At 67.8% G+C, this 56598-nt stretch carries 60 protein-coding genes and 1 pseudogene (2 of these 61 cut by a window edge); 27 read left to right on the top strand and 34 right to left on the bottom strand.

Going from position 1 to position 56598, the window contains the following annotated elements:
* The 8 genes in view from VNF71_06385 to VNF71_06350 are tightly spaced (at most 1 nt apart) and all read left to right on the top strand, a layout consistent with a single transcriptional unit that may run on beyond the window.
* Nucleotides 1-55, top strand: the end of a protein-coding gene (locus tag VNF71_06385) for a heme exporter protein CcmB (protein HVA74175.1). 614 nt of this gene lie to the left of the window's left edge; only the last 55 of its 669 coding nucleotides appear in the window; its start codon lies off the left edge, out of view; its stop codon occupies nucleotides 53-55.
* Nucleotides 52-819, top strand: coding sequence for a cytochrome c biogenesis protein CcsA (gene ccsA / locus VNF71_06380; GenBank protein ID HVA74174.1), 768 nt, complete (start codon nucleotides 52-54; stop codon nucleotides 817-819). The genes VNF71_06385 and ccsA overlap by 4 nt, the downstream gene beginning before the upstream one ends.
* Entirely contained in the window at nucleotides 816-947 is a 132-nt protein-coding gene (locus VNF71_06375; protein ID HVA74173.1) for a hypothetical protein, read from the top strand. The genes ccsA and VNF71_06375 overlap by 4 nt, the downstream gene beginning before the upstream one ends.
* The gene (locus VNF71_06370) at nucleotides 938-1456 is read left to right on the top strand and encodes a cytochrome c maturation protein CcmE (protein ID HVA74172.1); all 519 of its coding nucleotides are present in this window, start codon (nucleotides 938-940) and stop codon (nucleotides 1454-1456) included. The genes VNF71_06375 and VNF71_06370 overlap by 10 nt, the downstream gene beginning before the upstream one ends.
* Entirely contained in the window at nucleotides 1453-3426 is a 1974-nt protein-coding gene (locus VNF71_06365) for a heme lyase CcmF/NrfE family subunit (protein HVA74171.1), read from the top strand. Before VNF71_06370 ends, VNF71_06365 begins: the two co-directional genes overlap by 4 nt.
* The gene (locus VNF71_06360) at nucleotides 3423-4001 is read left to right on the top strand and encodes a TlpA disulfide reductase family protein (protein ID HVA74170.1); all 579 of its coding nucleotides are present in this window, start codon (nucleotides 3423-3425) and stop codon (nucleotides 3999-4001) included. Before VNF71_06365 ends, VNF71_06360 begins: the two co-directional genes overlap by 4 nt.
* Entirely contained in the window at nucleotides 3998-4459 is a 462-nt protein-coding gene (locus VNF71_06355) for a cytochrome c-type biogenesis protein CcmH (protein HVA74169.1), read from the top strand. Before VNF71_06360 ends, VNF71_06355 begins: the two co-directional genes overlap by 4 nt.
* A 1-nt stretch (nucleotide 4460) precedes the next feature.
* Nucleotides 4461-5225: a hypothetical protein gene (locus VNF71_06350; GenBank protein HVA74168.1), complete on the top strand. Its 765-nt coding sequence runs from the start codon at nucleotides 4461-4463 to the stop codon at nucleotides 5223-5225.
* 14 nt (nucleotides 5226-5239) lie between these two features.
* Here VNF71_06350 and VNF71_06345 read toward each other — a convergent pair whose 3' ends face one another.
* Both VNF71_06345 and VNF71_06340 read right to left on the bottom strand, forming a co-directional pair.
* On the bottom strand, nucleotides 5240-6379 hold the full coding sequence (locus VNF71_06345; protein ID HVA74167.1) for an aminotransferase class V-fold PLP-dependent enzyme: 1140 nt from the start codon (nucleotides 6377-6379) through the stop codon (nucleotides 5240-5242).
* An 11-nt stretch (nucleotides 6380-6390) separates the two neighbouring features.
* Entirely contained in the window at nucleotides 6391-7179 is a 789-nt protein-coding gene (locus VNF71_06340) for a helix-turn-helix domain-containing protein (protein HVA74166.1), read from the bottom strand.
* A 45-nt stretch (nucleotides 7180-7224) separates the two neighbouring features.
* Here VNF71_06340 and VNF71_06335 point away from each other — a divergent pair, with 45 nt between their 5' ends.
* The 8 genes from VNF71_06335 (at nucleotide 7225) to VNF71_06300 (ending at nucleotide 15308) form a co-directional block, all read left to right on the top strand.
* Entirely contained in the window at nucleotides 7225-8448 is a 1224-nt protein-coding gene (locus tag VNF71_06335; protein HVA74165.1) for an Mrp/NBP35 family ATP-binding protein, read from the top strand.
* Between the two features lie 2 nt (nucleotides 8449-8450).
* Nucleotides 8451-9506, top strand: a complete 1056-nt coding sequence (locus tag VNF71_06330; protein ID HVA74164.1) for a molybdopterin-dependent oxidoreductase — start codon at nucleotides 8451-8453, stop codon at nucleotides 9504-9506.
* Entirely contained in the window at nucleotides 9481-10218 is a 738-nt protein-coding gene (locus VNF71_06325; GenBank protein ID HVA74163.1) for a cytochrome b/b6 domain-containing protein, read from the top strand. Before VNF71_06330 ends, VNF71_06325 begins: the two co-directional genes overlap by 26 nt.
* A gap of 9 nt (nucleotides 10219-10227) precedes the next feature.
* Entirely contained in the window at nucleotides 10228-11334 is a 1107-nt protein-coding gene (locus tag VNF71_06320) for an HD domain-containing protein (GenBank protein HVA74162.1), read from the top strand.
* A gap of 81 nt (nucleotides 11335-11415) precedes the next feature.
* Nucleotides 11416-11658, top strand: a complete 243-nt coding sequence (locus tag VNF71_06315; GenBank protein ID HVA74161.1) for a DUF3107 domain-containing protein — start codon at nucleotides 11416-11418, stop codon at nucleotides 11656-11658.
* Between the two features lie 30 nt (nucleotides 11659-11688).
* Nucleotides 11689-12636, top strand: coding sequence for an ArsA family ATPase (locus tag VNF71_06310; protein ID HVA74160.1), 948 nt, complete (start codon nucleotides 11689-11691; stop codon nucleotides 12634-12636).
* Entirely contained in the window at nucleotides 12636-13814 is a 1179-nt protein-coding gene (locus tag VNF71_06305; GenBank protein HVA74159.1) for an ArsA-related P-loop ATPase, read from the top strand. Before VNF71_06310 ends, VNF71_06305 begins: the two co-directional genes overlap by 1 nt.
* 6 nt (nucleotides 13815-13820) lie before the next feature.
* Nucleotides 13821-15308, top strand: coding sequence for a sensor histidine kinase (locus tag VNF71_06300; GenBank protein HVA74158.1), 1488 nt, complete (start codon nucleotides 13821-13823; stop codon nucleotides 15306-15308).
* 9 nt (nucleotides 15309-15317) lie between these two features.
* On the opposite strand, the gene VNF71_06295 is transcribed toward VNF71_06300, so the two are convergent.
* From VNF71_06295 to VNF71_06280, 4 genes are all read right to left on the bottom strand, one after another.
* Nucleotides 15318-15608 carry a WhiB family transcriptional regulator gene (locus tag VNF71_06295; protein HVA74157.1) on the bottom strand — a complete coding sequence of 97 codons (291 nt, stop codon included), beginning with the start codon at nucleotides 15606-15608 and terminating at the stop codon, nucleotides 15318-15320.
* Nucleotides 15609-15787: 179 nt separating this feature from the next.
* Nucleotides 15788-16822 (bottom strand): diacylglycerol kinase family protein, encoded by a 1035-nt coding sequence (locus VNF71_06290; protein HVA74156.1) that lies wholly within the window; start codon nucleotides 16820-16822, stop codon nucleotides 15788-15790.
* 10 nt (nucleotides 16823-16832) lie between these two features.
* Nucleotides 16833-17591, bottom strand: a complete 759-nt coding sequence (locus tag VNF71_06285; GenBank protein HVA74155.1) for a SigB/SigF/SigG family RNA polymerase sigma factor — start codon at nucleotides 17589-17591, stop codon at nucleotides 16833-16835.
* Nucleotides 17584-17982: a hypothetical protein gene (locus VNF71_06280; protein HVA74154.1), complete on the bottom strand. Its 399-nt coding sequence runs from the start codon at nucleotides 17980-17982 to the stop codon at nucleotides 17584-17586. The genes VNF71_06285 and VNF71_06280 overlap by 8 nt, the downstream gene beginning before the upstream one ends.
* A 105-nt stretch (nucleotides 17983-18087) precedes the next feature.
* Between VNF71_06280 and VNF71_06275 the strand changes: the two genes are divergently transcribed.
* Together VNF71_06275 and VNF71_06270 are read left to right on the top strand one after the other, a co-directional pair.
* Entirely contained in the window at nucleotides 18088-18867 is a 780-nt protein-coding gene (locus tag VNF71_06275; protein HVA74153.1) for an electron transfer flavoprotein subunit beta/FixA family protein, read from the top strand.
* Nucleotides 18868-18888: 21 nt separating this feature from the next.
* Entirely contained in the window at nucleotides 18889-19854 is a 966-nt protein-coding gene (locus VNF71_06270; GenBank protein HVA74152.1) for an electron transfer flavoprotein subunit alpha/FixB family protein, read from the top strand.
* Between the two features lie 4 nt (nucleotides 19855-19858).
* Here the strand turns inward: VNF71_06270 and VNF71_06265 are convergent, their stop codons facing one another.
* From VNF71_06265 to VNF71_06255, 3 genes are read right to left on the bottom strand one after another with little or no spacing between them, the layout of a single operon-like run.
* Entirely contained in the window at nucleotides 19859-20614 is a 756-nt protein-coding gene (locus tag VNF71_06265; GenBank protein ID HVA74151.1) for an SCO1664 family protein, read from the bottom strand.
* Nucleotides 20575-21168, bottom strand: coding sequence for a DUF3090 family protein (locus VNF71_06260; protein HVA74150.1), 594 nt, complete (start codon nucleotides 21166-21168; stop codon nucleotides 20575-20577). Before VNF71_06260 ends, VNF71_06265 begins: the two co-directional genes overlap by 40 nt.
* A 10-nt stretch (nucleotides 21169-21178) precedes the next feature.
* A complete protein-coding gene (locus VNF71_06255; GenBank protein ID HVA74149.1) occupies nucleotides 21179-21826 on the bottom strand; it encodes an MSMEG_4193 family putative phosphomutase in 648 nt (215 codons plus the stop codon).
* A gap of 28 nt (nucleotides 21827-21854) precedes the next feature.
* On the opposite strand from VNF71_06255, the gene VNF71_06250 reads away from it, so the two are divergent.
* Nucleotides 21855-22589, top strand: coding sequence for a uracil-DNA glycosylase (locus tag VNF71_06250; protein HVA74148.1), 735 nt, complete (start codon nucleotides 21855-21857; stop codon nucleotides 22587-22589).
* Here the strand turns inward: VNF71_06250 and VNF71_06245 are convergent.
* From VNF71_06245 to VNF71_06165, 17 genes are all read right to left on the bottom strand, one after another.
* Nucleotides 22544-24463 carry an MFS transporter gene (locus VNF71_06245; protein HVA74147.1) on the bottom strand — a complete coding sequence of 640 codons (1920 nt, stop codon included), beginning with the start codon at nucleotides 24461-24463 and terminating at the stop codon, nucleotides 22544-22546. The two genes, VNF71_06250 and VNF71_06245, sit on opposite strands and share 46 nt — an antisense overlap.
* Nucleotides 24464-24470: 7 nt before the next feature.
* Nucleotides 24471-25220 carry an LppX_LprAFG lipoprotein gene (locus VNF71_06240; protein HVA74146.1) on the bottom strand — a complete coding sequence of 250 codons (750 nt, stop codon included), beginning with the start codon at nucleotides 25218-25220 and terminating at the stop codon, nucleotides 24471-24473.
* A gap of 7 nt (nucleotides 25221-25227) precedes the next feature.
* On the bottom strand, nucleotides 25228-26430 hold the full coding sequence (locus VNF71_06235) for a prolyl oligopeptidase family serine peptidase (protein HVA74145.1): 1203 nt from the start codon (nucleotides 26428-26430) through the stop codon (nucleotides 25228-25230).
* A gap of 55 nt (nucleotides 26431-26485) precedes the next feature.
* Entirely contained in the window at nucleotides 26486-27952 is a 1467-nt protein-coding gene (locus VNF71_06230) for an AarF/UbiB family protein (GenBank protein ID HVA74144.1), read from the bottom strand.
* Between the two features lie 22 nt (nucleotides 27953-27974).
* The gene (locus VNF71_06225; protein ID HVA74143.1) at nucleotides 27975-29624 is read right to left on the bottom strand and encodes an AMP-binding protein; all 1650 of its coding nucleotides are present in this window, start codon (nucleotides 29622-29624) and stop codon (nucleotides 27975-27977) included.
* A 15-nt stretch (nucleotides 29625-29639) separates the two neighbouring features.
* Nucleotides 29640-30020 (bottom strand): hypothetical protein, encoded by a 381-nt coding sequence (locus VNF71_06220; protein HVA74142.1) that lies wholly within the window; start codon nucleotides 30018-30020, stop codon nucleotides 29640-29642.
* Nucleotides 30021-30141: 121 nt separating this feature from the next.
* Complete coding sequence (locus tag VNF71_06215; protein HVA74141.1) at nucleotides 30142-31227, bottom strand: hypothetical protein; 1086 nt, start codon at nucleotides 31225-31227, stop codon at nucleotides 30142-30144.
* 59 nt (nucleotides 31228-31286) lie between these two features.
* Nucleotides 31287-32180 (bottom strand): hypothetical protein, encoded by an 894-nt coding sequence (locus tag VNF71_06210; protein HVA74140.1) that lies wholly within the window; start codon nucleotides 32178-32180, stop codon nucleotides 31287-31289.
* Complete coding sequence (locus VNF71_06205; protein ID HVA74139.1) at nucleotides 32177-32893, bottom strand: hypothetical protein; 717 nt, start codon at nucleotides 32891-32893, stop codon at nucleotides 32177-32179. The genes VNF71_06210 and VNF71_06205 overlap by 4 nt, the downstream gene beginning before the upstream one ends.
* Before the next feature lie 4 nt (nucleotides 32894-32897).
* Nucleotides 32898-34007: an MCE family protein gene (locus VNF71_06200; protein HVA74138.1), complete on the bottom strand. Its 1110-nt coding sequence runs from the start codon at nucleotides 34005-34007 to the stop codon at nucleotides 32898-32900.
* A complete protein-coding gene (locus VNF71_06195) occupies nucleotides 34004-35095 on the bottom strand; it encodes an MCE family protein (GenBank protein ID HVA74137.1) in 1092 nt (363 codons plus the stop codon). The genes VNF71_06200 and VNF71_06195 overlap by 4 nt, the downstream gene beginning before the upstream one ends.
* Nucleotides 35092-36264 (bottom strand): MCE family protein, encoded by a 1173-nt coding sequence (locus VNF71_06190; GenBank protein ID HVA74136.1) that lies wholly within the window; start codon nucleotides 36262-36264, stop codon nucleotides 35092-35094. Before VNF71_06190 ends, VNF71_06195 begins: the two co-directional genes overlap by 4 nt.
* On the bottom strand, nucleotides 36261-37271 hold the full coding sequence (locus VNF71_06185; protein HVA74135.1) for an MlaD family protein: 1011 nt from the start codon (nucleotides 37269-37271) through the stop codon (nucleotides 36261-36263). The genes VNF71_06190 and VNF71_06185 overlap by 4 nt, the downstream gene beginning before the upstream one ends.
* Complete coding sequence (locus VNF71_06180) at nucleotides 37268-38335, bottom strand: MlaD family protein (protein HVA74134.1); 1068 nt, start codon at nucleotides 38333-38335, stop codon at nucleotides 37268-37270. The genes VNF71_06185 and VNF71_06180 overlap by 4 nt, the downstream gene beginning before the upstream one ends.
* Entirely contained in the window at nucleotides 38332-39771 is a 1440-nt protein-coding gene (locus tag VNF71_06175) for an MCE family protein (GenBank protein HVA74133.1), read from the bottom strand. The genes VNF71_06180 and VNF71_06175 overlap by 4 nt, the downstream gene beginning before the upstream one ends.
* 7 nt (nucleotides 39772-39778) lie before the next feature.
* Nucleotides 39779-40639 (bottom strand): ABC transporter permease, encoded by an 861-nt coding sequence (locus tag VNF71_06170; protein HVA74132.1) that lies wholly within the window; start codon nucleotides 40637-40639, stop codon nucleotides 39779-39781.
* Entirely contained in the window at nucleotides 40639-41544 is a 906-nt protein-coding gene (locus VNF71_06165) for an ABC transporter permease (protein ID HVA74131.1), read from the bottom strand. Before VNF71_06165 ends, VNF71_06170 begins: the two co-directional genes overlap by 1 nt.
* Nucleotides 41545-41772: 228 nt before the next feature.
* Between VNF71_06165 and VNF71_06160 the strand changes: the two genes are divergently transcribed.
* The gene (locus VNF71_06160) at nucleotides 41773-42666 is read left to right on the top strand and encodes an ABC transporter ATP-binding protein (protein HVA74130.1); all 894 of its coding nucleotides are present in this window, start codon (nucleotides 41773-41775) and stop codon (nucleotides 42664-42666) included.
* Here VNF71_06160 and VNF71_06155 read toward each other — a convergent pair.
* Entirely contained in the window at nucleotides 42663-43106 is a 444-nt protein-coding gene (locus VNF71_06155; protein HVA74129.1) for a cyclic nucleotide-binding domain-containing protein, read from the bottom strand. The two genes, VNF71_06160 and VNF71_06155, sit on opposite strands and share 4 nt — an antisense overlap.
* A gap of 52 nt (nucleotides 43107-43158) precedes the next feature.
* Between VNF71_06155 and VNF71_06150 the strand changes: the two genes are divergently transcribed.
* Complete coding sequence (locus VNF71_06150; GenBank protein HVA74128.1) at nucleotides 43159-43509, top strand: carboxymuconolactone decarboxylase family protein; 351 nt, start codon at nucleotides 43159-43161, stop codon at nucleotides 43507-43509.
* 2 nt (nucleotides 43510-43511) lie between these two features.
* Here the strand turns inward: VNF71_06150 and VNF71_06145 are convergent, their stop codons facing one another.
* From VNF71_06145 to VNF71_06135, 3 genes are read right to left on the bottom strand one after another with little or no spacing between them, the layout of a single operon-like run.
* Complete coding sequence (locus VNF71_06145; GenBank protein ID HVA74127.1) at nucleotides 43512-44339, bottom strand: serine hydrolase domain-containing protein; 828 nt, start codon at nucleotides 44337-44339, stop codon at nucleotides 43512-43514.
* Nucleotides 44336-45238, bottom strand: coding sequence for a metal ABC transporter substrate-binding protein (locus tag VNF71_06140; protein ID HVA74126.1), 903 nt, complete (start codon nucleotides 45236-45238; stop codon nucleotides 44336-44338). The genes VNF71_06145 and VNF71_06140 overlap by 4 nt, the downstream gene beginning before the upstream one ends.
* Entirely contained in the window at nucleotides 45235-46020 is a 786-nt protein-coding gene (locus VNF71_06135) for a polysaccharide deacetylase family protein (GenBank protein HVA74125.1), read from the bottom strand. Before VNF71_06135 ends, VNF71_06140 begins: the two co-directional genes overlap by 4 nt.
* 103 nt (nucleotides 46021-46123) lie before the next feature.
* Between VNF71_06135 and VNF71_06130 the strand changes: the two genes are divergently transcribed.
* Nucleotides 46124-47671 (top strand): AMP-binding protein, encoded by a 1548-nt coding sequence (locus VNF71_06130; GenBank protein ID HVA74124.1) that lies wholly within the window; start codon nucleotides 46124-46126, stop codon nucleotides 47669-47671.
* 30 nt (nucleotides 47672-47701) lie between these two features.
* Here VNF71_06130 and ligD read toward each other — a convergent pair whose 3' ends face one another.
* The 3 genes from ligD to VNF71_06115 are packed head-to-tail and all read right to left on the bottom strand — an operon-like array spanning nucleotide 47702 to nucleotide 51746.
* Entirely contained in the window at nucleotides 47702-48652 is a 951-nt protein-coding gene (ligD, locus tag VNF71_06125; GenBank protein ID HVA74123.1) for a non-homologous end-joining DNA ligase, read from the bottom strand.
* 16 nt (nucleotides 48653-48668) lie between these two features.
* Nucleotides 48669-49067: a nuclear transport factor 2 family protein gene (locus tag VNF71_06120; protein HVA74122.1), complete on the bottom strand. Its 399-nt coding sequence runs from the start codon at nucleotides 49065-49067 to the stop codon at nucleotides 48669-48671.
* 30 nt (nucleotides 49068-49097) lie between these two features.
* The gene (locus tag VNF71_06115) at nucleotides 49098-51746 is read right to left on the bottom strand and encodes a hypothetical protein (GenBank protein HVA74121.1); all 2649 of its coding nucleotides are present in this window, start codon (nucleotides 51744-51746) and stop codon (nucleotides 49098-49100) included.
* 106 nt (nucleotides 51747-51852) lie between these two features.
* On the opposite strand from VNF71_06115, the gene lon reads away from it, so the two are divergent.
* From lon to VNF71_06100, 3 genes and pseudogenes are all read left to right on the top strand, one after another.
* Nucleotides 51853-54240: an endopeptidase La gene (gene lon, locus VNF71_06110; protein ID HVA74120.1), complete on the top strand. Its 2388-nt coding sequence runs from the start codon at nucleotides 51853-51855 to the stop codon at nucleotides 54238-54240.
* A 94-nt stretch (nucleotides 54241-54334) separates the two neighbouring features.
* Nucleotides 54335-54775, top strand: a pseudogene (locus VNF71_06105) (HU family DNA-binding protein).
* A 14-nt stretch (nucleotides 54776-54789) separates the two neighbouring features.
* On the top strand, nucleotides 54790-55113 hold the full coding sequence (locus VNF71_06100) for a histone H1-like repetitive region-containing protein (GenBank protein HVA74119.1): 324 nt from the start codon (nucleotides 54790-54792) through the stop codon (nucleotides 55111-55113).
* Between the two features lie 64 nt (nucleotides 55114-55177).
* Here VNF71_06100 and cofC read toward each other — a convergent pair whose 3' ends face one another.
* On the bottom strand, nucleotides 55178-55807 hold the full coding sequence (cofC, locus tag VNF71_06095; GenBank protein HVA74118.1) for a 2-phospho-L-lactate guanylyltransferase: 630 nt from the start codon (nucleotides 55805-55807) through the stop codon (nucleotides 55178-55180).
* Nucleotides 55808-55876: 69 nt separating this feature from the next.
* On the opposite strand from cofC, the gene VNF71_06090 reads away from it, so the two are divergent.
* Together VNF71_06090 and VNF71_06085 are read left to right on the top strand one after the other, a co-directional pair.
* Nucleotides 55877-56284, top strand: coding sequence for an RpiB/LacA/LacB family sugar-phosphate isomerase (locus VNF71_06090; protein ID HVA74117.1), 408 nt, complete (start codon nucleotides 55877-55879; stop codon nucleotides 56282-56284).
* A protein-coding gene (locus VNF71_06085) for a pyrimidine reductase family protein (protein ID HVA74116.1) crosses the window boundary here: on the top strand, nucleotides 56281-56598 show its 5' end (the start). 420 nt of this gene lie beyond the right edge of the window; the window shows 318 of its 738 coding nt (coding positions 1-318); the start codon lies at nucleotides 56281-56283; its stop codon lies beyond the right edge, outside the window. Before VNF71_06090 ends, VNF71_06085 begins: the two co-directional genes overlap by 4 nt.

Here is a 56598-nt window from a genome sequence, read left to right as displayed (position 1 = left end):
GATCTACCTCACCCTAGGCGTCGTAGGGTTCGCGACGCTGCTGGAGGAAGCGTGAACGGCACCGCGGACCGCGTGACCCGCGTGCTAGGCGCGGCGTCTCTCGTCGCCGTCGCGGTGACGGCATGGCTGGGCCTGGTGGTGTCGCCGCCGGACGTGACACAGGGCCAGCTGGTTCGGCTCATCTACGTGCACCCCGGCGCGGCTACCGCCTGCTACGCCGGCTTCGGCCTGTGCGCGCTCGCGAGCCTCGCTTACCTGTGGCCACGGACCCGCAGCCGGAGGTGGGATCGCCTCGCCGCCGCGTCGGCGGAGGTGGGTGTGCTCTTCTGCGCCATAACGCTGGTGTCGGGTTCGATCTGGGGCCGGGGCTCCTGGGGGGTGTGGTGGACGTGGGACGCGCGCCTGACGTTGACGGCGCTGCTGTTCGCTGTGTTCGTTGGCTACCTCGCGTTGCGCCGGACCGGCGGGGACCCGGACTCGAGGGCCCGGCGTTGCGCGATAGCGGCCGTCATGGCGGCGGTGCTCGTCCCGGTCGACCATGAAGCGACCACGTGGTGGCAGACGCTCCACCAGGGCAACACCCTGCTGCGCTCCAACCCGAGCATCCATGGGTGGCAGCTGGTCAGCATGCTGGCGTCGTTCGTGGCGTACGCGCTGCTCTTCTCGTGGCTGCTGGTCCACCGATACCGGGTTGAGGTGCTCGAGGACCGCTTCGAGGAAGATGGCTTCGCGGCGGCCCTGATGGAGCGCCGCGCCGAGGGCGGTGTGATCGCGCCGGCGGGAGTGGCCCCGCGCGTGGGCGCGGAGGTCGAGCTGTGAACGGGTACGTCGCCGGTGGTTGGGGGGCCACGGCTGCGCTTGTCATCGTGTACGCCTGGCGGACCATCCGCCGCGGCAAGGTGCTCGCGCGTCGCTCGGCTCCGAACGGCGAGAAGACGTGGCGCTGAACACGGCGACCGACTCATCGTTGCCTCTGGCCGGCGGGGGTGTGCCTCCCGCTCCGCGCCTGCGCCGTCGCGCCTACCTGACCTCGTGGCGCCGGCGCGCCGTCGCGGGGATCGTCGTTGCCGGGGCGCTCGGTTTTCTGCTCTTCGAGGGGCTAGACAACGCCACGGTGTACTTCAAGACAGCCGACCAGGCGGTCGCCGACCGCTCGTCGCTCGGCACGCGGCAGTTCCGCATCGAAGGGACGGTGGAACCCGGCGTCGAGCAGGCCGGCGGGATGACGAAGTTCTCGATCATCGCCAACGGGGTCAGCGTTCCCGTGGTGGACGGCCAGCAGCCGCCGCAACTGTTCAAGCCCGGGATTCCGGTCGTCCTCGAAGGTCACTGGCAGGGCGACGTGTACCAGGCCGATCAGATCATGGTGAAGCACTCGGCGAGCTACACCGAGGCGCACCCCGACCGGCTGAAATCGCAGCTACCGCAAACCCCCACGACCACGGGGACGCCGTGAACGCGGCGATCGGTGAAGCCGCCGTCCTACTCGCCCTTGCCGGCGCCGTCATCGGTTGTGGCGTGCTCGTGACCGGTCTCGTCAGCGGCCGGGAGAACCTCCTGCGGGTGGGACGGACGTACACCTGGGTGATCCTGCTCGGAGCGGTCGTCGCGACGGCGGCGTTGGAGCACGCGCTGTGGACGCGCGATTTCTCCCTGCAGTACGTCGCCAACAACGACAGCCTCGCGACACCACCTGTGTTCCGCATCACCGCGATGTGGTCCAACCTCGCCGGCTCGATCCTGCTTTGGGGCCTGATACTGGCGCTGTACCTCGCAGCCGTAGCCTTCCATTTCCGCCGCCGGACGGCCGACGCGCTTGTCGGCTGGGCGACGGCGATCGGTTTCGCGGTAGCAGCCTTCTTCTTCGGCCTCATGGCGACGGTGTCCAACCCGTTCGCGACAATTCACGGTGCCACGCCGACCGACGGGCCCGGTCCGGACCCGTTGTTGCAGAACCACATCCTCGTCGCGTTCCACCCGCCGATGCTCTACCTCGGCCTGGTCGGCTTCACCGTCCCGTTCGCGTTCGCGTGCGCCAGCCTCATAACCGGCAGGGTGGGCGAGGGCTGGTTGATCGAGACGCGCCGGTGGACGCTCTTCGCGTGGGCCTTCCTCACCGCCGGCGTGATCCTCGGAGCGTGGTGGAGCTACGAGGTGCTCGGCTGGGGCGGGTACTGGGCGTGGGACCCGGTCGAGAACGCCGCCTTCATCCCTTGGCTGACCGGCACAGCGTTCCTGCACTCGGTGATGGTCCAGGAACGACGCGGCATGCTACGAGTCTGGAACCTGTCACTCGTGATCGCAACGTTCGCGCTGACGATCCTCGCGACGTTCCTAACCCGGTCCGGTGTGCTCCAGTCGGTGCACTCGTTCGACAACACGGGGATCGGCGCGGCCCTGCTTGCATTCTTCGGCGTGATAGCCGCCGGAGGGATCGCGCTCATCGCGTGGCGCGGCGACCGGCTGCGTTCGCCCGGCGCGATCGATTCGCCTCTCTCACGAGAAGGGGCGTTCCTCGCCAACAACCTCCTGTTCGGTGCGTTCGCTCTCATAGTGCTCCTCGGCACGATCTTCCCGCTTATAGCGCAGGCGCTCGCCGGGCAGAAGATCACGGTCGGGGCCCCGTACTTCGACCGGATGACGATGCCGGTCGTGGTGTGCCTGCTGTTCTTGATGGCGATCGCGCCGGTGCTGCCGTGGCGCAAGGCGTCGGGAGAGCTGCTCCGCCACCGCTTGTTCTGGCCCGCGTGCGCGGCGGCGGGTGTTCTCGTCGCGTGCGTCGCCGGTGGCGTGCGCGGGCTCAACCCGCTGCTCGCGTTCGGGCTCGGTGCTTTCGCCGGCGCCTCGGCGTTGCGGCAGGTTGTCCTCGCCACCCGCCGGCAGGGTTGGCGCGGTTTCGTCGGAAGGGCGAACGGGGGGATGATCGTCCACCTCGGAGTCGTGATGATCGCGGTCGCGTTTGCTGCGAGTCATTCGTTCGCCCATCAGACCCAACTGTCCCTGAAGCCCGGCCAGACCGCGCATTTCGACGGGCACACGTTCAAGTTCCTGGGGATGCGCAGCGAGAGCTTCGCCACCCACAGCGCCGTCGCAGCGGACGTTCGCGTCGACGGGGGAAAGGTGTACGCCCCGGCGATCAGCGACTACCCCTTCGCCAGCGAGGAGGTCCCCACTCCTTCGGTGCGCACCGGGCCGGCAAGCGACATCTACCTGACGCTGGACTCAACGCCGCCGGCAGCGGGCGGGCCGGTCGTGGTCGGGGTGATCGTGGAGCCGCTTGTCATGTGGATCTGGGTCGGCGGCGGCGTGATCATCGCCGGCGCGGCGCTCTCAGCGTGGCCCGGCAGGCGCCGGCGTAGGCCGACCGACCCGGTCGGCGCCACGGTCGGTGCAGAGGAGATCCCGGTCATGGTGGGAACCCCGTGACGTCCACCGCAGACGCGACGGTCGCGACCCGCGGCCCGCGGGGCACGAGGCGCACGGTGCTGTGGGTGTCCGCCGGTGTGGGCGCGGTGATCGCGGTGCTGGTGGCGGTTCTTGCATCTTCGAGCCCCGCCAGCCAGGTGACCGCGCAGAGCCCGCTCGTCGGGAGGCCGGCGCCGGCGATCAGCGGCAGGGTCGTCGGCGGGACCGGAAGCGTCACCCTCTCGAGCTTCTCGGGGAAGTGGGTGCTGGTGAACTTCGCGGCCAGCTGGTGCGTGCCGTGCAGGCAGGAGATGCCCCAGCTTCTTGCCTTCCAGCGCGACCACTCCTCCGGCGACGCCACGATCTTGACCGTCGCCTACGACGACCAGGACATCCCGAACCTCGCCAGCTTTCTGAAAGCTCAAGGTGCGACCTGGCCCGCCGTCGACGACGGGTCGGCGGTGGTCGACTACGGCGTCGGAGGGCTGCCTGAGAGCTACCTGGTGGACCCGGCAGGCACTGTGATCGCGAAATACGTGGGCGGGGTGAACGCAGCGCAACTCGACGCGGTGATCCGGAGTTCGACCAAGCTGTGAAGACGGTCCGTCGCTGGATTCCTTGGGCGGTGCTGCTGATCGTCGTGGCCGTGGCGCTCGCCATCGGGGCCAACCGGTCCGGTACGGATACGAGCCTCGACGCGAGGACGATGCACATCGCGTCTGAAGTGCGCTGCCCCGTCTGCGAAGGCCAGTCGGCTGCCCAGTCGCCGGCGCCGGCGTCGGTGCTGATCCGCAAGCAGATCCGTGAGGACCTGCAAGCGGGCGAGTCGGAGAACCAGATCTTGGCGAGCCTGGTGAACGCATACGGCGTTGGGATCCTGGAGAAGCCCGAGGCAAAGGGCGTCGGCGTCGTGGTGTGGGTCGTGCCGGTGATAGCGGTGATAGCGGCGGCAGGCGGGTTGGTGATCGCGTTCCGTCGTTGGGGCAGGAGGTTGTCGCCTGAAGCTCCGGACGAGTCGGACCGAGCGCTCGTCGAGCAGGCCCTGCACGGCTGAGATGTCCTACCGCGAGGCTTTGGAGGAAGAGCGCGATTTCTGCCTGCGCTCGCTGAAGGATCTCGACGTGGAGTTCGCCGCCGGCGACATCGACGACGCCGACTACCACACCCTCCGTGACTCGTACACGGTTCGGGCGGCCGCGGCCCTGAAAGCTCTCGGCGACGTTCCCCCCGCGAGCGAGCCATCTGCGCCTGTCGAACTTTCTCTCAACGGCGCGGCCGCTACCCCTGATCCGCCCAGGTACAGGACGTCCTGGCGCCGGCGTGCGGGCGCAGCCGTCGGTGTCGTGGTGGTCGTGGCGGGAGCATGCTGGGCTGTCGTCGAGTCGTCGGCGACTCGTCTGCCGGGCCAGCAGATCACCGGCCAGGCTCTCGGCTCCGAGCAGGTGGCGGCTCAGCTGCTGGCCGCGCAGAAGGCGATGTCGAAGGGTGACGACGTCACGGCTTTGAAGGCGTACCAGAAGATCCTCGCCTCGCAGCCCCGCCAGCCGGAGGCGTTGACAGGGGAGGGCTGGTTGCTCGCCCAGACGCAGCAGCCCGCCTTGCTCAAGGAGGGCCTCGGAATGCTCTCGGCCGCCGAGCGCGCCGCGCCGGACTACGCGCCCGCTCATCTCTACAGGGGGATCGCGCTGCTGAGCGAGGACGACTACGCGGACGCGATCCCCGAGCTGCAGTGGTACCTGGGTCACTCGCCCGACCCTCAGCTGGCACCCAAGGTGCGCCAGGCGTTGCAGCAGGCGCAGGTGCGGGCGTCGCAGCAGTAGCGCCAGAGAACCTCTTAACCGGGCGCCATAGCGCGCAAGCGGGCGACGACCGCCGGAAGTGCCTCGCAAGCCATCCGCACGTCCTCTTCGGTCGTCGACCATCCCGCGGTGAAGCGGAGGCTGTGGTCGGCATCGGCGCCGATCGCCTCCAGGACCGGCGAAGGTTCCAAGGATTCGGAGGAGCACGAGCTGCCCGAGTGCGCAGCCACGCCGGCGCGGTCGAGCCCGACGAGCACCGGTTCTGCCTCCACGCGATCGAGGCCGACGCAGAGGAGCCCGGGCAGGCGGTCGCGTTCGTCGCGAGGACCGAACGCCTCCACGCCATCGATGCACAGCGCGACATCGCGGAGCTGCTGCATGAGCCGGCGCGCCGATTCGGCTTCGCGTTCGAGAGTCGAGGCGAGCTCAGCGGCGGCGGCGCCGAAGCCCGCGGCAGCCGCGACGTTCTCGAGGCCGCCTCGCCGCGCGCGCTCCTGCATTCCTCCGGCGATGAACGGGGGCACCCGGAGACCGCGACGGATCAGCAGGACCCCGCAACCGCGCGGACCGCCGAGCTTTGCGGCGGAGACGGACAGGAAGTCGGCTCCCAGTTGATCGAAGCCGATCCGGACGGACCCCGCTCCTGCGGCCGCGTCGACGTGAAGTAGCACCGCGGACTCGCGGCACACCTCGGCCACCTCTTTTACCTTCTGTATGGTCCCGATCTCGTGGTTCGCGAGCTGGCAGTGCACGAGCGTCGTCGGGCGCTCGGCGATCGCTTCGGTCACCCCGTGAGGATCGATCATCCCGGCACGGTCAACGGGAAGCAGGCGGATCTCCGCTTGGCGCTCCGACGCCTCTCGTACAGCGCTGTGTTCGACGCCGGCGAGCGCGATGCGGGGCCGCTCCTTGCCTGACTCGGACCATCGCGCGACAGCTCCGAACACCGCGGCGTTGATCGCCTCCGTCGCCCCCGACGTGAACACCACCTGGCGTCCTCGCGTCCCGAGAAACGCCGCAACCTGCTCGCGTGCCTCCTCGAGGGCAGCCCTCGCCATGTGACCCTCGGTATGCACCCGCCCGGGATCGGCGCTGTCCAACCACCGGATCATCGCCTCCTTCGCCGCTGGCCGCAGCGCCGAGGCCGAGCCGTGATCGAGGTAGGCCCGGGCCAATGCCGACCTTGCTAGACGAGGCTGACGCAGGCGTCGTCGCCGAGGGCCCGGGACGACTCGGTCGAGATGACGGCCTCGCCGTAGAGCGCGCTGAGCATTCCCCGCACCATGCCGCGATCGACCGCGCAGATGACGGGATGCTGGCGGGCGGTGTCGAAGAAGGGGCAGGAGTCCTTGATCAACGCCAGTGAGCCCCCACGGGCCTCGGCATGCGCTTCGAAGCCGTGCGCGGTCAGCGCGTCCGCGATGGCGTGCAGCGCGGTGCGGAAGGAGCGGTGCTTCTCGCCCGGCGACATCTGGTCCGCGAGGCGCCGGCCGTAGGTCTCACCCACCGACTCCGCCATCTGCTCGGCCTCGCCGGGCGGCACGAGCGCGAGTGCTTCGCCGAGGAGCATGATCAGCAGGTCGTCGCCGCGGCGCTGCGGGGTCAGGCCCGCTTCCACCGCCGACTTGCGGTAGCGCTTCGACGGCCGGCCCGCCCCCCCGCCGGCTGGGCGCAGCACGTGTACGTCGAGGTAGCCGCCGGCGGAGAGCTTGTCGAGGTGGTGGCGCGCAACATTGGAGTGAAGAGCGAACTGCTCGGCCACCTCCGACGCGGTGACGCCATCGTCGTGTTCGCGTACGTAGAGGTAGATCTGGCGACGGGTCGGGTCTCCGAACGCCGAGGTCACGGCGGCCACGGCAGCTGAGAACTGGGCTCCGGTCAGGCCTCCGTCGCCGGAGCCTGAACCGGCAGGCGCGCAGGGGCCGGCTGAGGCGGCAGTGACCGGGGAGGCAGGAGCGGCGGGGGGCTTCGCCACACGGGTATTCTACCTATCGTCATAGTGAAAATCCTGGAGTAGTAGATGGCGCTGACCGGAGTCAATGAGAAACGGGTCCTCGAGGCCCTGCGCCCGGTCACGGACCCCGAGCTCAACGTGAGCATCGTCGACCTGGACATGGTGCGCGGCGTCGACATCCGTCGCGGCCAGGTCACGGTGACGATCGCGCTCACGGTGCCGGGTTGCCCGATGAAGGACGAGGTGACCCGCCGCGTCCGCTCCGCGGTCGAGGGGGTCAAGGGCGTGCGAGAGGTCGCCGTCGAGCTCACCTCGATGACGCCGGCGGAGCTGGAGGCTGTCAGGGTGAAGCTGGCCGGACGCGGGGAGTCCGACCCCGCGGCCTGGGCATCCACCGGGGGGGTTCAGGCTGGTGGCGGTCCAGCAGCCGCCACAGGCGCCGGCCACCAGCACGGCCCGGCGCGCCGGCCCTTGGGTCACGAGGAGGGCCGCGCCAACCAGTTCGGTCCCCGGAGCGCAACGCGTGTCATCGGCATCAGCTCCGGCAAGGGCGGCGTCGGCAAGTCGTCGATCACGGTGAACCTCGCGGTTTCGCTTGCACGCCAGGGCCACGACGTGGCGGTGCTCGACGCGGACGTCTACGGGTTCTCCGTCCCGGGCATGCTCGGCGTGCACGAGACACCGACGGTCAAGGGCCAGAAGATGACCCCGCCTGTCGCGTTCGGCGTCAAGTGCATGTCGATGGGATTCTTCATCGACGACGAGCAGCCGGTCATCTGGCGAGGCCCGATGCTGCACAAGGCACTCGAGCAGTTCCTGGTCGACGTCGACTGGGGTGACCCGGAATTCCTGCTCGTCGACATGCCTCCCGGTACCGGCGACGTCGCTCTGTCGATGGCTCAGTACCTGCCGACGTCGGAGGTCTACGTCGTCACGACCCCGCAGCCCGCCGCACGCCGCGTGGCGCAGCGGAGCGCTTTCATGGCCAAGAAGCTGAACCTTCCGCTGCGGGGGGTCATCGAGAACATGAGCTGGATGGCCGGACCCGGGGGGGAGCGGCAGTACCCGTTCGGCCAGGGAGGGGGAGAGGAGCTCGCGGCAGCGCTGAAAGTGCCATTGCTGGGGCAGGTGCCGCTGGACCCGTCGTTGCGGCAGGGCGGCGACGAGGGGAGCCCGGTCGCCGCCACGGATCCCGAATCGGAGGCCGGCAAGGCCTTCACCGAGATCGCGCGGGCGCTGGTCGCCCGGGGGCGCCCGCGGGTGTTCCACCCTGAGCTCACCCTTGGCTGAGCGTGAGCCAGAAGCGGACCGTCGGGGCCCGAGCGGCCCGGCGCTTGCGCCAGGAGTGGACCGTAGGGGCCCGAGCGGCCCGGCGCTTGCGCCAGGAGCGGACCGTCGGGGCCCGAGCGGCCCGGCGCTTGCGCCAGGAGTGGACCGTAGGGGCCCGAGCGGCCCGGCGCTTGCGCCAGGAGTGGACCGTCGGGGCCCGAGCGGCCCGGCGCTTGCGCCAGGAGCGGACCGTCGGGCAATCCCTGGGGACGGCGGTCCCCGTACAACAAGGTGCCGTGGACTCCGCGCCCGTTCATCCCGACCCTGCAGGCGTTCAAGACTCTGCAGGGGTTCTTCCTGACCCCCGGGCGGGAGCGACTCGCGGGACGCCAGTAGGCCGGCGTGTCGTACTGGGCATGCTCGGCCTCGGGGCGGTAGGGATCGTCGCCGGGAAGCGAATCCAGGGCGGGCTCGACTCTCTGCTGGCACCGATCCAGCGATCCGACCCCACGGGCCTCACAGGCTTGCTGCCGGGCGACTCGTTCCGGATCTATACCGTCACCGACGGCTTCCCAACCGTCTCCGACGCCGCCTACCGGCTCCGGGTGGACGGACTGGTGCGCAACCCGTTCGAGCTCGGTCTCGCCGACCTCCGCTCGCTGCCGGCGACGCGGCTGGTGAGAGACTTCCAGTGCGTCACCGGCTGGAGGGTGCCAAAGGTCCACTGGGAGGGTGTGGCGCTCTCCGCTCTGCTCGACCAGGCCGGAGTCGAGTCTCAGGGCAAGGCGCTGCGGATCGAGTCGTTTGACAGGCAGTACACGGAGAGCCTGACCTTGGCTGAGGCGAACCGTCCCGACGTGATCGTCGCCTACTCGATGCTCGGAGGGCCGATTTCCGTGGAACACGGGGGACCCGTGCGCCTGTACGTCGCGCCGATGTACGGGTACAAGTCGCTCAAGTGGCTCTCGCGTATAGAGGTCGTCGACCAAGTCGAGCCCGGCTACTGGGAGACCGTGGGCAACTACGACGTCGAAGCGTGGGTCGGCAGGAGCAATGGCCGTAACGACCCGTCCACCTGAGCCCCGGCCGGGTGCCCGTGGGGGCACCTCGCTGCTGCGATTCGACGCGGTCGAGCGCGCCGTCCACTGGGTGAACGCGGCGCTGTTCGGCGTGCTGATCGCGACCGGTGCAGCGCTGTACATCGCACCGCTCGAATCGATCGTGGGGCGGCGCGCCCTGGTGGAGAACATCCACGTGTACTGCGGGTTGGCGTTGCCCGTGCCGCTCGTGGTCGCCCTCGCCGGCTCGTGGGGAAGAGCTCTGCGGGCCGATCTGGTGAGGCTGAACAGGTGGTCGGATGCCGACCGTGACTGGATGAGGACCCTGCTGCGCGGCGGGCGCGACCGGTGGCGGTTGCTGGACGGCGCGCGGATCGGGAAGTTCAACCCCGGCCAGAAGCTGAATGCAGCGTTCGTCGCCGGCGCCGGCCTGGTGATGCTGGCGACGGGAATCGTCATGCGCTGGTACCACCCGTACCCGCTCGGATGGAGGACCGGCGCCACTTTCGTGCACGACTGGCTCTCGCTCGCTGTTGGCTTGGTCGTCGTAGGCCACGTCGGGATGGCGTTGCGCGACCCCGACGCGTTGCGGTCGATATGGACGGGGCGGGTGCCTGGAAGCTGGGCGCGTCGCCACGCGCCGGCATGGCTAGAGGACGAGGACGTCCCGCCGGACGGACCAGCGCCGGGACGGCCCGGGCCTGGCGCAGCGGAGGTCACACCCCGCCGGTAGCTTTGCCTCGTGACCGACACCAGCCGGGCCGAGGAGTGGGCCTCCACCATGGTCGGCCACTTGTCGCCGGGCGGCGTGCGCCTGGCCCACGCCGGCGACGATGCCGTTCGGGTGGAGGTGTCGCCGCTTCGCCGGGAAGAGCGTGAGCAGCTCGAGGCAGCCCAGCTGTCGAAGGGGGCGACGTTGGCGGCGGGAGCGGGCGACCGGGCCGTCCCCGAGGAGCCGGACGGGTGGCGGACGTGCTTCGAGCGCGACCGTGACCGGATCCTCCACTCCCCGGCCTTCCGGCGCCTGGCAGGCAAGACTCAGGTGTTCGTGTTCCCCGCGGACCACCAGCGGACACGCCTCACCCACGCCCTCGAAGTGGCGCAGGTAGCGTCGGCGATAGCGCGGGCCTGCCGGCTGAACGTGGCGCTGGTGGAGGCCATCGCGTTGGGTCACGACTGCGGCCACGGACCTGGGGGCCACGCCTCTGAGGACGCGATGCAGTTGTTCGTGCCCGGGTTCGACCACGCCGTATGGGGCGCCGACGTCACCGCCGCTTCGTTGAACCTCTGCACCGAGACGCTCGACGGGATCCGCAACCACTCCTGGTCGCGGCCCGCCCCTTCCACGCCCGAAGGGCAGGTGGTCGGGATCGCCGACCGCATCGCCTACTGCGCGCACGACCTCGAGGACGCAGTCCACGCCGGGATCGTGTCGACCGACAGCATCCCCCGGGCCATCGTCGAGGCTTGCGGCACGCGCCGGTCGGAGCAGCTGGGGACCTTCATTTCGGACGCGATCGCCACGGTCGGGACCACCGGTCTGGTCGGCTTGTCCCCGCCGGTTGCCGACGCGCTCGCGGATCTGCGCCGGTTCAACCACGAGCGGATCTACCTGCGCGACGAGTCGGTGGCCCAGGCGGAAGCCGTCATCGCCATGCTCAGGGCCCTGGTCGAGCACTACGTCTCGCATCCTGAGCACCTGCCGGCCGACCTGAGTGAGGGCGGCGGCCGGCTGGCTGCTTCGGTCGGCTACGTGAGCGGCATGACCGACCGCTTCGCGTGCACGCAGGCGGTCGCGCTCCTCGGGTGGCCGGAGAGCCGCCTGCCACGAAGCCAGTACCGCGACTGAAGCGCAAGCAGCGATCGCCACGCCGGTCCTCGCCTGTCCGGCGCCTACGATGGTCTCGCAAGCTCATCAAGGAGAATCTCCGTGGACGTCCGTATCGGTGTCACCCAGACCCCAAAGGAGATCGAGGTCGAACTCCCCGAGGGGACCCAAGCCGACGCGATCGCCGACCACATCGACAAGGCGCTGTCAGCGGAGAGCGGTGTCCTCTGGTTGACCGACCGGCGCGGGCGGCGTGTGGGGATTCCTGCCGCCAAGGTGGCCTATGTGGAGCTCGACACCAGCAGCGAAGACCGCCGGGTGGGGTTCGGCTCAGCGGTCCGCTGATCCGGGGCCGGAGAGGAACCGGATCCCGGCATGGTCGACCTGCTGGACCGCAAGCTGATCTTCGTCACCGGCAAGGGAGGGACCGGTAAGACGACCGTCGCCGCCGCGCTCGCGTGGCTGGGAGCGAGCCGCGGCAAGCGGACCCTCGTGTGCGAAGTGGACGCGAAGGGCAACCTCTCGGACTTCTTCGAGACGGGACCGACCCGGTTCGAAGAACGCGAGATCGCTCCGAACCTGTGGGCCATGTCGATGGACACCGAGGCGTCCCTCAAGCAGTACCTGTCCTTGCAGCTCAAGATCCCCCTGGTCGCCAAGGTCGGACCCCTCGCCAAGATGTTCGACTTCGTGGCGTCGGCCGCTCCCGGCGTCCGGGAGATCGTGACCGTCGGGAAGCTCTGCTGGGAGGTCCGAGAGAGGCACTACGACCTGGTCGTGGTCGACGCTTCCGCCACCGGGCACATCATCGGGCAGCTCTCGGCACCGCAGGCGATCAACCAGCTGGTTCAGGTCGGCCTGGTGAGGCAGCAGACGGGCTGGATGCTGGAGATCCTCGAAAACCACGCCACGACCGGCCTCGTGGTCGTCGCCACGCCCGCCGAGATGCCCGTCAACGAGACGCTCGATCTCACCGGCCGCCTGCGCTCCGAGACCAAAGTGGATCTCGCCGCTGTCGTGGTGAACCGGGTGCTGCCCGAGTTGTTCGGCCGCGGTGAGGAGGAGGTTTTCGACAGGCTCGACTCGTCCGAAGGCAGGTCGCTCCTCGACGACGCGTTGGGTGGGCCGAGCGCGCCGCTGCTGCAAGCGGCACGGCTCACCGTGACCATGCGGCGTTCGCGTACAGAGCACCTCGAACACCTCCGCGACGCGATCGACCCGTCGGTGCCGATGCTCTACCTCCCGTATGTTTTCTTCCGTTCGCACGGTCTCCGGGCGACGCATCAGATAGCAGACTCGCTGTCCGCAGAGCTGGGGTATTGATGGCCAGGGCGGAACAGGACCACGTGTCGAGCATCGATGCGCTCCTTGGCTACAAGGAGATCGTGATCGCCTGCGGGTCGGGTGGTGTCGGCAAGACGACGACCGCAGCCGCGGCCGCGGCCATGGCGGCCGTCCACCACGGAGGGAAGGTTCTCGTCGTGACCGTGGACCCGGCGCGGCGGCTCGCCAACGCTCTCGGTCTCGATGGCCTTGGCAACACCGAGACCCGGGTCGACCCCGACGCATTCAAGGCTGCGGGCGTCCGACCACGCGGTGAGCTGTGGGCCGCGATGCTCGACACGAAGCAGAGCTGGGACGCGCTGGTTCGCAGGCATGCACCCGACCGCGAGACGGCCATGCGGATCCTGTCAAATCCGCTCTATCAGAACATCTCCGGCAAGTTCGTGCAGAGCCACGACTACATCGCGATGGAGCGGCTCTACGAGATCCATTCCGAGGGGAACTTCGATCTGATCGTCGTCGATACGCCGCCGACGCGCAACGCAATCGACTTCATCGAGGCTCCTCAACGCATGGCCGAGTTCTTCTCGTCGAGGCTGCTGCGCCTCTTGATCGCCCCGTACCGCTCGCGGATGGTGAACATGGCGGCGCGTCCCTTCTATCAAGTCGCGGACCGCGTGCTCGGATCGCAGTTCCTCGAGGACATCGCGGAGTTCTTCATCCTGTTCCAGACCATGTACAGCGGGTTCGTCGATAGGGCCCGCTCGGTGGAGAGGGTGCTGCGCGACAAGAGGACGACGTTCATCGTCGTGAGCACGCTCGAGGCCGCACCCGTCAGGGAGGCCGAGTTCTTCATCCAGGTACTGACCTCCAAGCGGTTCCACCTCGGCGCGCTCGTGCTGAACAAGGTCCTGCCCGATTACCTGCTCGACGAGGACGCGGAGCGCCGGGCTGTCAGGCTGTGCGACGACGGTCCGGAGCTGGCGGCCTCAGCCGGTATCGCGGCGTCCTTGGGTGTCGACGACTCCCAGCTCGGGCGGGTGCTCGCAGAGGTGGGGGAGAACTTCAGGAACTTCGCGGTGGTCGCTCGCCGGGAGGCGGCGCAGCGCAAGGAGCTCGAGGCACGTCCGGACGTAGTCACATCGGTTCCGGAGTTCGACTCGGACATACACGACCTGCCGGGCCTGTTGCGTCTCGGCGAGAAGATCTGGTCGTAGGAGCTCATGGCCACGATCGCCGAGCTCGTCGAGGAACACACCGCTCTCAAGGGCGCGGTGGTGGGCCACCTGCAGAGGCTGGTAGCGGGGTGGGGCGTCCTGTCGGACCTGTCGTTCTCGGATCTGCTTCTGTTCGCGCCGGCGAAGTCGTCGCCCGGGGGGTTCGTGGTGCTCGGGCAGGTGAGGCCGACGACGAACCAGACGCTGCATCTCGACGACCTTGTCGGAAGCATCATGACCGCGGAAGACCGCCCGGTGCTTCCGAGGGCCTGGTCCGTCGGCGGCATAGTCGAGGGGGAGGTGGCGATACCACGCCGCAGCGAGCACGCCCGCATCGTGTGCATACCCGTGCGGTGGCAGGGTGAGCTCGTGGCGATCATGACGCGCGAGTCGGCGCTGTCCGTCGGTCGCCGGCCCGGGGTGCTCGAGCGGGTATATGTGGAGGTCTTCGACCGTCTGGCGCGGATGATCTCCAACGGCGACTTCCCGTTCCCGGTTGACGAGGCTGTGGTCACCGAGACACCCCGCGTCGGTGACGGCGTTCTCGTCCTCGACGCCAGCGCGAGGGTTGACTACGCCTCACCGAACGCGGTCAACGCGTTGCACCGCATGGGCGTGTATTCCGGCATCGAGGGAGTACGACTCGACGAGGCCGGACTCTCGCAGACCGCGGTGTCGGTCGCGTTCCAGACGAGGCTCCCGGCAGTTGAGGAGCTCGTGCACGGCGCAGACACCGCTGTCGTGATCCGGTGCGTCCCGCTGCTCGACAGGTCCGCAGTGACCGGAGCGCTGGTGCTGGTACGGGACGTGAGCGACCTGCGCCGGCGTGACCGCCTGCTTCTCTCGAAGGACGCGGCGATCCGCGAGGTCCACCACCGGGTCAAGAACAACCTGCAGACGATCTCCTCGCTGCTGCGCATCCAGTCACGCAGGGTGCCCACAGGAGAGGCGCGCCACGCGCTCGAGGAATCCGAGCGCCGGGTTCGCTCGATCGCCGTGGTGCACGAGATCCTGTCCCGCGACACGACCGACGAGGTCGACTTCAACGACATCCTGCCTTCCCTGGTCCGCATGGCCGAGGACTTGGGCAGCACCGAACGGCCGGTGAAGATCACCTACACCGGCGAAGCGGGTGAGCTACAGGCTTCGCTCGCGACCCCGTTGGCCGTGGTCATCACGGAGCTCCTGCAGAACGCCGCCGAGCACGCCAGGCCTGTCAAGGATCACGGGCACACAGCGCCGCTGCACGTCGAGGTGGAGCTCGATCGCCGCGACGGGGAGTTGAGGGTCACGGTCACCGACGACGGGGTGGGTCTGCCTGCCGGGTTCGACATCGACAGCACGTCGAGCCTGGGGCTGTCGATCGTTCGCGGCCTGGTCGGCACGCAGATGGCCGGCACCATCCGGATGTACAACCGGCCGGAGGGTGGTGCTGTGGTCGAACTCGTGTTCCCGGTGGACCAAGGAAGCGAGCCGGACCTCGCCGCGATCTGACGCCCGGGGTCAGCTAGCCCGGCGCTGGCTCGCCAGCCACTGCTTGCGCAGCTTGCGCCTCTCGTCCTCGGACGTGCCCCCCCAGATGCCCGATTCCTGGTTGGTCACCAGGGCGAACTCGAGGCACGACTGTTGTGCGTCGCATTGCATGCACACCGCCTTCGCCGCCTCTATCTGCTCGATCGCCGGACCGGTGCTGCCGATCGGGAAGAACAGGTCGGGATCGGTGTCACGGCAGGCAGCTTGATCGCGCCAGTCGTCCAAGTCCCACTCGATGTTGCGGCTCCAGGTGAGGGCCACGTGCAACTGCCTTTCCAGGGGGGTATGTGAAAAACGTCACGTGCGTTGTAACACCGAAACGTGTGTTCACCGCAGCGATGCAACAGCGTAAATCGCGGGACACACGAATGCAAGCCTTTGGCGCGCCAAATTCTCGGTACCGAGCGGCCGAACCCGCGGGTCTGGGTTCTACCGTCTTCTCAGCCCAGGCGGGGTCGGATCGGTCTGTGCCAGGCCTCGCTGGCGGGTGCGCCGGGCACGGTGGCGACCGGTATGACCAAGCGCAGGTCCTCCGGTTCCCAACGGAACTCGAGATGGCTCGTCTCCCCGAGATAGTCGCCGTCGACCTGGTAGGGGACGGGCTTGTAGGCGTTCAGGGTCACCCTTACCGCGTCGCGGGTGACCGAAACCTTCCGGGATGTCTTCAAGCCCCCTTCGCCTCTCAGGGCAGCCGCCGCCAGGGCCAGCATGGTGGGAGCCCCGAGCGACCGGAGCACTATCGCCGTCAGCGGGTTGTCCAAACCGGTGCCCGGGGCGACGTCGAAGGGGCGCTCGCCCAGGAACGTGTACGGGTTGGTGTTGAGGATGATCGCGAAGTAGCCGTCGTCGACCTCCACGAGCTCCTTAGGAGCCGACACCCCGACCGTGTCCGCCCCGACCGTGACGGCACGCTCGATCCTGACCGAGAAGTGCGGGTGCCTCCGATCGAAGCGCCGGCCCCACGTGTCGAGCGCCGTGTACGCGAAGAAGGCGTGCCCCAGGTAGCGCTTGAGGGCGGAGCGCTTTTCCACCTGGGCCACGACAGCCGCGTCGAAGCCAACCCCGACATGGAACAGGTAGCGACGGCCGTTGACGCTCCCCAGCCCCACCTTCCGGATCCCGTCCTCCCCGCGAGCGAGCGCGTCCAGCAGCTCGCCGGTCGCCTCGATCGGGTCGTTGGTCATGCCGATCGTCCGGGCGAAGACGTTCGTCGAGCCCCCCGGCAGCACGCCCAGCGCACAGCGCGATCCGGCCAGCCCGTTGGCAGCCTCGTTCAGTGTCCCGTCCCCGCCGAGCACCACCACGCAGTCGACGCCTCTCGACGCCGCTCCCTGCGCCAGCCGGGTGGCGTGACCTCGCCGGCTGGTCTCGGCGACGGTCACGTCGTGATCGGCCGCCAACGACTTCTGGATCACCACCCGCGCCCGGGCGGTGACGGATGACGCTGACGTGTTGACGACGAGTAGCAGCCGCACGGCCGGCGAGTCAGGATTCGCCGGCGGTCGGCGACACCTTCGCCAGTGATCTGAGATGCGCCACGCTCCGCGTGAGCAGCCGGGAGACCTGCATCTGCGATATGCCCAGACGGCGGGCGATCTCCGACTGGGTCAGGCCGTCGAAGAAACGGAGCTCGACGACCCGGCGCTGGCGAAGAGGAAGCTGGCGGAGCAGCGGGTCGAGGGTGGCGCGCCCTTCGGCCCTGGCGAGCTCGGAGTCCTCGTGCCCGATGCGATCACCGAGCGACTCGGTCCCCTCGCCGTCACCTTTCGGGGCGTCGAGCGAGGCGAACCGGTACGCCTGGCCCGCTTCGAGAGCCTCGAGGACGTCTTCCTCGGAGGCCCCCACTTCGTTCGCCATCTCGGAGATGGTCGGCGAGCGCCCGAGTTCCTGCCCGAGCGTGTCGATGACCTGGCTCAGGTTCAGGTACAGCTCCTGCATCCGCCGCGGAGCGCGGACCGCCCAGCCCTTGTCGCGCAGGTGCCTTTTCAGCTCCCCGACGATCGTCGTCGTCGCATACGTGGAGAACTCGATGCCAAGCCCCGGGTCGAAACGATCCACCGCCTTCAGCAGCCCCAAGGACGCGACCTGAACCAGGTCGTCGAGAGGTTGCCCCCGGTTGGCGAAACGACGCGCCAGGTAGGAGGCCAGGCCCATGTGTGCTTGGACCAGCCGGTCTCGCAGGACGATGTCACCGGTACGGGCGTACTCGGCGAACGATTCGCGCAGAGACTCTCGGTCAGTCACCGGTTCTAGCGACGCTGGCGTGGCGATGTTTCACCAGCCTGAAGTGGGGGGCGGGTGGACCGGGGCCGAGGTCGTGCTCGTCGACCAGAGCACCGAGGATGACCCGGGAGAGATCGGTGAGCCCGACCGGGGTGATGTCGTCGACGAACTGCCCGCGTCCTTCCACCACGAGCCCGTCTCCGAGCATCGTGTACACGAGTTCGACTGTGCCCCTCCGGCCGGTGGGACCGGTCAGCCCGAAGCACATCTCGTCGATGGCCAGGCGCAGATCCTCGACCTCGTCGTAGCTGAACCCGAGCCGTCCGGCGAGACCGGCCGCGGTGACCCGAGCAAGGCGAAGGAACTCGGGCATAGCCGGCACTGTCAGCCGTACCTGATCGGGCTCGCTCACGACCCTGCGACCGTAGCAGCCTGGTAGCCACGAAGCTCATCGCTCGGTACGGCTCGCCAGGGCTCGGTTTGTTCGGAAAACCGCTCGTAGGAAACAATGAACGCCATGAACGTTGTCGTCTGCGTAAAGCAGATCCCTGACCCCGCGTCGCCCGGGAAGCTAGATCCGGTCACCAAGAACCTGCTACGCGAGGGCAAGCTGATCCTTGACGAATCGGACTCCTACGGCGTGGAGATGGGGCTCCAGCTGGCGGAGCAGGCCGGGGGCGGCGAGGTGACCCTCGTGTCGATGGCCCCCAACAGCGAGACCAGTGGCCTGCGCACCGCGCTGGCGATGGGCGCTGCCAAGGCAATCCTCGTGAGCGACCCGTCACTGGCCGGCTCCGACGCGCTCAGCACGGCCAAGGTGCTGGCGGCGGCGATCAAGAGGGCCGAACCCGATCTGATCCTCGCAGCGACCGAGTCGACCGACGGCTACACCGGGACCCTGCCGGTGCAGGTGGCGGAGCTGCTCGGCTTGCCGGCCGTCACCTTCGCAAAGAAGGTGACCGTCGCGGACGGAAAGGTCAGCGTCGAGCGTCAGACCGAGGTCGGCTACGACCAGGTGGAGGTCTCCCTGCCCGCTGTCGTAACCGTGACCGCCGGCGTGGTGGAGCCCAGGTATCCCTCCTTCAAGGGCATCATGGCGGCGAAGGGCAAGCCCGTCGAGGAGTTGAAGGTCGCCGATCTGGGCGTGGACGGCGGTGCGGTCGGGGCCGCCGGCGCTCGCCAGGAGGTCGTAGCTGTGGCGCCGGCCGAGGCCCGCAAGGCAGGGGAGATAGTCGTCGACGAGGGCGACGCTCACGAGCGGATCGTGGCGTACCTCGAGCAGCTCAAGGTCATCTAGGTAGAGAGGCTCACCACACTCATGGCACTCAACAAGATTCTCGTCGTCGTCGTACGCGCCGGCGACAAGGTGGCGCCCGTCTCGCTCGAGTTGCTCACCAAGGCGCGCGAGCTGGCGTCCTCCGTCGAAGGCGTCACGTGGGGCGACGCGGATGCAATCGCCGGCGAAGCCGGCGCTCACGGTGCGACCGCCCTGCACACGGTCGGCGACCTCCGCGGTGGTCTCGCCGGCCCGGCCGTGGCGGCCGCCATCGCCGAGCAGGCCTCGTCGGGCGGGTTCGACGCCGTTTTCGTCCCGCAGACCTACGACGGCCGCGACATAGCCGGCCGCCTGTCCGCCAGGTTGGACCGCCCGGTTCTGACCAACGTAGTGGGGATCGCCGAGGGCGACGCAGGCCTGGTGACCGAGCACGCCATCTTCGGCGGAACGGAGATCCTCAACGCCCGCCTCATGGCAGGCTCCCCGGGGATCTACGTGATCCGGGCCAAGTCGTTCGCCGCGGAGCCGAGCGGCGGGGGAGCGGCGCCGGTCGACACCTGGTCGGTCCCGGACCTCGGTGCGACCGGTTCCGCCAAGGTGCTGTCGTCCCACGTGGAGGAGACCGAGGGCCCCAAGCTCGACGAGGCGGCGATCGTCGTGTCCGGCGGGCGCGGGCTCGGCCAGGCCGATGGCTACCAGATGATCGAGGACCTGGCAAAGCTTCTCAAGGGCGCCGCCGGCGCCTCGCGTGCGATCGTCGACGCCGGCTGGGTCCCCTACTCCCACCAGGTGGGCCAGACCGGCAAGACGGTCAAGCCGACCGTCTACATCGCCGCGGGCATCTCCGGGGCAACGCAGCACATGGTCGGCATGAAGGGCTCGAAGAACATCGTCGCCATAAACAAGGACCAGGAGGCCCCGATCTTCTCGATTGCCGACCTGGGAATCGTCGGCGATGTGAACAAGGTGCTGCCGAAGCTCATAGAGGCGCTGCGCGCCCGGGGCTAGTCGCTCAGACGAGCGGCCAAGGGTAGGGCCGGTCGCTGCGCGGCTCGGGAAGCCTCCCGACGCGCAGCAGCCGGCTGATTCGCTGCTCCAGGGCGGCCGCCTCGCCCTGGTGAAGGCACGCGGTGAGCCGTTCGGGCAACCCGCGCTCGAGCAGCCCCGCGAGGTCGGCCGCGTCGGAGTCTTCGAGGCGTTCGCCGGCGAAGTCCCAGATGACGGTGCGAAGCTTGGGATCGGTGTGGAAGCACAGCCCGTGGTCGATTCCCCAGATGTGGCCGGCGGTGTCGAGCAGGCAGTGGCCACCCTTGCGGTCGGCGTTGTTGGCGACCACGTCGAACACCGCCATCCGCTTCAGCGTTGGGTGGAACCGGTCCTCCTCGAGCAGCGTGAAGTAGTGCTGCTCGAAGTCAGCGTCCACGAAGCGTTGCAGCGAGCCGCTGCCAAGCGGTGCGTCGTCGCGGGCGACGGTCTCGGGCACCAGGGCCCACCCGAGCGCCTCCGAAAGCTCGTACGCGGCGATCTCGCGCCGGTACAGGCCGCCCGGGAAGTCCCACAGCGGGCGCTCGCCGGCGGCCGGCTTGTAGATCGCCGCCAGGGGAGCCTCGCCTGCCTGTCCGTCCCCACCCGGGCGGTCCACCGTCACGAGGAACGTCGCATTGCTGCTCCAGGGCATGCGGCCCTGGATCTCGACCTCGCCGCACGCGAGGACACCCGTGGAGCCGCTCAGCGCCCCGGGGACCCGTGACCGTTGGTTCTGGGGCATGAGTGGCCTTCGGGGTCGATGGGGTGGCCGCAGAGGGTGCACGTGGGTCGGCCGGCGCCGACCAACTCCCAGCCTCGCTTGGCGATGCCGGCGGCTTGCGAGCGGGTGATCCCGATGCGGCCCACGGCGTGCTCGTCGCTCGTCCCCACGCCGGCGGTGATCGTCTCGAGGTCGGGCTCGTCGATTTCGCCGGGCGGGGACTGCAGATCGTCGTCTTCGGACTCCTCGTCCGGCGGGCCTAGCTCCTCGGCGAGGATGACGATCCGGTCCGCGGACCCGTCGTAGGCCAGCTGAAGCGCCCCGACCGCCCATTCGGCCAGCACCGGCTCGACCAGCTCCTGGTCATCGTTGTCGGCGATCACTTCGGGAGACGGTAGATCGGACAGGATCTCGGCGAGGAACTGGGACATGGCGGCGACCTGCTGTTTCTCCAGCTTGAGCGTGACCAGCTGATCGTCCTGGCGAGCCTGCAGGTAGAACGTCCGGTGTCCCGGCTCGCCAACGGTGCCTACGGTCGCCCACTCGACCTCGGGCAGCTCGAAGGACCTGCTCACCGGGCGCCCCTCATGACGGCACCAGCTCGCTCAACGACCCGGTCGAGTTGACGGCCAGCACAGTAGGCCCATGAGCCCCGTACACGATGCCTGTCACCGAGCAGGGGGAGATGACGATCCTCTGGAACAGGTCGAGGTGCGTGCCAACCGCTTGCGCGACCGCTGCTTTGATGGGGTCGGCGTGCGAGACGGCGACGACGGTTTCGCCGGCGTGACGGGCACGCAGCTTTCCGATGGTGTCGACGATCCGCGCCTGCATCCCGGCAAAGGACTCTCCCCCGGGAAACCGGAACCCACTCGGGTAGCGCTGCACCGTCGACCATTCTGGAAGCTTGGAGAGGTCCTTGAGCGCACCTCCTGTCCACTCGCCGAAATCGCATTCGAGTAGCCCCCGCTCGACGTGGACCCGCAAGCCGAGGGTCTTCGCGATGGCGCCCGCCGTCTCGCGGGTTCGCTCGAGAGGCGATGAGTAGACGGCGGTGATCTTCGCCGACCAGGCTGCCAAACGCTCCGCTACGCGTGCGGCTTGTGCCGTTCCGGCCTCCGACAGGTGCAGCCCCGCGGCGCGGCCCGGAAGGATCTTGCCGGTGGTGTCGGTGGTGCCGTGCCGTACCAGCAGGACCGTCGTGGGTGGAGTTGTCCTCGCGCGGGTTGCCATGTCGGGCGGCCAACCTAGTGTCTATATGGTGGGTGACGGCCGCAGCGGGCAATCGAATCCGGATGCCGTCCAGCGGCTCGAGGCGGTCGCGGCGGAGATAGTCGACTGCTTCGCTTGCCCGCGTCTGGTCGCGTGGCGCAGGGAGGTCGCGACGGTCAAGCGCGCGGCCTTCAAGAACGACGAGTACTGGGGGCGCCCCGTTCCCGGCTTCGGCGATCCCGCGGCACGCGTAGCCGTGGTCGGGCTGGCGCCGGCGGCGCACGGCGCCAACCGGACGGGGAGGATCTTCACGGGTGATCGTTCGGGTGACTGGCTCTTCGCGTCGATGCACCGAACCGGCTTCGCCAACCAGGCAAGGAGTGTGGCCCGCGACGACGGTCTACGTCTCACCGGGGCGTGGGTGTGCTCGGCCGTGCGGTGCGCGCCGCCGGCGAACAAGCCGACACCGGAGGAACGCGACCGCTGCTTCGCCTTTCTCGTGCGGGAGCTCGACGCGCTCGCGTCCCTGCGGGTGGTCGTCGTCCTCGGGCGCTTCGCGTACGACGTCGTCTCGCGCCTCTACGAGCTGTCACCCCGCCCGGCGTTCGGGCACGGGGTCGTGATCCCCGCCGGCGAGAGGATCCCGGCGATCCTCTGCTCCTATCACCCCAGCCAGCAGAACACTTTCACCGGGAAGTTGACGGCGCCGATGCTCGACTCGGTCTTCCAGCGAGCGGCTCAGCTCTCCGGCCTGCGGACCGCGAACCGTTCCGTGGAAGCGTGACTCGACCGGAGCAGCAGGAGCGCCAGTAGACAAGCGACGCCGGTGCACGCAGCGGCGCCGGCGAAGATCGTGTGCAGCTCCGTGATGACCGCCTGGGTGGTCGCGTGGTCGTAGGCGGGGCATGAGGTGGGATGGGAGGGGCACAGCGCGATCGGCGATCCGATCTTCGCCTGAGCATGGTAGAAGCGGTGTAGCGCGACCGCCGTGAGAGCCGACAGCCCGGCGAGCATCCCGATCGTCCGGGCGACCACCGCGAGCGCGCTCGCCAACGCGTGGACTCCCGAGTCGACGGCGCCGAGGATCGCCACGTTGACCGGCGCTATCGCCAGACCGAAACCGAGCCCGCAAGCCACCAACTCGGCATCGCTGCCACGCGGCCCCCCGCCCAAGGCGGTGGCGGACCACGTGGTCATCAGCACGAAGGATCCGGTCGCCACCGCCATCCCGAACCCCGCGACGTAGGGCGCGAGGGCTCGGGTCCGGCACAGGAAGCCGCCCGCGAGAGCTCCGATCGGCACGGCGACCAGGAAGCGGACCAACACGAGAGCCGCCGCGACCTCGGACTTGGGGTCGACCGTGGCTCTGGCGAAGAGCGGGACGTCGATGAGCGCTGCCATCAGGCCACCGCCGAGAGCGAGGTTGACGAGCAGCGAACCCCACGCCGGCGCGGCCGCGAGCCGCCCGAAGCGGACCAGCGGCACCTTCGCCGTGCGTTCGCGCACCACGAACGCGACCGCCAGGACTACGGCGAGCGGGGCGACGATCGGCGCGCTCGAAGCGAGCACCTGCTTGCTGGCGTCGGCGGTCGAGAACACCACGACGATGCACGCCAGCACGCCGGCTGCGAGCGTCGCGCCGGGTATGTCCGCCTGGCGGAAGGCGCCCGGAGCTTTCGCGAGGTGGAAGAGGGGTCTCACCTTCCACGGTGCGACCGCTTCCCATGCGGCGAAGGCAGCCAGTAGGCCGAATCCGGCGAGGACGATCGGGGTGGTGAACGGGGACCATTGGCCGCCGGCGAGCGGTGTGTAGACCTGGCCGACCGAGGCACTGTTGGCCAGCACGTCCGGGGCGTCGAGCCCGACTATCACAGCGAGCGCGCCGGCGATCCCCAGGACCGGCCCCACGACGTCGATTCGCGTCCGTCGATCCGAAAGCCCTCCTGTGCCGGCCGGCGCCCCCGTCGTGGGCGGCGGCGCTCCCCTCCTGGCCGCCGCTCCCCTCCTGGCCGACCGCCCTGTCGTGGCCGGCGCCCCCGGCCCCCATCGCCTCGCCGCGACGAACCCGGCACCTACGACGATGGTCACAGGGACGTTGATCCAGAAGATCGCCCGCCACGAGGCCACGGCGACGATGCCTGCGCCGTACAGCGGCCCCAGCACGCTGCCCAACTCCTGGAGGGCCCCCACGACGCCGAGCGGCAGGCCGCGCGCGTCGGGTGCCCACCGCGACGCCACGATGGCCAACGTCACCGGGACGAGCCCGCCGCCGCCTATGCCCTGCAGCGCCCGGCCCAGCACCACCACCGGCAACGAGTGCGCCGTCGCGGTGATCACCGAGCCTCCCGCGAACGCTGTCAGGCAGCCAGCGAAGACCGGATCGGTTCCGGCGACGTCGGCGAGCCTGCCGATGAGCGGCAGGACCGCGGTGTAGCCGAGGAGGAACCCGCTGATGATCGGCGTGGCGCGCTGCAGCCTGTCGAGGCCGATGCCGACGCCGGCCATGATCGACGGGAGCGCGACGACCACGACATAGGTGTCGGCGGCGGCAAGCAACACGGCGAACGCCGCGAGGCCGAGGCGCCACCGGTCGCGCCGGCCGGCCGCTTGGTCGGCGGCCCCGCCGGCTTCTCCGACCTCGGAAATCCCAGTGGTCACGCCGTGATCAGGACGCCGGGGGGAGGGTGATCTGAACCTTCTCGCCGTAGGACGTGAGCGTGAGCGTGAATGTGCTCGACGCGTTCGCCTTCACGAACGGACCGGTAAGGGTCACCCTTCGCAGCTGGTGGTTGCCAGGGTCTATCGCCGCCACCAGCCGGACGGGGGCACTCGGGTTCGCGTCCGGCAGGACCGGCACGGCAGATCCGGGGACCGTCGCGCTCACCTCATCCACCAGCTCGCCGTTGATGCGCTCCTGGCCGGTCACCTTCGCGCCGCTCGCCACGCTGAGAAGCGTAGACAGACCGCTGCTGGGGTCGAACATCTGCGACGGGTTGCCGAGCCCGAACGTCGAGGGGTCGATCTTCGAGAACGTTGCCGCGAACGGCAGCTTGGCGTACACCTGGTCTCCGACCGCAACCACCTGAACGCTTGCGTTGACGCCCCGTACGACGACGTCGAGCGAACCCTTCAGCTTGTCGGGCCGCTGCATGTCCCCCTGCCCGCCGGTGATCGTGGTGCCGCCCGACGTCGTGGCGTTGGTGCTCGAAAGGGTGAAATGTGCGGACGGCGTGTTGTCCAGTGTCGCCTTCGCTGAGCTGAGAAGAGACTGCGCGTTCGCTGGTTTACCGCTCGAGCAGGCGGCGCCGAGGGATGCCAGCAACGCAGCGCCGGCGGCCAGGGCCCCGGCCCGGATCCGCAGCTCCGCCCTGCCGGCACCCGCGATATCCGTTCTCGCCGGGCGGTTCTGCAACATCTTCCTCCTAGCCGGGGCTGAAACCGGTCGCCTTCAGGAAACGGCCGATCTCCCGAAGGTAGTGGGCGCGGCCGACGTGGAGGATATGGCTCCCCTGGAACCAGTGAGTCTTCGGGCGCCCCCAGTGCTGTATGAGCCTGGCCGACTGCTCGGGGGGAGCCAGCCTGTCGCCGAGGCCGCCGATGACGAACAGGCGGTCCTTGGCCAGCACAGGCGGGTAGTGCAGCGGGCTGTGCACGCTCATGGACGCCCGGAAAGCCTCCTCGGCTATCCCGCCCTGCCGCAGGCCGGCTTTGAGGACGTGGCCCGCAGGGAACCAACCGTCGATCAGGCCGGCGAGGTCCGTGACCGCCGAGTTCGGTATCGAGACGTGGAGTCGGGGTTCGAGCGCGGCCATCAGGGCCGTCAGGTACCCGCCGAGCGAAAGGCCGGTGATGCCTATGTGCTCGACTCCTCCAGCACGGAGGTAGTCGATCACGACCCGAATGTCGCAAACGCTCTGCAACATGCCCTCGTGAAAATGGCCCAGGCCGTCTCTGAACAGGCCCGAGCCGCTGAAGGGCGCGAGGCGGTCGTTGCGTCCCCCGTGGAACGGCAGCGTCACGAGCACGACGTCGCACCCGTGACTGTAGAACCACGGCAAGGAGAAGAAGGTGCTGTTGAACCAGTACGGCGATCCGGTGAACCCGTGCACGACCAGGATCGTGGGCCTTGGCCCGTCCTCGTGACGCCAGTGCTGGGCGCGGGCTATCGAGTTGCGGCGGTGGGCCTTGTACGACTCCGCGAGATCCGGGCAAGCCGGTTCGTACGGGCTGAGGAACGTGAGCAGGTCCACGTGCCCGACACGGGGTGCCCACGGCTGACGCCCCAGCCTGCGAGCCCGAACCTCGACCTCTGGCGGCATCGTGAACACCGAGGCCGGGTCGTTGGAATCGGCGAGATCCGCGAAGAACTGGACCGCCTTGCGCTGCGCCCGCCCAGACGTGCGCAGCAACGTCGCCGGTCCCGCGGTGGCCGCGAGCAGCGAGGCGAGCCCCGTGCGCAACCCCATGTCCATCAGGGCCACGGTTTGCGAGCGGATGCCTGACGGCGGGATCAGCTCCTTCCAGGAGCTACCGTCGGTGTCGCCCCCGTCCAGGCTCCGGAGATTGCGGATTTCGGGGTCAGGGGGGTTCGACTGCCCCCGGTTTCTCAAAGACTCGATGCTCACAGCTTCAAGCCTTGCCCGTCGACGTGTCCAAATGGGTGATGCGCACGAGCAAACCTCAGTCGGGGAAGACGATCCCGCACTCTGCGGCCTTGCGGGCGGCGTCCTCGGGAAAGATGTTCTTGACAAGGTACACGTCTGTGGCGATCTGCCACTCCGGGGCCAGCCCTTTGATGTAACGCTCCATGTAGAGCATCTGCTTGGAGAACAGCACCATCTCCTTCGGAGCAGTCATCCCATACTGCTTCATCATCTCGAGCGAGGACACGATGAAGTCGCCGAGGCTCATCGAGGCGGCGTTGCCGAGCATCGGCGCAACCACCATCTTGATCCTCAGGCCCACGTCCTCGTCACTCCCCATCTCCTCGCTGATCAGCCCCAAGCGCTTGTACGCCCGGGCGATCCTCGAGAAGTCCTGGTCGAACATGAAGGTGAACAGCAGGTCCTTTATGAGGCTCTTGTACTCGTCGGGGACCTCTCCCATGATGCCAAAGTCGAGGTAGCTGGATCTCCCGTCGTCGAGCACCCACAGGTTCCCCGCGTGCATGTCACCGTGGAAAGGGCCGTGGATCAGGACCGCCTCGAGCCACGTCTTGGCGCCCCGGCGCAGGACGAGCTCTCCGTCGATTCCCCGCTGGCGGATGGCGTCGAACTCGTCCATAGGAATACCGGTCATGCGTTCCATGCAGATCATGTGGGGGCCGCAGTAGTCCCAGTAGATCTCCGGCGCGGTCACCCACCTGTTGTCGCCGAACGCCCCGATCTTCTCGCGGAAGTGGTACTGCCTCGAGGCTTCGAGAGCCGGGTTCAACTCGTTGAAGGTGACCGAATGGAGGTCTTCGACCAGGGCGACCGCGTTGGCGTTGCGGGCGAATTCGAAGTGGCGTTCCATCGTCTTCGCCAGGCGGTGCATGATGCGCAGGTCGGTGGTCATGCGCTTGCGGATGTTCGGACGCTGGAGCTTGATGACCGCCTCGCATCCATCTGGCAGCACGCACGCGTGCACCTGCCCGATGGATGCGGCCGAGAGCGGGATTTCGTCGAAGTGCTTGAAGATGGCCGCGGGCCGAATTCCGAGGTCCTTGCGGATCATCTCGCTCGCTGTCTTCCCGTCGAACGGCGGCACCTCGTCGAGGCAGCGCTGCGCCGCCGTCGCGAGCGGCTGCGGGAACAGGCCGGGAGACGAGGCGATGATCTGTCCGAGCTTCACGTAGGTGGGGCCGAGAGCGATCAGCCCGTCGACCGCCCCGCGGGAGGCAACCGAGAAGACCTTCTTTCGCCACGGCCACACGGCCCAGGCCACCAGTCGCCGCATGATCCGCAGGGACAGGGTCACGTACACCGTGACCAGGCGGACCAGCTCCGCGAATCCGAACGCGTCGATAGACGGGACTTCGACGACGAGGTCTTCCGGCGGCGGTCCGTCCGCGTAGGGGCCGCGGAACTGGCTGCGGACCGCGGTCGTGCCGAAGTCGGATGCCGGCCTGCGAACGGCTGTTTCGGGATCCGTGGCCGGTTCGCTCACCGGGCCATGTTCACCCGGCCGGTCAGGGACGCGCCAGTTCCCGCTTGAGGATCTTGCCCGAAGGGTTGCGGGGCAGCTCGTCCACGAAGACGACTTCCCGTGGGACCTTGTAGCGGGCGAGATTGGAGCGGACGTGGTCTTTGACCGCCTGCTCGTCGAGTTCGAAACCGTCTCTGAGGACTACGAAAGCCTTGAGCCGCTGGCCGAATTCCTCGTCGTCGACGCCCACGGCGGCAGCTTCGGCGATGGCCTCGTGGGCGGAGAGGAGTTCCTCGATCTCTCGCGGGAACACGTTCTCGCCGCCCGAGACGATCATCTCGTCGTCCCGCCCGTCTACCCACAACCGGCTGTTCTCGTCGAAGTGACCGACATCTCCTGTCGACATGAGGCCGTCGATCACCTCCTTGGTCCCGCCGCCGGTGTAACCGCCGAACTCCATTCCGCTGCCGACGAAGATGCGGCCGACCGTCCCGGCTGGGACGCGTCGCCCCGCGTCGTCGTATAGGCGGACGGTGGTCCCGAGCGGAGCCCTTCCAGCGCATCCCGGCGCGGCCCGGAGGTCCTCCGGCGTGGCGATGGTGGCCCACGCGACCTCGGTAGACCCGTAGAGGTTGTAGACGATCTCTCCGAAGGCGTCCATGGCGCCCCGGGCTAGCGACGCCGGCAGTTGTGCTCCGCTCGAGGCGATTATCCGGAGGGATGAAAGATCGGCCGAAGCGATCCTCTCGCCCGCGGCCATGAGGAGCCGGTTGAGAATCACGGGGACGAGGGTCAGCGCGCTGCAACGGTGCTCCACGAGAGCGACGATCGTCGTCTCCGGGTCGAAACGACGCCGGACCACGATCGTCGAGCCCAACCCCAACGCGAGGACCGAGATGCCGAGCCCCCAAGCGTGGTGGACTGGGGACGCGACAAAGGTCGATTCCCTGCTTCGGAACGGGATCATCGACAGGATGGCCGCCGGGGCTACGAGAGAGCGCGGGTTCGCCCTATTGGCACCCTTCGGCGTTCCCGTGGTCCCGCTGGTGAGTATCACCACGGTGCCTTGGACTCCCGGCGGCGACGGCGGCTCGGGGTTGCCGGCGGTGATCAACGACTCGATCGTCGGGCCGTCGCCGGCGCAGCGCGACGGGTCGTCGGTCCACGCGACGAATCGTCCCTTGGGTGCCTTCGCCTTGGCGACGGTATCTGAGAACTCCTCGTCGTAGACGAGAGCCTCCACTCCCTCGCGAGCGCAGACCTCGGCCGCCTGCGGAGCGGAGAAATCGGTGTTGAGGTACAGGGCACGCCCGCCGAGTTTCAGCACCGCGTAGCTGGCGTCGTATATGCCTCTGTGGTTGCGGCACAGGATGCCCACGCCCGACCCGGGTCCCACGCCGCGCGCTCTGAGGGCGTTGGCGAGAGCGTTGGAACGCCTTTCCATCTGGTCGTAGGTCAACGACCCCAGATCGTCCGACAGAGCCGGCCTGTCCCCGTGGCGGATCGCGGCGGCGGTCACCGCCGCACCCATCACGCCGTAGCGATCCAGTGCCTGGTACATCGCGAAGAGCCTGTCCGGCCGCTCGGGCCCCAGCATCCCCGCGCCAACGAGCGTGGCGAACGCCCGCGTCTCGACAGGGAGCCGCATGAGCATCCGTGCCAGCTGGGCGAGGTCTTTGAGGGGATCGGGCACGTTGCCTCCGGGAGTTCAGGTTCCGATGGAGTAGTGGCAGTTCGTCTGCACGAAACCGATCACGTTGCTGCCTGCCGCCTTCACCTTCGGATCGAGCAACAGCTGGGCGAGCTGGGGATCGCTGATCTTCTTCCCGTTCAGGCCGGCTCGTTGCAGATCGGCGAGGATCTCGGCGACGCTTTCGATGTACAACTTTGCGTCGGGTGCGATTTCCGGGGGCGCGGAGGCGATCATCGTCGGGGCTTCGGCCACGTAGTCGCCGAGGAACTGCTTGCGGACCTTGTCGTTGGCGGCGAAGGAGAGCTGCGCCATGTGCTTGTACGTCGCGACGACTGCGGTGCAGAAGTTCTCAGTGCTCGGTCCGCCCGTCAAGACCGGCGGCGTCCATCGGTCCACGGTCACAAGTGTCGTCGTGGGCCCCGTTGCTCGCGGCCGCTGGCCTCCTGCGCAGGCCGCCACCGAAGCGGCGAGCAGTACCGCTGCCATGGCAGCCCGCAACGCCCGAGACCGGTCGGGATCACGCCGACGTGTGTATCGCAAAGGTGCCCGGCGCGTAGAAGATGTTCTTGCCCGCCGGCGACGGCAGCCCGATCAGCCCATTGAGCAGGCTTGCGTTTGAGGGCGCGCACAGCTGGTTGGGGGGCGTGGTGCCGGCTCCCGGGGCGTCCGGGCTGGGCGGTGTGTTCGGGTCTATGGCCCCGATGGGGAAGTCGTTGCTGACGAGGGTCGCGAACGCGTTGGTTATCGGACCGGTGACCGGTTGGCCAGTGAGGCTCCCGCTCGTCTGGCTGGTGAGGTGAGCCGGTGTGGTCTCGTCGGCCCAGCTGAGGCCGGTGACGGGGCTGACCCCGTTTGCTCCGGGTTGCAGGTCCGCAGCCGGTACGCCCGCGTTGCGGAGGTCGCCGAGCGGGATCGTGCACTCGTTTCCGCTGGTCGCGCTGACCTGCCCGGTCACGCTTCCGAGGAGAGCGCTGATGGCCGGGGGGAGGGTCCCGCCGGGTAGCAGCTGCTGCAGAAACGAGAGGACCGGTCCCAGATCCGATGTCGCCTTGGCCGAGGAGTAGAACTCGGTGTTCAGGCCTCCGTTGGCTGCCGGTGTCGGGTCGATCGCGGCGGCCAGCTCGCCGTCCGCGGATGCGTAGGCGTGGATGAGCGTGACGCCGGGGATGCCCGAGATGCCGACGGCTACGTCGATGGGGTTGGAGAACTGGAAGTTGTTGTTGTACTGGTCAGCGTTGCCGTTGCCTGTGCTGCCGTAGGGGTTGCCGGTGATGCCACCGGACTGGTTCGGGAGCGCGAGGAGCCCGCAGGCCTTCGCGAACATCGAACCGTGCTCGGGTGTCGCCGGTGTCGCCGGGACCACGGGCCCTCCGAGCGTGACCGTGACGAGGCTGTTGGCGATCTGCAGGTAGCCGCCGTAGAGCATCGGTCCGGTCGGGTCCTGGACCGAGGGCTGGCCGAGCGTGGCTGAGAACGGGACCTCGTACGGCGTGAAAGCGTCGCTGCGCTGCGAACCTGCGTGCGGGTACTGCTCCGGCAGGCATGAGGGAAACGGCGGGTTCGGGTACGGGGACGTGTCGGCCCGTGCGGTTCCCGCGGGCACCAGCAGAGCCGAGACGGCAGCAGTCAGGCCGGCTACGGCTGTGAGGCTCCGACTGCGTTTCACGAGGACGGCCAGTTGCACGGTGATCCGGATGGCTTTGTCGTCGCCGGGTTGTTGAGACCTTGCAGTTCGAAGTCGAAGCAGAAGGGCGTCTTGAATGTGCCGACACCGGCGGCTGCGGGCAGGCCGAGCAGCTTGTTGAACGTCTGTGCGATCGACGGGGGGCAGCTGTTGGACGTCTGCACCGCGGGGACGGAGAAGGAGTTGCTGACCGATTCGGCCTGCCCCTGCATGGTCGGCCCGGTGACAGGCTGGCCCGAGAGCGCGCCATCGGTCTTGGTAGTGAAGAGCGCGTTGAGCGTCAGGCCGCAGGTCATGCCAAGGGTCGTGACGGACTCGCTGGTGGACCCGGTGAGGGTGATGTCCAAGCCTCCGTTGTGTGCCGGGCTCGGGTCCATGGCCGCCTGAAGCGTCCCGAACGACACGTTGGCAGGCAGAGCCTCGAGGCCGGCCACGTACACGTTGGGTGTGGCGATGTTGATGGTCGGCGGCCGGATGGTCCCGGAGAGCTCGGGGAGCTGTACCCATCCGCAGAGTGAGGCGTAGAGGTTGGGGATCTTCACGTTCGGCGGGAGGTCGATCTCACCGCCGTTGATGATCGCTTTGAATGGCACCTCATAGCGGACCTGTCCCGTGTAGAGATGGCCGTTGTACAGGTATCCGCCGGGCGGCGGCGGGTTGGGGTACCCGAGCGGCGGATATTGCGGGCCGGGGTAGGTCTCGTTCGGAGCGTTGTCGCAGCTGGACGGGAAGGCGGGTGGCGCGTGGGCGTCGCCATAGGCGGGTCTCTGCCCCACCGAGGCGAGCAGGGCGCTCATTGCTACCATCACGAGGATCCCGGCCAGCCGGACCCTCACGGGCACCCCTCGCAGGCGCCCGGCGAGCAGCCTCACTTGGGCACCTCGAGGTTGTCGATCAGCCACTGCCCGTTCTGGCGGAGCATGGTCAGGCGCACCCGGAGGGGTTGTGTCACCGAATTCGGCTTCTGGACGCTGTTGGTCACGGACTGGTCTATGAACAGCACGACGATCGCCTTGGAACCCGACACCGTCTCGACGCCGGCATCGATCACCTTGCCCGTCGCCGTGGCGTTGTACTGGTTGAGGAGCTTGGCGAGGTCGGCGCTGGTGCTGGCGAAGTCCTTGCGGAACTTGGCCGTGGCGTGTGACTCGACCCGCGCCCAGGGGGAACCGGGGCCGTTCAGGTTCTTGTAGTTGTAGCTGGAAAGCTCCACGCCGTAGGTCTTGGCAGCCGCTAGGGCGCTCGAGCGGAGTGAGCTCTCGTTGTCGCCGTTGAAGTGCAACAACGTGAAGACAAGCGCGCCCGCGAGGATCGCGATGACCACGATGTTGACCAGCGCGGTGATGCTGAGGGTCCTGATCCTCTCACCGTGCGTCGCGACGCGGTCGCGCAACCCGCGGCGAGACGAGTGGGCCGGCCGTCGTGCGGAGTCCGCCACCCAGGCCGGTCGCGTCTCCGTGCGGTCTCCGGCGTCCGTCGCGCCGCCGGCGTCCTCGCCGGCCGTGTATTCACCGGCGGTGTCTTCGCCGGCGTCCTCTTCCTGCGCCGGCAGGTTCTCGTCTTCTCCGGGTGGGGCCAAGCTCATGATGCTATCCCTGGGGTGCTGGTGCCTTGTCGGCGCCGCGCTGGAGGAGGTCCGGTGCCTGGACGCCGCAGTTGAGCGTCAGGTCCGCCACAGCCACAAGGCTGTTGGGCTCCGCCATCGTCGACGTGTAAGGGCAGACGGTGTGGTTGTAGTTGAAGGTCAGTTCGAAGCGGATCTGGCCGTTTGTAGAGGTTGATGCGATGTCGGTCGCGAACAGCGGCAGGACCTGGAACAGCGCCCTGAACGCCGGCTCGCGCTGGAAGCTGAGGTTGCTCAGGTCACCGAGGTCGGCGAGCAGCCCGATGGTCGGCTGCGCGTACTGCTGGAGCTGCTGGTTGGCCGTGTTGCTCACAGCCGCCCCGTTCTGCAGCAGCTTGATCAGGTCGGTGTTGGACTGGGCGACCTGGGCCGACAGCAGGTTGAGGTTGTGGGAGAAGTCGGCGAAGTCGCCGGCCGTCTGGTTGAAGGTGTTGAGGACGGTGTTGCCGTCGTCGATGAGGCTGATCGTCCCAGGCGTGGCTGACTGGAGAGCCTCCAGGAGAGTCGAGCCGTCCACGATGATCGAGCGCAGGTCGTCGCCGGCGCCCTGCAGGCCTTGCGCGAGCGCGTGGCTGAGGGTGTTGAGATCGGACGGGTTGAGGCTGCTCACCAGCGAGTTGACCGTGGCGAGGAGGGTCCCGATCGAGACCGGGATGCTCGTGCGGTCCTGGGGGATGGTGTAGCCGCGAGTGAGGTAGGGGCCGTCTGAGGTGGTGGTGTCGGCCGTCAACGACGGGCCCGGCGCAGGGACGAGGTCCATGTACTGCTCCGCCGCAGCGGTCAGCTCCTTGACATTGGCATCCACGTTCTGCGGGATCTTCTCCCCGTTGCGGATTGCCATGTCGACGACGACCCGGCCCGGGTACAGGTGCACGGCGGTGACCTTGCCCACCTCGACCCCGCGGTAGGTGACCGAAGCATCGGAGTAGATGCCTCCGGCTGCGGGCAGCACAGCGTGGATGGTGAAGGGCTGGTTCGTGATCTTGAGGCCGATCGCGTCGAAGAGGATGTAATAGAGACCCACCACGGTGACGACCAGCAGTGCGGCGATCCGGCCGAGGATGGCTCTGCTCACGGCAAGCCCCCCTCGATCAGGATGGCGATGGCGGACCGGTCGTACGACTGCGTCGACTCGGGTGGGTCGACCGTTATCTTCTGGAGAGGCAATGCGTCCGAGGGCACGGGTGGCACGTCCACGGTGGCGTTTATGGCGAGCTGCACGTAATCACCGGGCGTGATCCTCGGCGTGTTCCGCTCGAACGCGTCGACGGCCTCCAGCGCCGGGCCGAGCTGCTGCTGCACGGACACGAGCTGGTTGAGCAGGGGCTGGAGTGCTTTCACGGTCTGGACGGTGCCTGTGGCGCTCGCCTGGATGATGTTGTTCGCGGCGCTGCTGAGCCGGTCGAGCTGGGTGAACATACCCGCGAGGTTCTGGTTCTCCTGCCCGAGCACCGCCACCGCCGGCCCGATCGTCGCGATGCCGTTGGTAATGGTGTCGCTGCCGTCGTTGAGTGTCTTGGACAGAGCCGCGATCGCGGTCAAAGCGTTGTCGATCGACGGCGAGTTCTGGGCAAAAGACGTCACCGTCGCGTTCAGCGACTCGAGCAGCGACCGGATCTTCCCCTGGTTCCCGTCCAGAGCGAGGTTGGTCTGGGTGATGATCGTCTGGAGCTGGTCGATCCCACCTCCGTTGAGCAGAGCCCCGAGAGCCCCGAACGCGTCCTCGACGCTCGGTGCGGTGGTCGTCTCGGACTCGGGGATGTGCGAGCCGTTCGCCAGCGTGGCGGCTCCCGACGGGGCAGGTTGTGGAGGCTGAAGCAGCACGAAGTCCTCGCCCAGCGGTGTGTCGAAGTGGATCGCGGCGGTGGTGCCGACGGGCAGCTTCACCTTCTGCTTGATCCGCATCGTCACGACAGCCTTGAAATCGTTGACCTTGATCGCGGAGACGTAGCCGACGGAGAACGCGCCGGTCCGTACCTGCGCGTTGGCCGGCAGGTTGACGACGTTGGCGAACGTCGCCGTCACCGCGTACGTGGGGCCGGATACACCGCCGATCTTCGGGAGTGACTGCAAGCTGATGCCGCACGAGGACGCGGCCAGCACCACGGCGAGGACACCGGCCGTGCGTATACCTCGCAACGAACGTGGGTGGAGGCGGTTCATCCTGCCAGAGCCTGCAGCGAGAGGTTGGGTCCGGCCGAAGCGCCCGGCGGGGGTGTCAGGGCGTTGATCGCGTTGCCGATGCCGCACAGGGTGTCCACTGGCGTGGCAACCGTCAGGGGGTTCGTCTGGGTGCCGGTGGCGAGGATGACGAGGAAGCGAAGCGCGGCGTTGCCGCACACCTGGTTGAACAGCTGCTGGGTCGAGCCGACGGCATCGTAGCGGCCGCGCAGTGCTGGACCGCCGGGGGCGTTCTTGTCGATGGCGTTGTCGAGGTTCTGCAGCGACAGGGGCGAGAGGTCGAACACTTTCGCCAGGGCGGCCTGCTGCGACACGAGCGCGCCGGCGAATGTCCTCAGGTTGGAGATGCTGTTCCCGAGCTTCGAGCCGTCGGCCTGGAGAAACGAGTTCAGGTTGGCGAACAGCTGTTGCAAGGCGGTGAGCACGGCGGAAATGTCAGTGCGGTCGCCGGCGAGGATGCTGCTGACCGACGCCAGGTCGGCCGCGAATGATTGGTAGGTCGAAGCGTGCGTGGCAAGGGCGTGGCTCAGGCTGCCGAGGTTGTTCAGCACGCCGGCTACTTGTGGGGCGTTCTGGGCGAAACCGTGAAGCGCCTGGCTGAAGTTGACCACGGCGGCGTTGAAGTCCGGTCCGTCGTTGCCGAACTGCACGGCCATCTGGTGGAGAAGTTGTGACAGAGCCCCGTTCTTGTTGGCGCCGTTCGGCCCGAGTTGGTCGGCCAGCCGTGTGAGCGCCTGGACGACGAGATCCACGGACTGCGGGATGGCGGTGCGGTTTACAGGTATGACTGTCCCCGACGCCATGGTGGGGCCGCCCTGGTAGGCAGGCAGCAGCTGCACGAAGCGGTCCGCCACGACGGTGGGAGCCATGATCACCGCTCCGGCACCGGCAGGGATCTTCACGTCTGAGCGCACGCTCATCTTCACCAGCACGTAGTCAGGGCCGGGCTTGATGCTCGTCACAGATCCGACCGGTATCCCGAGGATGTCAACGTGGTTGCCGGGGTAGATGCCGGGCGCCTCGGCGAACTGGGCGGTGATCGTCCGGGTCGACCCCCCGCTGGAGGCCACCGCACCGAGTAGCCCGGCGACTATGAGCACCGCCACCGAAGCGGCGAGCCAGGGGATCATCCGCTGGGTCGGGGTCCTCATACCCTGCACCCGCGCTGAGGGTCGAGGGTGCGGAGCTTGGAGCACTGGGCGATCAGGTTGTCCGGTACGACCAGGGTGGGGGCGACGAAGTCCGCGAACGGCCCCGATCCGGTGACGTTGGCGCTGTAACGAGTGAATGCTGCGAGCAGGGGGATCGCGTCGCCGAGGTTGGAGCTGTCCTTGGCGAGGAAGCCCGAGACGGCCTGCAGGCTCGCGAGCATCGGGTCGAGCACGGACCGGTCGCCCACGATGAGGTGATCGAGCTGAGCGGTCAGTCCCGTCGTAGTGGAGAGCAGGTTGTCGATGGCCGCCTTGCGCTCGTTGAGGACCTGCAGGACAAGGTCGGCCTGGCCGAGCAGGTCGACGAGCTGGGCGTTGTGCGAGTTGAGCTCGCTCGTCAGCTGGTCGGCCTGGCTTATCAGGTTGGCAACCTCGCTTTGGCGAGCGGCGAAGACGGCCGAGAGGCGCGCGACGCCGTCGATGGCGGCCTTGGTCTCGGCCGGTGTGTTAGCAGCGAAGGTCTGCGTCAGTACCCCGAGCGATTTCACCAGCTGGTCGAGGTTGGTCTGCTGGGTCTCGGTGGTCAGCTCGTTCAGGTCGCTGACCAGGGTCCCCGGGATGGTCGTGCGGCTCTGCGGGATGGGCGAGTGGAGCTGTCCCGCGCCGCCAGGCGTCAGCTCCAGGTATTCGACACCGACGGGATTGAGGATCTTCACGTCGAGCCTGGTGTCGACTCCGAGCCGGGGCCCGCCGCTGACGGTGAAGGTGACCCGGGCGGCATTGCCGTGCAGTGCCAGACCGGTGACGGCTCCGACCCGCACGCCGGCGATCGTCACCACGTTGCCCTTGTCGAGCCCGACGGCCGAGGCGAGGTCCGCCTGGTAGGTGTGCTGGTTGCTGATCAGCGGGAGCTTGGAGAAGTTGAGCGCCAGCAGGGCGGCGACGACGAGGACGACGGCCGAGATCGCCGCGATGGCGTAGAGGTTCATCTCCCGGAACTTCCTCATGCGCACACGCTCGTCTTCTGGGACTGGTCCCCGATGGCGCCGCTGGGGACCGTGAGCGGCGGCGACTGGGGGACCGTCGGGGACAGCTTGACGCTGATGGGGCCGCTCACGTTGAGGGTGAGATCGCAGATGTACACGGCGAGGTAGTTGCCGGAGCTCGTGACTTTGTCGAGCGAGTTGAGAAGCGCCGGCAAGTCCGCGATCACGGCGCTCAGCTGCGGTTGGTTGGCCAGGAGCTCGGAGGTGACGCTTTGCAGCCCGCTCAGGTCCTGGTCGAGGGTCGGCTGGACGTTTTGGAGCAGGTTGGTCGCGTTGACGGTCAGGTTGCTGAGGCCGGTTACGGCGTCGCCGATCTGCCGGCGCTGCCCGGCTAGGCCGTTGACCAGCGAGTCGAGCCCGTCGATGAGGTTCCCCAACTGCGAGTCCTGCCAGTTGACGCTGGTGAGCAACGGGGTGAGGTTGTCGAGGATCTGGTCGATCACCGATTGGCGGGAGGCGAGATTGTCGGTCAGCACGGCGGTCTGGTTGACGAGGTTGGCGACCGAACCGGACTCTCCCTGGAGCACGGCGATGATCGAACCGGTCAAGTCGTTGACCTGCTTGGGGTCGAGCGCCGCTAGCAGTGGCTGGAAACCGGAGAACACGGTGGTGAGGTCGAGCCCCGGTTGTGTCTGCGCCATCGGGATCGTGGCGCCGGAGTGCAACGGAGAGCCGCCCGGCGCGCCGGCGCTGATTTGCAGGTAACGCTGGCCGAGCAGGTTCTCGAACTGGATCGATGCGGTGCTGCTGGTGGTCAGGTGGTTGGACGACGCCACCGTGAAATCGACCTTCGCCTTGTCCCCGACGAGGCCGACGCCGTTGACCTTGCCGACCTCGACACCGGCGATGCGCACCGTGTCGCCGGACTCCAGGCCTGATGCGTTCGCGAAGATGGCGTGGTACCCGGTGCTGGGTTGCCCGAGCTTCAGATCGAGGAGGGTGGCGACGACGCTGACAGTGATCAGCACCGCCACCACTACGAATACGCCCAGCTTTATGAGATCGGCGCGGAACCGGTTGCTCACTGGGATCCCGACATGGATGAGAGGAGCGGGAACAGCACCATGGAGGCGAGCGCCGGGGATGCCGGCGGGCGGCCTCCGTTGAGGGCGGCCGCTATGGCGTCGATGGCACGAAGCTCGTTGAGATAGGGCGTTGCCGGCCCCGAATACGTCTGCTGCTGGGTCGACTGGTTGGGGCGGGTCTGCGATGCGGTGGACGGATGGTACGAAGCCGCGGATACCGAGGATCCCGAGACCGGCGCCGCGGCGGGGCTGCCTCCCGCGCCGCAGTAGGGATTGCTGGCCCCTGGGTACTGGGGGCAGTTTGCGGCCGAGTACGTGGCGGGATTGAACGCGGATCCGAGCGCGGCGCTGATGGACGCGGGGTTGTCGTAGCCGAGCGCGGCGTTGACGCCGGCGCTGATGTCGGTGATAGGGAGGTTGGCGTTCACCGACAGGTACGGTCCGTTGGATTCTGCCGCGGCCCACGCGGCGGCCCACTGGCCGAGTCCCTGCAGTGTCAGCGAGAGCTCGTTGGGGTTGGCCGTCACGTCCGAGAGCAGCGGCCCCGACTGGTTCATGAGTGAGATCAGCGCGTTCTGGCTCTGCTGGAGGATGTCGGCGAATCGCTGGGTCGCCGACTGGCCCGTGGTGAGGACGGTGTTCAGCTGCTGCTGCTCGTTGGTGATGGTCTGAGCCGAGACAGACGAGTTCGAGAGGAACCCGAGCAGGTCGGGCGCGGCCGCCTGGAGATGGCCGCTCACCGGATCCAGCAACTTCAGGTCCGACTGCACGGCCGGCAGGTGGGGCTCGATCGCACCGAAGTAGTCGGACGCGTCGTTCAGGGCCTGGCCGAGGTTCTTCCCTTCTCCCCGCAACGCCGTAGCAAACGCCGTGAGAGCGGTGTCGAGATCTGCCGGGTGAACCGCGTGCAGCAGGTCGTAGAGCTGGGTGACCGTTCCCTGCAGCGACGTGGACGGGGCGCCTGCGTACGGCGGGATGAAGTCGCCGGCTTCGAGGTGGCCGGCGCCGATTGCCGCAGGGGGCACCAGGTCGACGTACTGGTTGCCGAAGATCGACAAGGGCGCGACCTCTGCCTGAACGCCCTTGGGCACCTGCGCCATCTTCGACGGGTACATCTCAAAGCGGACAGCCACTGTCCCGTTCGCGGCCTCTTTCTCGCTCGCGACCTTCCCGACGGTGACGTTCCTGTACTGAACCGATGCGCCGACCGTGACCGCGTTGCTCCCGGTCGGCAGCTCCGCGTCGATCGATACCACGTTGGTGAAATGACCTGTGAACGCGAGGACGATCGCGTACACGATCCCGATTACCAGCGCCGCCAGTGCAAGCCCCAGCACGGCCCTCGCGGTGCGGGATTCCTGGAAGCCCTCGAGGCTCAGGCGGCGCGTGCTGGTGCCCTGAGACGGTTCGGCGGGGGAGGGGTAGGTGGTGCTCACTGAATCCTCACGACGAGATCTTGATGGCACTCGAGGTACCCCAGAAGAGCACCGTCATCAGCATGTCGCTGACGGCGATCGATACAACGCTGGCGCGGATGGCTCGACCAGCGGCCTTCCCGACTCCTTCCGGGCCTCCCTTGGTGTTGTATCCGTAGTAGCAGTGGATGGAAGTGATGAGGATCGCGAACACCACGACCTTCAGGACCGACAGCCCGATATCCCGCGCTGTCAGGAACTCGTGGAAGTAATGGAGGTAGGTGCCGGAACCCTGCTGCGCGACTGCGACGATTGTCAGTTGGGTCGCGAGGTAGGCGCCGGCGAGGGCGGCCAGGTAGAGGGGTACCGCGACGGTGAGCGCCGCGAGCATCCGGGTCGTCACCAGGTAGGCAAGAGACGGGACGCTCATCACCTCCAGCGCGTCGATCTCGTCGGTGACCCGCATCGCGCCGAGCTCGGAGGTGAAGCGGCAGCCCATCTGGGCGGCGAGGCCGAACGCCGTCAAGAGTGGGGTCAGCTCTCTTGTGTTCGCGAACGCGGATAGGTACCCGGCGAGCGGGGCGAGCCCGATGATCTGCAGACCCTGATATCCCTCGAGAGCGAGCTGGACCCCGACGACAGCGGATAGAAGCGCCGCGACCACGACCGTGCTCGCGACGATCGCGAGGATCCTGCTGCCGAAGGTCACCTCGCCGAGCAGCCGCAGGTACTCCTTGCGGTACCGCCGGAGGACGAGCGGCACGTCCGCGAGCGCTCGGAGGCAGAACAGCATCATCTCGCCCAACACGGCGAACTGCGCGACGGCAGCATTGCCCACCCGGATGGTGCGCCGGCCGGTGGCCTTGAGAGCGGTGACGGGGGCTGCCATTACACGAACGGCGGGGGGACGAGGACCAAGAAGATCTCGGTCAGGATCAGGTTCACGACGAACAGCGCCACTCCGGTGACCACGACGGATTGGTTGACGGCCTCGCCCACGCCCGACGGGCCCTTCTTGACGCTGAGCCCCTTGTAGGAGGCGACGATCGACGCGAGCACGCCGAACACGACAGCCTTGAGTTCGGACTCGATTATGTCCTGGGGTTGGGCGAAGGTCGTGAAGGAGTTCAGGAAACCGCCGGCGGCGCCGTGCAGGACGGTCACGTCTGCGACGTAGCCAGAGATGATCCCGGCCATTGCGACGATGCCGTTGAGGAGTACGGACACGACGACCATGGCGAACATGCGGGGTGCGACGAGGCGCTCGACCTCGTCGAGGCCCATCACCTGCATGGCCGCGATCTCGTCGCGGATGGTCCTGGCGCCGAGGTCCGCACAGACAGCCGATCCCCCGGCGCCTGCCAGGACGATCGCAACTATGAGAGGCGCTGCCTCGCGCACGGTCCCGACCGCGTCGACGGCACCGACGAACGACGGTGCACCGATGTTGTTTGCGAGGCTCCCCACCTCGAGCACGAGAACCAAACCGAACGGGAGCGCGATCAATAGCGTCGGCAGCAACGACACGGAAACGAGGAACCACGCCTGCTCGAAGAACTCGCGCCACGCGAAGCGACGGTTGACGATCGCAGTGACGGTTGCGATCACCGTGTCGAGAACGAGTGCGACGAGGGCGCCAAACGACCTGACACCGCCCAGGGCCGCCCGCTCCAACTCTTCCGCCGCGCTGCGGAACCCGCGGGTGGCGTATTCGCCCCATCCGGGCCTCCTCTGTTCGAGAGAGGGCAGCCGCCCGGGCTCCGGTTCTTCGTCGAAACGGCCGACGACAGTCACAGCGTCGGGTCGCTGCGGAACACGCCCGGCGTCACCACGGCGAAGAGACAATCACATGGCGCGAGGGCCGGCAAACTGCCATGTGCGGCAATGGTTGACCGGCCCGGCGATGTCTTCACCGAAAGGAATTGGTCGCCGTGCAGGGAATATCCTGCCTGCTGGCAAGTATCCGCAGCGGAACTTTTACGCGATCAAGGCGCGGCGCCCCCCGCCGCAGGAGGAGTTCGAGTGGACGCGTCCCCGTTGGGTGTACCGGTTCTCGATCCGGACCCCGGGCCGGTTCTCGACGCCGTCATCTCCCTGCGCGGGGTCACCAAGCGTTTCGGCACCCACACCGTCCTCAAGGACATCACCTTCGATGTCCCCCGCGGGCAGATCACGGCCGTGCTCGGACCGTCAGGAACGGGCAAATCGGTCTTATTGAAGAACATCATCGGTCTCCTGCGGCCCGAGGAGGGCCAGATCTACATCGACGGAGAGCCGATCGTCGGGATCCGGCACAAGGAGATGCTGCGAATCCGCCGCAAGTTCGGCGTGCTCTTCCAGGACGGAGCTCTGTTCGGGTCGATGGACATCTTCGACAACATCGCCTTTCCTCTCCGCGAGCACACCAACAAGGGCGAGCGTGAGATCAAGACCATCGTGTTGGAGAAGGCGGAGATGGTCGGCATGGTCGCCCACCTCAGCAAGCTGCCCGCCGAGGTCTCCGGAGGCATGCGCAAACGGGCCGGGCTCGCGAGGGCGCTGGTTCTCGACCCCGAGATCGTATTCTTCGACGAGCCGGACTCGGGTCTCGACCCCGTCCGCGTCGCCTACCTCGACGAGTTGGTGCGCGACGTCCAGCGCGAGGTCGGGTGCACCTTTTTCATAATCACCCACAACATCGAGTCGGTGAAGCGGACCGCGGACTACATCGGGATGCTGTACCGGTCGAGCCTCGTCCGGTTCGGCCCGGCGCACGAGATGTTCACGAGCCAGCGGGCACTGGTGAAGCAGTTCCTCGCAGGAAGCTCCCAAGGGCCGATCAGCATGGACGAGATGGTCGACGCAGAGCGCGGCGACGACGAGATCCGGGCTCTGCTCGCCGACTCGGGCGACGACCAGCCCGGCTCCGCTGGTTAGCGCAGCTCAGCCGGCCACCTCTCGTCCATGTCCCGGATCCGCAGGGACAGGGCGCGCAGGAGATTCCGCACGAACTTGGGCGATCCGTCGGCGAGAGTCCTGAAATCGTCCCTGGCCAACTCGAGAACCCTCGTATCCGTCACGGCCCGGACGTTGGCGGAACGGGGCAGCCCGTCGATGAGGGACAGCTCGCCGATGACGTCCCCGGGGCCGAGGCGCTTGATCACCTTGCCGTCGCGTTCCACCTCGGCTTCGCCGTCGACGATCACGAACATCAAACCTCCGTCGCGACCCTCTCGGGTCAGGACCGACCCGGCCGGCCTCTCCGTGTCCACTGTCAACGAGGCCATCGACGCCAGCTCGCGCTTCGTGCAGGCCTCGAAGAGCGGCAGGCGCGACAGGATCGCGATCTTGTCGCGTCGCAGGAAGCGGGTGACCATGCGCGCCGACGCTACCGGACAGAATGAGCCCTGCTGACAAGGAGGCCGGTCGATGATCCACCCGAACGAGGTCCTGGGCGAACTGCGGGAACCTGCCCGCGAGCTTCGCGAACACATCCCCGACGTGATCGGCGCCTATGCCGACATGCAGCGCGCGGCGATGGCCGAGGGGGCGCTCAGTTCGAGAGTCAAGGAGTTGATAGCCCTCGCGGTGGCGGTCACCCGGGAATGCGACGGGTGCGTGGCGTCGCACGCCAGGGGAGCGGCTAGGCGTGGTGCGAGCGAATCGGAGGTGGCGGAGGCACTCGGTGTGGCTGTCCTGATGAACGGCGGCCCGGGCACCGTCTGGGCTCCCCGCGCGTTAGCGGCTTTCCGCGAGATCGCCGGACCGCCCGAGACCTGACGTCACGTTGGGGTGTCGCCCGTCGCCTCCTCGATGACGGCGTCGGATAGGGCGGGCCACGCCTCGGCTGCCCACGGTCCGAACGGCGCGCTTCCGAGCGCTGCGGCGCCGAGACCGAGCGCAGGGTCCACCCACAAGAACCCGCCTGCCTGGCCGAAGTGCCCGAACGTGGCCGGCGAGTTGCGGCTCCCCGTCCAGTGCGGGCTCTTGTGGGAGCGGATTTCGACGCCGAGACCCCAGTCGTTGGGGTCCTGCTTCCCGAAGCCTGGTAGGACTCCGGTGAGCCCCTCAGTGGCCACCGCCGTGGCCCGGGCGAGCGTCTCGACGCTGACCAGCTTGGGATCGAGGAGCTCGAGGACCATTTTCATCAGGTCGTCGAGCGGGCCCGAAGCCCCATGGGCGGGGGACCCGTCGAGCCGGGTGGACTGCATGCCGAGCGGTTCGAGGACGGCCTCGGCCAGGTAGTCGCCGAAAGTGATTCCCGTGCGCGAGGCCAGGTGCGATGCCGCCAGCTCTATGCCGCGGTTGGAGTAGATCCGCCGGCGCCGCGGTGGTGCGAGGACTCGGTCGCTGTCAGGCGCCAGGCCCGACGCGTGCGAGAGCAGATCGGCCAGGGTCGCACCCTCGGGCCCGGCGGGGTCCTCCCAGCCCACCGATCCCTCCTCCACGGCGATCCAGACACACATCGCCGTGAGCACCTTGGTGACCGACGCCCAGGCGAACACGTCTGCGGCCGGGCCCCACAGGACCGGCTGCTCGGAGCCGCGGGTGACGTACCCGGCAGCGGCGGTGCCGGGCCACTTCGAGATTGCCAGCAGCGCGCCGCTCACGCGCCGCTTCCCTGAGAGGGGCATCCGAGTCCCGAGCTGAGGGCCCCGAGGTTGGCCTCGAGCAGGTTGATATATGTGGCCTGGCGCGGCCAGCCACCCGCCGGCGGACCCACGAGGGTGTCGAGGGCCCTGACCTCCACCCCTGCTGCCGCGGCCGCCGCGCGAACCGTGGTCTGCGGCACCCAGGGCTCGACGAACACGGTCGTCGCTCCCGACGCCTGGATGGCCGCGGCGGCGGATCGGACCACTGACGCTTGCGGTTGGTCGACGCCCGCTACCACGTGGAAGGTCAGCCCGTATGCCCGGGCCGTCTGAGCGAAGGCGACGTCGGGCGCGAAGACGTCGCGGCGTGGGCAGGTCGAGATGGTCGACTGGTAGTCGATGCCGGTCGAGCCGAGAGCGTCCCCGAAGGCGCGCGCGCCCGCCTGGAATGTGGCCGCGTCACGGGGGTCCGCCCTCTCCATCGCGGCCGCGATCTGTGGCACCGCCTTTCGCATCGCAGCGGGGTCCAGCCAGTAGTAGGTCCCGCCGGCAGGGGGAGCGACGTGGACGACCCGCTCGGGCGAGCTGCCCGCCGCCGAGTCGATCGCCGGCTGCAACCCGGTGGGTCCGAGCACGACGAGGCGGCTGTTCGACAGAGCCGCGCTCTCCGCCGTCCCTGGCTGGTACGACAGGGGGTTCTGCCCTGGCGGCACCACGTTGTCTGCGCGGGCCCGGCCCTGCCCGATCTGCTCGACCGCCTGCGCGAGCGGGTACAGGCCGGTGACCACCACCAGTCCCGGCACCGAGTTGCGCGGCGCCGGCGGGCTCGAGCCGCAAGACGCCAGTAGCGACGAGACCATCAGGGCCGCCGCGAATCTCTTCAGGCGCGGGCTCATCGCGTACGGCGCGGACGTCACCCGATCCCGTGGTCGCGCAGGGGACCGACGGCCAGCCCGGCGTCCGCCCACCGTTCGGCGAGGCGCGGGAGAGCGTCGACGGTCGACTTCCAGCTCTGCGAGGCCGAGGTGATGTCCGAGTCGTGCAGCAGCACCGTGGCGCCGCGATGGAACGTCCGCTCCACGTTGGCTGCGACGCTCTCACCGGTCGAGTCCTCGCGCCAGTCGATGCCCCACGTGGTCCACAGCACCATCTGCAATCCCGAATTCCTGCCAGCGAGCCACGACGGTAGAGCGACCCCGCCGTAAGGCGGACGAAACCACCGAACCTCGGACCGAGTCACCTCTTCTATGCAGTCTCTCGCCCTAGCCACGTCGGTGACAGTCGCCCGCGGAGAGCGAAGCAGGTGGCTGCGGTGGTCGTCCCCGTGCACAGCCACCTCGTGGCCGCGCTCGACCAGTTCCCGCGCGAGCCCCGGCGAGCGGCGGACCTGGCAACCCAAGCAGAAGAACGTGGCGTGCCATCCCAGCTCGTCGAGCACGTCCAGTATCCGCGGGGTCGACACCGGGTCCGGCCCGTCGTCGAAGGTGAGCGCCACATGCCCGGCACTCCCCACCCCGGACAACCGGGGAAACGCAAGGCAACGACCCGCCCGCCACGCCACGACACCGGGTAAGAGGTGCACGAAGGCCGCTGTCGCGGCGCCCCCGGCAGCTATCCCGGTCAGTTTCAGCGGGCCGGCCATCATGCCGGCTCCGCTGGCGTCATTGGCCGGTCCGGCGAGATGCTTGTGCCTGCGCACGGCGGGCGACACTAGCGGCCCCCAGTCGCGGCGGTCGAAGCTAGTTTTGACAGCAGAGGCGAAGGCCGGCATACGAGGCACCAATCGAGCGACAGGGGACCACATGCACGTTCCGTTGACAGTCGGGGACTTCCTGCAACGCGCGGCGACCGTCTACCCCGAGCGGGTCGCGGTGGTCGACGAACCCGGGACCCCGGGTTCGTTCGGGACTGTCTCCTACCGGGAACTGGACGCACGCGCTCGCGGAATGGCAGTGGCACTCGACGAGCTTGGAGTCGGTTTCGGGGAGAGGGTGGCCATCGTCAGCCCGAATGCCGCGCGATTCGCCGTGTCCTTCTACGGGGTGAGCGGGTACGGGCGGGTGCTGGTCCCGATCAACTACCGGCTTGGCGGCGAGGAGATCCGCTACATCGTGGAGCACTCTGGAGCCACCGTGCTTCTGGTCGACCCCGAATCCGAGCCGACCGTCGCCGGTATCAACGTCAAGCACCGCTTCGTCCTCGACGGAACGTCGGACGCCGCGCTGTTCGACCCTGCGGCCCCAGCCGAGCCGTCGCAGTGGGAGCCGGACGAGGACTCCACGGCGAGCATCAACTACACGAGCGGGACGACCGCCCGTCCCAAAGGCGTCCAGATGACCCACCGGAACTGCTGGTTGAACGCCACCGTCTTCGGCTGGCATGTCAACGTGAGCGACCGGGACGTGTACATGCACACGCTGCCGATGTTCCACTGCAACGGCTGGGGCATGCCGTACGCGGTCACCGCGATGGGCGTCCCGCAGGTCGTGGTGCGCAAGATCGACGGAGAGGAGATCTTGAAGCGGATCGACGCGCATGGCGTGACGCTCCTCTGTGGTGCGCCGGCGGTCGTCGCGGCAGTTCTGGAGGCTGCGAGGGTCAGGCGCGAGGCAGGCGAAGCGGTTCCCGGCCGGGACAGGGTGCGGATCGTCGTCGCAGGGGCGCCGCCGCCGTCGAAGACGATCGAACGGGTCCAGACGGAGCTCGGGTGGGAGTTCATCCAGATCTACGGCCTCACCGAGACGTCCCCCCTCCTGACGATCAACCGCAAGCGTTCGGAGTGGGACTCGCTCGACTCGGAGGAGCTGAGCAAGCGGCTCAGCCTGGCGGGCGCTCCAGCGGTGGGCGTCCAGATGCGGGCGTCGAAGGACGGCGAGGTCCTGGCCCGGTCAAACCATGTCTTCGCCGGCTACTGGCAGCAGCCCGAGGAGTCGTCGAAGGTTCTCGTCGACGGATGGTTCCACACCGGTGACGAAGGCCGGATCACCGAGGACAACTACGTGGTGATCTCCGACCGCAAGAAGGACGTGATCATCTCCGGCGGCGAGAACGTGAGCTCCGTCGAGGTCGAGGACTGCCTGTACCAGCATCCCGCCGTGGCCGAGGTTGCGGTGATCGGGGTTCCGAGCGAGAAGTGGGGCGAGACGGTCAAGGCGCTGATCGTGCTGCGCGCCGGACAGGAGGCGACCGAAGAGGAGCTGATCGAGTTCTGCCGCGGCCGGCTGGCGCATTTCAAGTGCCCGACGACGGTCGAATTCAGGGACGCTCTCGCGCGCACCGCGACCGGGAAGCTCCAGAAGTTCAAGCTGCGCAGCCCCTACTGGGAGGGTTACGAGAAGCGGGTCAACTGAAGAGGTTCGGACCTCTTTAACTCGTCGCAGTCACCGTCCCACCTCTCGCCTCACGTCGAGCGCCGCTTTGTCGGTCCTCAGTCCCTCGTAGCGGGGGTGTCGGAGCTTGCCGTCCCTCGTCCACTCGGTAAACGACACCGCCGCCACCAGTTCCGGCCTCACCCAGTGCGAACCCTTGACTCGGACGGGAGGGGCGAAAGGGCACTCCGTGGTGGAGCGTTCCGCGAGCATCGCATGGAGCCGCCCCAGTTCGGCTTCGGAGAAGCCGGTCCCCACCTTGCCGGCGAAGACCAGCCGCCCGTCCTCGTCGTAGTAGCCGACGAGCAACGCGCCGAGGGCGGATCGGCTGCCGGTAGGTTCGGTCCACCCGCCTACGACCAGTTCCTGGCTCGCGCTGCACTTGAGCTTGCGCCAGTCAGGTGAGCGCCCAGAGCAGTAGAGGGACCCCGGTCTCTTGGCCACGAGACCTTCCCAACCGTTGCGGCACGCCTCGTCCAGGAGCTGTGCGGGGTCTCCGGTGAGCCGCTCGACGGTGGTGATCGTCCCGCGTGTCGGTCCGCCGGCTGCGGCTACGAGCCGATCGACCAGCTCGGATCGGTCGGTTAGAGGCAGGTCGCGGGTGTCGTTGCCGACAAGGTGCAGCACGTCGAACACGACGTAGACGGGAGCCGCCCGTCTGCCCGACTGCTGGAGCAGGGCGAAGCTCGTGCGACCCTCGTCGTCGAACGCGACTATCTCGCCATCGAGGGTGACGTCGTCGACCGGAAGCTGCGCCACGGCGGAGACCACATCGGGGAAACGGGCGGAAAAAGACAGGCGGTTGCGCGACCACAGCTGTACTTCTGCACCGTTGCGCGTGGCGAGGCAGCGGAGCCCGTCCAGCTTGCGCTCGAACACCCAGTCGCCGGCGTCCAGAACCCGTCGTTCTTCTGGAAACCGCAACAGCTGGGCGAGCATCGGTTGCCGCCAGGTCGCCGGCATGGTCCTGCTGCCGGGCTTACCGCGCGGTGAGTATCCGTTGGCTGAAGCGCATCTCACGGCCTTCGCCGACGAACGTGTCGTGGTACCGGCCAACGAAGGCTGGCGTCCAGGAGCCCTCCAGCTTCGCCGCGACGCTCAGGTCCGCCACCGCGTGGAAGGTGCCTGACTGCGAACCGTTGCTCACGACCACGTTGGACACCTGGTGCAGGGTGGAGTGGTTGCCTTGGTCGACGAGCATCGCCTTGATGGCTGCGCGCCCGTCGAGATTCTTCCCGAGGGCCACGAAGCGGGCGTCGTCGGTGAACAGAGCCGCGGCTGCGTCGTAGTCACCGTCGTCCACCAGGTGGCAGTAGCGAGCGATGAGGCGCCGGATGGCCGAGTCGACTTCGGGGGGGACTTCCTTGGGGCTCGTCATCGGCTGTGACCTTAGAGGCTCCTGACCTCTTTAGGTCCGGCCGCCGAGGCGCCGGTCCGCGATCAGGTCGACGACCAGCCCGGTCCAGCCTGTCTGGTGAGATGCGCCGAGTCCTGCTCCGGTGTCGCCGTGGAAGTACTCGTGGAACAGCAACTGGTCGCGCCACGCGGGATCGTCTTGCATAACGGTGTAGTCGCCGAAGACCGGCCGCCTCCCGTCGGAATCCCGGAGGAATATGCCCACGAGCCGGCGGGCCAGGTCGTCGGCGACCGCTGAGAGCGTCGCCTGGTCGCCCGAACCGGTCGGACACTCGACCACCAGCCGCTCCCCGAAGAATCGCTGGTAGGAGTCGAGCGCTCCGATCAGCAGGTGGTTCAGGGGGAACCAGACAGGCCCCCGCCAGTTTGAGTTACCCCCGAAGAGGAAGTTCGTCGACTCGGCCGGCTCGTAGTCGACGCTCGCGTGCATGCCTCCGAGATCCATGCTGAAGGGATGGTCATGGTGGTGGCGCGAGACCGACCTCATCCCGTGGTCCGACAACATCTCAGCTGGGTCGAGGCACCGCTGCAGGATTCTCCGCAGCCGCTGCTCCCCGACGACCGAAAGGAGGATCCTTCCGTCGCTGCGCGTGATTTGGTGCGAGTACTGCTGCTTGTTGTCGACGAACCACTCGAGGCGCCGGGCAAACGACGGGAGTCCGGCGAGGTCCTGCTCCTCCAGGACCGACACGGCGAACAGGGCCACGATGCCGACCATCGAGCGCACCTTGACGGGAATTCGTTGGCCACCGTCGAGCACCACGAGGTCGTAGAAGAACCCGTCCTCGTCGTCCCAGAGGCCCTGCGACTCCATCGCATGAGCGATGTAGGTGAAATGCTCGAAGAACTTCGTTGCCACGTCCTCGTAGACATGGTCGTGCTTCGCGAGTTGCAGCGCGATAGCGAGCAGGTTGAGGCAGTACATCGCCATCCAAGCGGTGCCATCCGACTGCTCGAGGATCCCCGGGACGGGGAGAGGTTTGGAACGGTCGAACAACCCGATGTTGTCCAAGCCGAGAAAGCCGCCCTCGAACACGTTGTTGCCGGCCTGGTCCTTGCGGTTCACCCACCAGGTGAAGTTGAGCAGGAGCTTGTGGAACACGCGCTCCAAGAAGTCCGTATCGGGAGTCGCGTCCTCGCCTCGGGCGGCGCGCGACTGCCGGTCGACCTCCCATACACGCAGCGCTGCCCAGGCGTGAACCGGCGGGTTGACGTCACTGAAGTTCCACTCGTACGCGGGAAGCTGGCCGTTGGGGTGCATGTACCACTCCCGGCCGAGCAGTATGAGCTGGCGCTTGGCGAACTCCGCGTCGAGGTGCGCCAGCGCAACGCAGTGGAATGCCAGATCCCAAGCGGCGTACCACGGGTACTCCCAGGGATCGGGCATCGAGATCACGTCGCGGTTGTCGAGGTGCACCCAGTCGCCGTTGCGGATGTCGCCCCGCCCCGGTGGCGGTGGCGGCTGACCTGCGTCGCCAGCCAGCCAGCGCTCGACGTTGTAATGGAAGTACTGCTTGGACCACAGCATCCCCGCCGCGGCCTGTCGAAGTACCGTCTGTTCGTCCGGGGTGCTGTCCTTCGGTGCCAGCGCATCGTAGAAGCGGTCGGCTTCGGTTTCGCGATCAGCGAGGATCCGCTCGTACGCGGCTGCGAGGTCTCCCTCGGCGGATGTGGGCGTCGGCCGGGCACCTTCGCCCGGCTTCCAGAACCTCAGCCGTAGCTCGCTGGTACCGCCCGCGGGTACCTCCAGGCGGTAGCGCAGGGCCGCCTTGGTGCCGGTCAGGGCCGGATTGACCGTGGGAGCACTGGAGATCAGGTGCTCGGCGATCCCGTCCTTCAGGTAGGCAGGCCCCGGGGTTCCGTAGAGCTTGTGGTTGTTGGTTTCGTTGTCGCAGAACATAAGCTCCGGTGTTCCGGCACCGGCGAGGATCCACTCGCCGAGGACAGGGTGTACGGCTCGGATCGAGGCGCGACCGTCGGCCCGGAGGCTCGGACGCTCCGCTTCGCCGCCCCAGCTCCAGGTGTTGCGGTACCAGATCGTGGGGAGGACGTCGATGACCGCCGATTCTGGGCCGGCGTTGCGGACCTCCAATCGCCAGAGCATGTCCTCAGGGCCCCCCTTGGCCCAGGTCGCCGTCACCGCCCAATAGCGGTCATCCCCGAAGATCCCCGTGTCGACGAGCTCGTACTCCGGGTCCTGCCGCGAGCGGGAGCGGTTGATTGCTACTAGGTCCTCGTAAGGGAACGCACGCTGCGGGTAGTGGTACCGCCAGCGCAGCCACGACGAGGTCGGGGTGGCGTCGAGGTACCACCAGTACTCCTTGACGTCCTCGCCGTGATTGCCCTGCTCGCCGGTGAGGCCGAACATCCGCTCCTTGAGGATGGGATCCTGCCCGTTCCACAGGGCCACGGCGAGGCACAGCTGCTGGTCTACGTCGCATATGCCGCCCATGCCGTCCTCGCTCCAGCGGAACGCTCGCGACGCCGCATGCTCGAACGGGAAATACGACCACGCGTCGCCGCCTGCCGAGTAGTCCTCCCGGACGGTGCCCCAGGCCCGCTCCGCGAGGTAAGGCCCCCAACGACGCCACGGCAGGTCCCCCCGGTCGGCCTGGGCCAGGCGTTCTCGCTCGTCCTCCACTCTCAGATGCTCTCACGCCGAAAGTTGAGCGTGTTGGGAACAAGTTTCTTCCTGGTGTCGTTATCCTGGCTGTCTTACAGGATTACACCCCCCTAAGTGAGGCCTCATGCCCCCCATCGCTGTGTCCGCCCTGCCACTTCTGCCCCTCGACTCCGGGGTCGTCCTCCCCGGCATGACCATCACGATTGCACTGGAGACCGACGAGGCCAAGGCCGCAATCGAAGCCGCCGCCAGCTCCGACGACCGTCTGGTACTGGTGCCCAGGCTGCGGGATCCCAGGGGTGGGGCAGGTGGATCGAATGTCGGCGGCAAGTACGCGTCCGTCGGGACAATTGCTTCTGTCGACCGGTCGGGCAAGCTTCCCGGTGGCACCCCGGCTGTGGTGGTCACCGGACACGAGCGCGCTGTGATAGGCGCAGCCACGGGCTCCACGGGCAGCGCGCTGTGGGTCAGCACGGAGATCGTCCGCGAAGCTGCGCCCGAGCCCGGGGCAGAGGAGTCCGCCCGGGAGCTGCGCGCGGTCTTCGAAGCGATCGCCGAGCATCGTGGATTCCGGCTCGCCGGTGACGCCCTTCGCGACATCGACTCGCCGGGCCGGCTGGCGGACATGGCCGGGTACTGGCCGGACCTGTCACTGGAGAGGAAGGTCGAGCTCCTCGAGACGGTGGACCCCGCCAAGCGCGTAGCTCTGGTGCTCGCCTGGGCCCGCGAGACCCTCGCAGAGATCGAGCTCAAGGACAAGATTCGCAACGAGGTCTCCGAGGGTATGGAGCGCACCCAGCGCGAGTACCTGCTCCGCCAGCAGCTCGCCGCCATCCGCAAGGAACTGGGGGAGACGGACGGCCAGGTCGGAGAGGAGGACTATCGCGAGCGGCTCGCTGGACTGGACGTCCCGCAGGCGACGCGCGATACCATCGAGCGGGAGATCGACCGCCTAGAACGCACCAGCGACCAGAGCCCCGAACACGGGTGGATCCGCACGTGGCTCGACACGGTGTTCGAGATCCCCTGGGGTCGCCGTTCGGATGACCGGCTGGACGTCTCAGAGGCGAAACGGATTCTCGACGACGACCACACCGGTCTCGACGACGTCAAGCAGCGTCTGCTCGAGCATCTCGCGGTGCGTAAGTTGCGAGCCGAGAGAGGTATCGAAACGTCCGCGCCAGCGAACGAGCGCGGTACGGGCGGCATGATCCTCACTCTTGCCGGCCCTCCCGGGGTCGGCAAGACGTCGCTGGGTCAATCGATCGCGCGGGCCACCGGACGCCAGTTCGTGCGCGTCGCTCTCGGTGGAGTACGCGACGAGGCCGAGATAAGAGGTCACCGGCGCACCTATGTCGGGGCGATGCCGGGTCGGATAGTTCGTGCCGTCAAGGACGCCGGGACGATGAACCCGGTCCTCCTTCTCGACGAGGTCGACAAGCTTGGGAGCGACTGGCGCGGGGATCCGTCCTCGGCTCTGCTCGAAGTCCTCGACCCCGCACAGAACCACACCTTCCGGGATCACTACCTCGACCTCGATCTCGACCTCTCCGATGTCCTATTCATCGCCACCGCGAACATGATGGAGCAGATTCCCGGGCCATTGCTCGACCGGATGGAAGTGGTCCGCGTAGACGGATACACCGACGACGAGAAGGTCGCCATCGCGCGCGACCATCTGATCGGCCGCCAACTTGCCAGCGCCGGTCTGTTCGACACGGAGGTTTCCGTCGGGGACGACACTCTGCGCGCGATCGTCACCGGATACACCCACGAGGCAGGGGTCCGATCGCTCGAGCGCGAGCTCGCGAGGCTGATGCGGCGGGCCGCTGCCAAGGTGGCAGAGGAACCCGGTTCCGTACCGCTCATCGTGACCCCGGACCAGCTGAGCGAGTGGCTTGGAAGGCCCCGTCATCATGCTGAGATCGCTGAGCGCACCTCGCTTCCGGGTGTCGCAACCGGTCTTGCCGTGACCGGAGCCGGCGGTGAAGTTCTGTTCGTCGAAGCGAGTTCCTCCCAAGGCGACGCGGGTCTCACCATCACAGGCCAGCTCGGCGAAGTCATGCAGGAATCGGCTCAGATCGCGCTTTCGTATGTCAAAGCGCACGCCGAGGGCCTTGGTGTTCCGGAGGACGCGTTCGAACGACGCAGGCTGCACGTCCATGTCCCAGCCGGTGCAATCCCCAAGGACGGACCTTCCGCGGGCGTAACCATGACTACCGCTATCGTCAGCTTGCTGACGGGTGTTCCTGTGCGACCTGAAGTTGGAATGACAGGTGAGATCACACTTCGTGGCAAAGTCTTGCCGATCGGTGGTGTGAAGCAGAAAGTTCTCGCCGCGCACCGCGCAGGACTGACCGAAGTTGTGTTGCCGGCGCGCAACGAAGCAGACGTCGAAGACGTTCCGGACAGTGTCAGGAAGCAGATGAAGTTCCACTTCGCGCGTGAGATCGCAGAAGTTCTCGAATACGCCCTGAGCCGGAATTCCCTTGTGGCACAAGGAAATTTTTAGCTCTTCGGACAGAAAGCCCTTGTCATGCAAGGGAAATGCTTGACCTAGCGCCGCGAAACCTCTTGTATATCAGAGAACTTCCCCGACTAACGCCCAGGAGGTGGCGGTGAACAGGACAGAGCTCGTCGATTCCGTTTCCGGGAAGACCGGTCTCGACAAGAAGCACTCGGAAGCTGCGGTCAACGCAGTGGCCGAAGCAATCATCAACGAGATCAAAGCCGGCAAGAAGGTTTCAATCTTCGGCTTCGGCACCTTCTCGCCAACGGCGCGAGCAGCTCGCATGGGTCGCAATCCCCAAACGGGTGCTCCTGTGAAGATCGCCGCCTCCAAGGGAGTGCGTTTCGCTCCGGCGTCCGCATTCAAGGAAGTGCTCAACAGCCGCGGTGGTGCCAAAGCCGCGGCTGGCAAGAAGGCGACCACCAAGACCGCGGCAGCGAAGAAGTCCGCACCCGCGAAGAAGGCCGGAAAGAAGTCGGCACCGGCCAAGAAGTCTGCACCTGCCAAGAAGGCCGCCAAGTCGGCGAAGAAGCGCTGAGAAAGGCATAGCCGATGAGCCCAACCAAGAAGGCTGCGCCCGCCGCCAAGAAGGCGACGGCGAGGAAATCAACAGCTAAGAAGACTGCCAAGCGGTCGCCCGCCAAGAAGACGGCGGCGGCCAAGAGGACAACGGCCCGCAAGACCGGGGCTGTGAAGAAGTCGACAGCCAAGCGGACAGCCGCAAAGAAGTCCGCGGCGAAGAAGACGACGGCCCGAAAGTCAGCCGCCAAGAAGACCACCGCGCGGAAGTCCGCGGCGAAGAAGACGACAGCTCGAAAGACTGCCGCCAAGAAGACCACCGCGAGGAAGACGGCGGCCAAGAAGACCGCCCGCTAACCAAGCGGCACGGAGATACAGAAGAAGCGGGCCTCCGGGCTCGCTTCTTCGCGTCGTGGGTGCACTAATCCTGGACCGCTGCCAGGTCGTCCGGAACGTCCACATCCCAAGCGAGCGGTGTGTCCTGGACGACACGGAGCCCGACCTTCACCCTCTCCGCCTCCGCAACGTGCCGGGCGAAGGACCCCGGGCCGTACGAGAACCGGAATCCGCACGTGCCGGGCACACAGATGACGTTCGTCCCATCTCGATGGCGGTCTGGGACGATGGTGATGCCGTCGAACTCGGTTACCCAACGCAGGTCGGACGCGAGCGGCAGATCGCCCGCCGCCACCACCACCAGCCGTGCTCCGTCTGCGGCCAAGCGGTCCACACCCTGCTGCACGGCGCCGTTGAGACCGCGCCCTGGCTCCCATATGACACGAGCTCCCAGCTTGCGAGCCCAAGTTGCTACCTCGAGGTTGTCGCACACCACCGCTACGGCCAATCCGGCCGCCGACTCGACCACCCTCGTAGCCATGGTCCGGGCGAGAGCAGCCCTCCTGTCGGGGGACAACGCAGGGGCAAGCCGCAGTTTGGCCTGGCCAAAGGCCTTGACCGGCACGAGCACGGCGTCTGCACCGATCGCGCCGGCTCTCCCGGCGAGATCCGCAATGCGAGCGGTCACAGGAGTTCTCAGAGGGTCGTCACCCATCGACCCGATCCTACGGCCACAACTGCGTGCACCCGGCCGGGAAAGCGGGCCACCGCTAGGCTCGGTCGTGTGCGGGTGGCGTTGGGCACAGACGAGGTCACATCCTTGGTGGACGAGATCGAAGAGCACCTGGAGGTGGCAGGCCACGAGGTCGTCCGCGTCGCCCGCCCACAACCGTGGCCGCGAGCAGGCAAGTCGGTCGGTGAGGCGGTCGCTTCGGGGCTCGCCGACAGAGGAGTCGTGTGCTGCTGGACGGGCACCGGGGTGTCGATCGCAGCGAACAAGGTCTCGGGCGTGCGGGCAGCGCTGTGTGTCGACGCAGCTACCGCGGCGGGAGCGCGCAGGTGGAACGACGCCAACGTCCTGGCACTCAGCCTGCGCCTAACCAGCGTGGAGGTGTCCCGTGAGATCCTCGACGCATTCATGAACACGGCGACCGATCCCGGCGAAGCCGCAATGGTGGCCGAGCTCAGTTGATACGTCGCCTCCTGCCCTCGCCGGCAGATCTCGAAGGGCCCGAGGACCTCGAAGCCTTCTACGAGCTGCCTCCGGTCCGCCACCTGCGCGCCGACTTCGTCGTCTCCCTCGACGGCGCGGCCGAGATCGAAGGCCGGAGCGGACCGCTCGGCGCGCCCGCCGACCGCGAAGCGTTCATGGCGATGCGGGCGGTGGCGGACGCGGTGATGGTAGGCGCAGGAACGGTTCGGGCCGAGAACTACGGCACCGTCAAGCTCCCGGCCGAGGTGCAGGACCGCCGCGAGAAGCGGGGTCAGCACCGCCTGCCTCCGCTG

Source organism: Acidimicrobiales bacterium (genome assembly GCA_035533095.1).
In the GTDB taxonomy this organism is placed as follows: Bacteria; Actinomycetota; Acidimicrobiia; order Acidimicrobiales; family Palsa-688; genus DATLUM01.
The sequence above is the reverse complement of the archived record's forward strand: the minus strand, read 5'-3'. Positions and strand labels throughout refer to the sequence as shown.

Bases quoted from the DNA above. Each gene is read 5' to 3' on its own strand.
- VNF71_06240 (HVA74146.1), bottom strand. From the start codon at position 25,220: ATGTTGCAGAACCGCCCGGCGAGAACGGATATCGCGGGTGCCGGCAGG.
- VNF71_06350 (HVA74168.1), top strand. From the start codon at position 4,461: ATGTCCTACCGCGAGGCTTTGGAGGAAGAGCGCGATTTCTGCCTGCGC.
- VNF71_06205 (HVA74139.1), bottom strand. From the start codon at position 32,893: ATGAGCTTGGCCCCACCCGGAGAAGACGAGAACCTGCCGGCGCAGGAA.
- VNF71_06305 (HVA74159.1), top strand. From the start codon at position 12,636: ATGGCCAGGGCGGAACAGGACCACGTGTCGAGCATCGATGCGCTCCTT.
- VNF71_06120 (HVA74122.1), bottom strand. From the start codon at position 49,067: ATGACGAGCCCCAAGGAAGTCCCCCCCGAAGTCGACTCGGCCATCCGG.
- ligD (HVA74123.1), bottom strand. From the start codon at position 48,652: ATGCCGGCGACCTGGCGGCAACCGATGCTCGCCCAGCTGTTGCGGTTT.
- lon (HVA74120.1), top strand. From the start codon at position 51,853: ATGCCCCCCATCGCTGTGTCCGCCCTGCCACTTCTGCCCCTCGACTCC.
- VNF71_06275 (HVA74153.1), top strand. From the start codon at position 18,088: ATGAACGTTGTCGTCTGCGTAAAGCAGATCCCTGACCCCGCGTCGCCC.
- VNF71_06100 (HVA74119.1), top strand. From the start codon at position 54,790: ATGAGCCCAACCAAGAAGGCTGCGCCCGCCGCCAAGAAGGCGACGGCG.
- VNF71_06300 (HVA74158.1), top strand. From the start codon at position 13,821: ATGGCCACGATCGCCGAGCTCGTCGAGGAACACACCGCTCTCAAGGGC.
- VNF71_06265 (HVA74151.1), bottom strand. From the start codon at position 20,614: ATGCCCCAGAACCAACGGTCACGGGTCCCCGGGGCGCTGAGCGGCTCC.
- VNF71_06170 (HVA74132.1), bottom strand. From the start codon at position 40,639: ATGGCAGCCCCCGTCACCGCTCTCAAGGCCACCGGCCGGCGCACCATC.
- VNF71_06130 (HVA74124.1), top strand. From the start codon at position 46,124: ATGCACGTTCCGTTGACAGTCGGGGACTTCCTGCAACGCGCGGCGACC.
- VNF71_06270 (HVA74152.1), top strand. From the start codon at position 18,889: ATGGCACTCAACAAGATTCTCGTCGTCGTCGTACGCGCCGGCGACAAG.
- VNF71_06335 (HVA74165.1), top strand. From the start codon at position 7,225: ATGGCGCTGACCGGAGTCAATGAGAAACGGGTCCTCGAGGCCCTGCGC.
- VNF71_06150 (HVA74128.1), top strand. From the start codon at position 43,159: ATGATCCACCCGAACGAGGTCCTGGGCGAACTGCGGGAACCTGCCCGC.
- VNF71_06185 (HVA74135.1), bottom strand. From the start codon at position 37,271: ATGAGGAAGTTCCGGGAGATGAACCTCTACGCCATCGCGGCGATCTCG.
- VNF71_06310 (HVA74160.1), top strand. From the start codon at position 11,689: ATGGTCGACCTGCTGGACCGCAAGCTGATCTTCGTCACCGGCAAGGGA.
- VNF71_06155 (HVA74129.1), bottom strand. From the start codon at position 43,106: ATGGTCACCCGCTTCCTGCGACGCGACAAGATCGCGATCCTGTCGCGC.
- cofC (HVA74118.1), bottom strand. From the start codon at position 55,807: ATGGGTGACGACCCTCTGAGAACTCCTGTGACCGCTCGCATTGCGGAT.
- VNF71_06195 (HVA74137.1), bottom strand. From the start codon at position 35,095: ATGAACCGCCTCCACCCACGTTCGTTGCGAGGTATACGCACGGCCGGT.
- VNF71_06255 (HVA74149.1), bottom strand. From the start codon at position 21,826: ATGGCAACCCGCGCGAGGACAACTCCACCCACGACGGTCCTGCTGGTA.
- VNF71_06190 (HVA74136.1), bottom strand. From the start codon at position 36,264: ATGAGGACCCCGACCCAGCGGATGATCCCCTGGCTCGCCGCTTCGGTG.
- VNF71_06325 (HVA74163.1), top strand. From the start codon at position 9,481: ATGGCCGTAACGACCCGTCCACCTGAGCCCCGGCCGGGTGCCCGTGGG.